40 protein-coding genes are annotated in these 53,222 nt (G+C 59.6%); 27 read left to right on the top strand and 13 right to left on the bottom strand.

All coding sequences use genetic code 11. The features are described 5' to 3' along the window. Positions 1-175: 175 nt before the first annotated feature. From dnaE to DWV32_RS07710, 10 genes are all read left to right on the top strand, one after another. Positions 176-3,979, top strand: a complete 3,804-nt coding sequence (dnaE, locus tag DWV32_RS07755) for a DNA polymerase III subunit alpha (RefSeq protein ID WP_117735950.1) — start codon at positions 176-178, stop codon at positions 3,977-3,979. 28 nt (positions 3,980-4,007) lie between these two features. Next, positions 4,008-6,104: an SNF2 helicase associated domain-containing protein gene (locus DWV32_RS10425; protein ID WP_117757792.1), complete on the top strand. Its 2,097-nt coding sequence runs from the start codon at positions 4,008-4,010 to the stop codon at positions 6,102-6,104. Continuing rightward, on the top strand, positions 5,996-7,390 hold the full coding sequence (locus DWV32_RS07745; protein WP_222847441.1) for a DEAD/DEAH box helicase: 1,395 nt from the start codon (positions 5,996-5,998) through the stop codon (positions 7,388-7,390). The genes DWV32_RS10425 and DWV32_RS07745 overlap by 109 nt, the downstream gene beginning before the upstream one ends. 165 nt (positions 7,391-7,555) lie before the next feature. After that, entirely contained in the window at positions 7,556-7,918 is a 363-nt protein-coding gene (locus tag DWV32_RS07740) for a desulfoferrodoxin family protein (RefSeq protein ID WP_089572163.1), read from the top strand. A 117-nt stretch (positions 7,919-8,035) separates the two neighbouring features. Then, positions 8,036-10,021: a hypothetical protein gene (locus DWV32_RS07735; RefSeq protein WP_117757790.1), complete on the top strand. Its 1,986-nt coding sequence runs from the start codon at positions 8,036-8,038 to the stop codon at positions 10,019-10,021. Positions 10,022-10,158: 137 nt separating this feature from the next. Continuing rightward, positions 10,159-10,680 carry a crossover junction endodeoxyribonuclease RuvC gene (gene ruvC, locus DWV32_RS07730; RefSeq protein ID WP_035137351.1) on the top strand — a complete coding sequence of 174 codons (522 nt, stop codon included), beginning with the start codon at positions 10,159-10,161 and terminating at the stop codon, positions 10,678-10,680. Beyond that, a complete protein-coding gene (gene ruvA, locus DWV32_RS07725; RefSeq protein ID WP_117757789.1) occupies positions 10,680-11,300 on the top strand; it encodes a Holliday junction branch migration protein RuvA in 621 nt (206 codons plus the stop codon). Before ruvC ends, ruvA begins: the two co-directional genes overlap by 1 nt. Then, positions 11,300-12,367, top strand: a complete 1,068-nt coding sequence (ruvB, locus tag DWV32_RS07720; RefSeq protein WP_117757788.1) for a Holliday junction branch migration DNA helicase RuvB — start codon at positions 11,300-11,302, stop codon at positions 12,365-12,367. Before ruvA ends, ruvB begins: the two co-directional genes overlap by 1 nt. A gap of 144 nt (positions 12,368-12,511) precedes the next feature. Beyond that, the gene (locus tag DWV32_RS07715; protein WP_089572156.1) at positions 12,512-14,179 is read left to right on the top strand and encodes a formate--tetrahydrofolate ligase; all 1,668 of its coding nucleotides are present in this window, start codon (positions 12,512-12,514) and stop codon (positions 14,177-14,179) included. A 180-nt stretch (positions 14,180-14,359) separates the two neighbouring features. After that, positions 14,360-15,349 (top strand): hypothetical protein, encoded by a 990-nt coding sequence (locus tag DWV32_RS07710; RefSeq protein WP_117757787.1) that lies wholly within the window; start codon positions 14,360-14,362, stop codon positions 15,347-15,349. A gap of 12 nt (positions 15,350-15,361) precedes the next feature. Here the strand turns inward: DWV32_RS07710 and DWV32_RS07705 are convergent, their stop codons facing one another. Then, on the bottom strand, positions 15,362-16,543 hold the full coding sequence (locus DWV32_RS07705) for a cation diffusion facilitator family transporter (RefSeq protein WP_117757786.1): 1,182 nt from the start codon (positions 16,541-16,543) through the stop codon (positions 15,362-15,364). 218 nt (positions 16,544-16,761) lie between these two features. On the opposite strand from DWV32_RS07705, the gene DWV32_RS07700 reads away from it, so the two are divergent. Further along, positions 16,762-18,099 (top strand): hypothetical protein, encoded by a 1,338-nt coding sequence (locus DWV32_RS07700; RefSeq protein ID WP_117757785.1) that lies wholly within the window; start codon positions 16,762-16,764, stop codon positions 18,097-18,099. Positions 18,100-18,156: 57 nt separating this feature from the next. Here DWV32_RS07700 and DWV32_RS07695 read toward each other — a convergent pair whose 3' ends face one another. Beyond that, a complete protein-coding gene (locus tag DWV32_RS07695; RefSeq protein WP_117757784.1) occupies positions 18,157-19,206 on the bottom strand; it encodes a YhcG family protein in 1,050 nt (349 codons plus the stop codon). Between the two features lie 168 nt (positions 19,207-19,374). On the opposite strand from DWV32_RS07695, the gene DWV32_RS07690 reads away from it, so the two are divergent. Then, complete coding sequence (locus DWV32_RS07690; RefSeq protein WP_117757783.1) at positions 19,375-19,644, top strand: hypothetical protein; 270 nt, start codon at positions 19,375-19,377, stop codon at positions 19,642-19,644. A gap of 92 nt (positions 19,645-19,736) precedes the next feature. On the opposite strand, the gene DWV32_RS07685 is transcribed toward DWV32_RS07690, so the two are convergent. The 3 genes from DWV32_RS07685 to DWV32_RS07675 all read right to left on the bottom strand — a co-directional run bounded on the left by DWV32_RS07685 (position 19,737) and on the right by DWV32_RS07675 (position 23,961). Next, entirely contained in the window at positions 19,737-22,217 is a 2,481-nt protein-coding gene (locus tag DWV32_RS07685) for a phosphatidylinositol-specific phospholipase C (protein WP_117757782.1), read from the bottom strand. Positions 22,218-22,523: 306 nt separating this feature from the next. Then, positions 22,524-23,117: a hypothetical protein gene (locus DWV32_RS07680; RefSeq protein WP_117757781.1), complete on the bottom strand. Its 594-nt coding sequence runs from the start codon at positions 23,115-23,117 to the stop codon at positions 22,524-22,526. Positions 23,118-23,358: 241 nt separating this feature from the next. After that, positions 23,359-23,961 carry a hypothetical protein gene (locus tag DWV32_RS07675; RefSeq protein WP_117757780.1) on the bottom strand — a complete coding sequence of 201 codons (603 nt, stop codon included), beginning with the start codon at positions 23,959-23,961 and terminating at the stop codon, positions 23,359-23,361. 377 nt (positions 23,962-24,338) lie between these two features. Between DWV32_RS07675 and DWV32_RS07670 the strand changes: the two genes are divergently transcribed. The 7 genes from DWV32_RS07670 (at position 24,339) to DWV32_RS07640 (ending at position 35,151) form a co-directional block, all read left to right on the top strand. Continuing rightward, positions 24,339-24,971, top strand: coding sequence for a cyclodeaminase/cyclohydrolase family protein (locus DWV32_RS07670; RefSeq protein ID WP_158566114.1), 633 nt, complete (start codon positions 24,339-24,341; stop codon positions 24,969-24,971). Positions 24,972-24,973: 2 nt separating this feature from the next. Further along, on the top strand, positions 24,974-25,828 hold the full coding sequence (locus DWV32_RS07665; RefSeq protein ID WP_117757778.1) for a bifunctional 5,10-methylenetetrahydrofolate dehydrogenase/5,10-methenyltetrahydrofolate cyclohydrolase: 855 nt from the start codon (positions 24,974-24,976) through the stop codon (positions 25,826-25,828). Positions 25,829-26,182: 354 nt separating this feature from the next. After that, a complete protein-coding gene (locus tag DWV32_RS07660) occupies positions 26,183-27,706 on the top strand; it encodes a C69 family dipeptidase (protein ID WP_117757777.1) in 1,524 nt (507 codons plus the stop codon). Positions 27,707-27,854: 148 nt separating this feature from the next. After that, on the top strand, positions 27,855-28,271 hold the full coding sequence (locus tag DWV32_RS07655) for a hypothetical protein (protein ID WP_117639744.1): 417 nt from the start codon (positions 27,855-27,857) through the stop codon (positions 28,269-28,271). Positions 28,272-28,279: 8 nt separating this feature from the next. Beyond that, positions 28,280-30,043, top strand: a complete 1,764-nt coding sequence (locus DWV32_RS07650) for an AarF/ABC1/UbiB kinase family protein (RefSeq protein ID WP_117655841.1) — start codon at positions 28,280-28,282, stop codon at positions 30,041-30,043. 431 nt (positions 30,044-30,474) lie between these two features. Then, entirely contained in the window at positions 30,475-34,263 is a 3,789-nt protein-coding gene (locus DWV32_RS07645) for a DUF4430 domain-containing protein (RefSeq protein WP_117757776.1), read from the top strand. 9 nt (positions 34,264-34,272) lie between these two features. Continuing rightward, a complete protein-coding gene (locus tag DWV32_RS07640; RefSeq protein WP_233540434.1) occupies positions 34,273-35,151 on the top strand; it encodes a DUF4430 domain-containing protein in 879 nt (292 codons plus the stop codon). Positions 35,152-35,311: 160 nt separating this feature from the next. Here the strand turns inward: DWV32_RS07640 and DWV32_RS07635 are convergent, their stop codons facing one another. The 3 genes from DWV32_RS07635 to DWV32_RS07625 all read right to left on the bottom strand — a co-directional run bounded on the left by DWV32_RS07635 (position 35,312) and on the right by DWV32_RS07625 (position 38,330). Further along, complete coding sequence (locus DWV32_RS07635; protein ID WP_089572124.1) at positions 35,312-35,719, bottom strand: GtrA family protein; 408 nt, start codon at positions 35,717-35,719, stop codon at positions 35,312-35,314. Positions 35,720-35,939: 220 nt separating this feature from the next. Next, a complete protein-coding gene (locus tag DWV32_RS07630) occupies positions 35,940-36,335 on the bottom strand; it encodes a GtrA family protein (RefSeq protein ID WP_117757775.1) in 396 nt (131 codons plus the stop codon). A 78-nt stretch (positions 36,336-36,413) separates the two neighbouring features. Then, positions 36,414-38,330, bottom strand: coding sequence for a fructose-1,6-bisphosphatase (locus tag DWV32_RS07625; RefSeq protein ID WP_117757774.1), 1,917 nt, complete (start codon positions 38,328-38,330; stop codon positions 36,414-36,416). 320 nt (positions 38,331-38,650) lie between these two features. Here DWV32_RS07625 and DWV32_RS07620 point away from each other — a divergent pair, with 320 nt between their 5' ends. Beyond that, a complete protein-coding gene (locus DWV32_RS07620) occupies positions 38,651-39,541 on the top strand; it encodes a DegV family protein (protein ID WP_117757773.1) in 891 nt (296 codons plus the stop codon). Positions 39,542-39,647: 106 nt separating this feature from the next. On the opposite strand, the gene DWV32_RS07615 is transcribed toward DWV32_RS07620, so the two are convergent. Beyond that, entirely contained in the window at positions 39,648-40,739 is a 1,092-nt protein-coding gene (locus DWV32_RS07615; protein ID WP_117757772.1) for a hypothetical protein, read from the bottom strand. Positions 40,740-40,930: 191 nt separating this feature from the next. Between DWV32_RS07615 and DWV32_RS10235 the strand changes: the two genes are divergently transcribed. Beyond that, positions 40,931-41,101, top strand: a complete 171-nt coding sequence (locus DWV32_RS10235; protein ID WP_158563752.1) for a hypothetical protein — start codon at positions 40,931-40,933, stop codon at positions 41,099-41,101. 24 nt (positions 41,102-41,125) lie between these two features. Here the strand turns inward: DWV32_RS10235 and DWV32_RS07610 are convergent, their stop codons facing one another. Both DWV32_RS07610 and DWV32_RS07605 read right to left on the bottom strand, forming a co-directional pair. Then, positions 41,126-42,229 (bottom strand): RsmB/NOP family class I SAM-dependent RNA methyltransferase, encoded by a 1,104-nt coding sequence (locus DWV32_RS07610; RefSeq protein WP_117757771.1) that lies wholly within the window; start codon positions 42,227-42,229, stop codon positions 41,126-41,128. Between the two features lie 36 nt (positions 42,230-42,265). Then, positions 42,266-44,416 carry a methionine--tRNA ligase gene (locus DWV32_RS07605; RefSeq protein WP_117757770.1) on the bottom strand — a complete coding sequence of 717 codons (2,151 nt, stop codon included), beginning with the start codon at positions 44,414-44,416 and terminating at the stop codon, positions 42,266-42,268. Positions 44,417-44,548: 132 nt separating this feature from the next. Here DWV32_RS07605 and DWV32_RS07600 point away from each other — a divergent pair, with 132 nt between their 5' ends. Continuing rightward, complete coding sequence (locus tag DWV32_RS07600) at positions 44,549-45,115, top strand: DUF3267 domain-containing protein (RefSeq protein ID WP_117757769.1); 567 nt, start codon at positions 44,549-44,551, stop codon at positions 45,113-45,115. 10 nt (positions 45,116-45,125) lie between these two features. Continuing rightward, complete coding sequence (locus DWV32_RS07595; RefSeq protein WP_117757768.1) at positions 45,126-45,701, top strand: epoxyqueuosine reductase QueH; 576 nt, start codon at positions 45,126-45,128, stop codon at positions 45,699-45,701. A gap of 60 nt (positions 45,702-45,761) precedes the next feature. Here DWV32_RS07595 and DWV32_RS07590 read toward each other — a convergent pair whose 3' ends face one another. Next, the gene (locus DWV32_RS07590; protein ID WP_158566112.1) at positions 45,762-46,418 is read right to left on the bottom strand and encodes an XRE family transcriptional regulator; all 657 of its coding nucleotides are present in this window, start codon (positions 46,416-46,418) and stop codon (positions 45,762-45,764) included. 2 nt (positions 46,419-46,420) lie between these two features. Next, positions 46,421-47,671 (bottom strand): arginine deiminase family protein, encoded by a 1,251-nt coding sequence (locus tag DWV32_RS07585; RefSeq protein ID WP_117757766.1) that lies wholly within the window; start codon positions 47,669-47,671, stop codon positions 46,421-46,423. A gap of 253 nt (positions 47,672-47,924) precedes the next feature. Between DWV32_RS07585 and DWV32_RS07580 the strand changes: the two genes are divergently transcribed. From DWV32_RS07580 to queA, 4 genes are all read left to right on the top strand, one after another. Beyond that, the gene (locus tag DWV32_RS07580; protein ID WP_035137320.1) at positions 47,925-49,367 is read left to right on the top strand and encodes a YfcC family protein; all 1,443 of its coding nucleotides are present in this window, start codon (positions 47,925-47,927) and stop codon (positions 49,365-49,367) included. 28 nt (positions 49,368-49,395) lie between these two features. Next, positions 49,396-50,640: an arginine deiminase gene (locus DWV32_RS07575; RefSeq protein WP_117757765.1), complete on the top strand. Its 1,245-nt coding sequence runs from the start codon at positions 49,396-49,398 to the stop codon at positions 50,638-50,640. 32 nt (positions 50,641-50,672) lie between these two features. Then, complete coding sequence (gene argF, locus DWV32_RS07570; protein ID WP_117757764.1) at positions 50,673-51,683, top strand: ornithine carbamoyltransferase; 1,011 nt, start codon at positions 50,673-50,675, stop codon at positions 51,681-51,683. 134 nt (positions 51,684-51,817) lie between these two features. Then, the gene (gene queA, locus DWV32_RS07565; protein WP_117757763.1) at positions 51,818-53,029 is read left to right on the top strand and encodes a tRNA preQ1(34) S-adenosylmethionine ribosyltransferase-isomerase QueA; all 1,212 of its coding nucleotides are present in this window, start codon (positions 51,818-51,820) and stop codon (positions 53,027-53,029) included. The last annotated feature ends 193 nt before the right edge of the window (positions 53,030-53,222 follow it).

The following is a 53,222-nucleotide window of genomic DNA, read 5'->3' as shown; positions in this document are numbered from 1 at the left end:
GACATGGGGTCGCGGTCCGGCCCCTTTGCGACGAATGAAGCAATCAGGTCAAAGCAGCTAAAAAAGACACGTCCCAAAAAGACTGCCCGTGTGGGTTTGGCTAGGTTCGGGCGCTGTCCGTGCCGTGGGGTAAAATCGTTCAGTCAGAACACGAACCCGCATCGGAGCTCATCACATGGCATTCGTCCATCTGCACAATCACACTGTTTTCTCCATGCTCGACGGCGCAACCCGTATCCAGGATATGGTCAATCGTGCCGTTGAGCTGGGCATGCCCGCCGTGGCCATTACCGACCACGGCTACATGTATGGCGTACCCGACCTGGCGCTGGCCTGCGACGCCGTCAACCACAACACGCCCGAGTACAAAACCTGGAGCCACGACAAGGCCTTCTTGGAAAAGGACCGCCGCGACGAGCTGGTGGAGCCCGATCCCGAGTCCAGCCCGCGCGAGCATGCCCAGTATGTGAAGGACATGGCCATGTGGGACGAGAAGGGCAACATCGACGAGCTCAAGCCGCCTCTGGTCATCAAGCCCATCTTTGGCTGCGAGGTCTACTTTACGCCGGACGAGACGCTTGCCCGCGACCATAAGCCCGAGCTCTACCACATGATCCTTCTGGCCAAGGACCAGGAGGGATACGTCAACCTGATGCAGACGGTCTCCGAGGCCGCCGTGCAGGGCTTTTACTATAAGCCGCGCGTGACGCTCGACAACCTGCGCCGCCACGCCAAGGGCATGATCTGCACGAGCGCCTGCATCGCGGGCATCATCCCCAAATACATCGACCGCGGTGACATGGAGGGCGCCATCAAGTGGGCCGAGACCTTCCGCGATACCTTCGAACCCGGCGACTTTTACATCGAGATCCAGGAACACGGCATCACTACCGACAATGGTCTGACCGACGAGCAGATGGACCGTACGCTCATCGATATCGCCAAGCAGGTGGGCGTCAAGGTCATCGCCACCAACGACTTCCACTACCTGCGCCGCGAGGACGCGCCCGTGCAGGACGTCATCATGTGCATTGGCATGAACGCCAAGGTCGACGACCCTAACCGCATGCGCATGACTGGCTCGGAGTTTTACATGAAGACCGAGGAGGAGATGCGGGCGATGTTCCCGTATTGCCCCGAGGCCTGCGACAACACGCTCGAGATCGCCGACAAGTGCTACGTTGAGCTGGACTGGGACTCCATCATCCTGCCGCGCTTCCCGCTGCTCGATCCCGGCGAGACGCACGAGAGCCAGTTCCGCCGCGAGTGCGAGAAGGGCCTGCGCCAGCACTACGGCGACGACTGGGCCACGCGCGAGATTGGTGGCGTCAACATCAAAGAGCGCTTTGAGTACGAATACAAAGTCATCTGCGACAAGGGCTTTGCCGCCTACTTCTTGATTGTTGCCGAGTACGTGCAATGGGCCAAGGACAACGGCATCGGCGTCGGCCCCGGCCGTGGCTCGGCCGCCGGCGCTATCGTCGCCTACGCCATGAACATCACCGCGTTCGACCCGCTCGAGAACGGTCTGATGTTCGAGAGGTTCCTGTCCCCGCAGCGTACCGAGATGCCCGATATCGATATGGACTTCGACGATGAGCGGCGCCTCGAGGTCGTGGAGCACGTTCGCCAGCTCTACGGCCCCGAGAAGGTCACCCACGTCATCACCTACTCGACCATTAAGGCCAAGCAGGCCATCAACGACGCTGCGCGCGTCCTGGACTACCCGGTCTACATGGGCCAGCGTCTGTCCAAGATGGTCTCGAGCGACCCCAAGGTCAAGCTCAAGCAGGTGCTCGAAAAGCAACCCGGCAAAGAGGATCTGTTTAACCCCGATTTTGCCGAGGCCTATAAAAAGGACGACGACGCCCGCCGCATCATCGACACGGCGCTCTCGATTGAGGGCCTTACCCGTGGCGAGGGTGTGCACGCGTGCGCCGTTCTGATCTGCCGCGACCCCGTCAACGAGCACGTGCCCACCAAGCTCGACACCAAGGGCGGCGTCGAGATTACCCAGTACGAAGGTCATACCGTTGCCGACATGGGCCTGCTCAAGATGGACTTCTTGGGCCTGCGCACGCTGACGGTTATCTCCAAGGCCAAGGCAAACATCAAAAAGAACTTCGGCATCGACATCAAAGAGGAAGAGATCCCCTTTGACGACCCCGAGATCTTTAAGCTCATGGGCTCCGGCCATACCGCCGGCGTCTTCCAGGTCGAGTCCGCCGGCATGACGGCCACGATCAAGAACATGAAGCCCACCGAGTACAAGCACGTCGTGGCATTGATCGCCCTGTACCGCCCGGGCCCGCTGGGCGCCGGCATGGTTTCGTCCTACATCAACCGTATGAACGGCAAGGAGCCGGCCGTCTCCTACGACGACCGCCTGGACGACATCCTGGGCGAAACCTACGGCACCATGGTCTACCAGGAACAGGTTATGCTCATCTCCGTCGAGATGTGCGGCTTCTCCAAGGGCGAATCGGACTCGCGTATCCGTAAGCCCGTGGCTAAGAAAAAGATCAAGCTGCTCACGTCGACGGTGCTGCACTGGGAGGATGGCTCGGACGAGACCACCTACGACCACTGGATGAACGGCGCTATCAAGAACAACTACACGCGCGAGGTCGCCCAGAAGATTTGGGACGATGTTCTCGAGTTCGCATCCTACGCCTTCAACAAGTCGCACTCCGCCGGCTACGCCATCCTGGTTATGCAGACGGCGTGGCTCAAGGCGCACTATCCGCACGAGTACATGGCGGCCGTTCTGACGTCCTATACGGGCAAGACCGACAAGATCGTGCACTACGTCTCGGCGTGCCGTCACGACGGCATCCCCGTGCTGTCGCCAGATGTCAACGAGTCCGGCACCGAGTTCACGGCTACCAAGGAGGGCGTGCGCTTTGGTCTGGCCGGCATCCGCGGCGTGGGCACCGGCGTGGCGCAGGCGATTATCGCCGAGCGCGAGGCGGGCGGTCCGTTTAAGACACTGCACGACTTTGTCGAGCGCGTGGACTCGAGCCAGGCCAACCGTCGCGTAATCGAATCGCTGATCAAGGCAGGCGCCTTCGACTCCACTGGGTATCCGCGTCGTCAGATGATGCACTTTGTGGACAAGAACAACCCCGAGAACATCATCGACGCCGCGATAAAGCGCCAGAAGGACCGCGCGAGCGGCCAGACCTCGTTCTTCGACATGTTTGGCGACGTTGAGGGCTCGGGCTTTGAGGTGAGCGTGCCCGATCCGGACGGCCAGGAGTGGGACCGCCACCTTAAGCTGAGCCAGGAGAAGGAGGTTCTGGGCATCTATGTCTCGGACCACCCGCTGCGCCCGTTTGAGTATGCACTAGCCAAGGCGCGCGACTTCTCGTTCTCGCAGATCGATACCGGCTACGAAGTTCAGAATCCTACGGGCGGCACCATCAACCAGGAGATTCCCGAGGGCAAGGCGCTGTGGTGGGCCGGCATGGTCTCGAGCGTGTCCAAGCGCGTGACCAAAAACGGTGACCCCATGGGCATCGTGCAGCTCGAGGACATGGAAGGCGAGGCCACGGTCGTGGTGTTCCCCAAGACCTACAAGGAGGCCGAGGGGTATCTGTACGGCGAGGTCGATCCCGAGACCGGCGCGCAGCTGTCCGACGCCTTTGTGCGCATCAAGGGCAAGCTCGAGCGCTCGGACCGCGGCGACCAGATCATCGCGCAGGAGATTGTGCCGCTGGAGCTCAACGAGGAGAACAACAAGCCCAAGGTGTTTGAGGTCATGGTGCCCAACAGCCGCTTTAGCCAGGGCAATATGGCGCGTCTTGCCACGGTGCTCACCGCTAACCCGGGCGGCGACCGCGTGGAGATCTTTATCGAGCAGGTGGACGGGCGCGTGCTGCGCGCCGAGGTGCCTGCCAAGGTCAACGCGCGCTCGATTCCGCTGCTGGCCGAGGCCAAGGCCATTGTGGGTAACCAGGGTCGCGTGACGGTGATCTAAGCTACCCCGGGTGAGATTGGAGGAAGTGATGGCGCAGGGGACGTTTGTGCAGGCGCTTCGCAAAGAGGCGGCGTTGAGCGGCACCTTTATGAAGGGGCGTTCGCTCATGCTCAACGGCGCCGTGCTGTCGATCGAGGACAGCGGCTCGCGCTTCTCCAAAAACGTGACGGTCGAGGGCTCGGTGCGCGGTTCGCGTGGCGACCTGTACAAGACGCACGTGGCGCTCGACATGGACGAGCACGAGGTGATCGACTACGACTGCGATTGCCCCGCCGCCTATCGTTACCCCGGTATGTGCAAGCACGCTATTGCCACGGCTCTGGCGTATTTGGATGCCAGCGGCGCCGAGCCCGTCGAAGGTTTGCGCACGCCGGTTCGCACGTTTACGGCGCAGTCGAAACAGCCCGCGCGCACCGCACCCAAAGCGCCGGCCGTCAACCCCAACTTTCCCTTTCCGGCGCCCGTCCCCACGAGCCCGAGCCTTGTGGCGGCGCTCTCCGATCTTTCGGACGCGCGCATGGATGAGCTGGCGAGCATGCGCCGCAAGCTTGCCGGTGCCGTTGATCCCGACGCCCCCAAAGCGGCATTGGAGCCCTCGTTGGTGCCGTACTACAATCCGCTGTTCGCTGACCGCTTTAGCTGGGCGCTCGAGTTCCGCATTCGCTGTGGATCGGTCTCCTACGTGGTCAAGGACATCGACGGCATGGCCGATGCCTACGTGCGCGGCGGCACGTTCTCCTATGGCAAGAAGCTCACGTTTGTCCATTCACCTGAGGCCTTTGACGAAACATCGGCAAAGCTGCTCAACCTTGTTGTGACGACAGTTGCCTATCTCGATGACATCACAAGCTCGCGTTCGGCGTCGTACGACTTTGCCCGCAGCGGTTTTGTTGCCGAGCGTCAGTTGCCGCTGTCCGAGCATAGCATCGTATATGTGCTGGACCTGCTGCGCGGCCAGACCATCTCCTTTGAGCCCGCCTGGTCGCGGGGGATGACGACGCATCGCACCTACGACGTGGCGGTTGAGCTGTCTCCGCAAGGGGAGGACGAGGCATCCGCTAAGCGCCCACCGCTGCTTGCCGCCAAAATCGCGCCGGCGGCTGGTGGTAGCTATGACCTGCGCCTGCCCGCCGATATGTACTGCTTTGCGTCGGGCGATGCCGCCTACTTGGTTGACACGCGCCGCGCGCGCCGTACCGACGCTGCATTTGCTCAGCATGCCGCACCTTTTTTGTCGCGCTTGCTGCCGTGCCGCACGCCCGCCCATATTGCCGCCGAGCAGGTGGGTGAGTTCTGCCGTATGGCGCTGCCCATTTTGCGCGACTACACCGACCTCACCGCGCCCGCCGCGCTCGATACCGTGGCACCCGAGCCGAGCTTTGCTATGGCGATCGGTGTCGACGATGGGCTCGTGACCTGCATAATTACGGTTACCTACGGCGATTGGTCGGCGGATCTCTTTAGCCTGGGCGCTCCGGGCAGCCCCTTCGAAGAGCAGCGCCCCGGTGTGCCACCCCGCGACGAGGTGGCGGAGTTTCGCGTTATGGATACAGCGGCCCTGTACTTCGATTTCTACAAGGGCGGTCTGGCGTTTGAGGAGCGCGATGATGAGAGCCTGTTCTGTCTGCTGACCGAGGGTCTGTCCGCCCTGTCCGAGCTGGGTGAGGTCATGCTCAGTGACCGTCTGCGCCAGGTCTCGGTCCGCCCTGCGCCCAAGCTTTCGGTGCGTGCGACCGTCAAGAGTAACCTGCTCGACGTCGAGCTGGGCGCGAGCGGGCTTTCGGCCGCGGACCTTGCCGTCTATCTCGATTCGTACAAGCGCCACCAGACGTTTGCGCGCCTGACGTCCGGCGACATCGTGCGCCTGGATGAGGGAGCGCGCGCCGCGTTTGGCCTTGCCGAAGATCTGGGTGTCGATGCCGTCGACCTGCTCGACGGCGTGTCGCTTCCCGCGTCGAGCACCTGGACACGCTCGGCAAGATGGACTTTACGGTACCCGCCTCGCTCAAGGCAACGATGCGCGGCTACCAGGTCGACGGATACCAGTGGCTCGGCTCGCTCGAACACCTGGGCCTTGGCGGCATCTTGGCCGACGACATGGGCCTGGGCAAAACGCTCCAGATGATTGCGCATATTCTGGCGCGCGTGGAGGCGGGGGACACCAAGCCCACGCTCGTGGTATGCCCGGCCTCACTCGTGTACAACTGGACCGCCGAGCTGGAGCGCTTTGCCCCGTCGCTCGATGTGTGCGCCATCGTGGGCGCCAAAGCTCAACGTCGTGTACAGATTGCCGGCGTGGCCGAGCATAGCGTGGTTGTGACGTCGTATGATCTTATGCGGCGCGATATCGACGAGTACGTCGAGCAGGATTTTGCCCGCGTGGTGCTCGATGAGGCCCAGTACATTAAAAACCCGCTCACGCAGGTGGCGCGCGCCGCAAAGCGCCTGCCTGCCGGCGTGCGCTTTGCCCTGACGGGCACGCCCATCGAAAACCGCTTGTCCGAGCTTTGGAGCATCTTCGACTTTTTGATGCCGGGCCTTTTGGGGACGCGCGAGTCGTTTGCCAAGCGCTTTGAGAGCCCCGTCGAGCATGCCGAGGGCGATAACGCCGCTCGCCTGCAGGCGCTCGTGTCGCCGTTTGTGCTGCGCCGTGTTAAGGAAGACGTGGTGGCCGACCTGCCCGAGAAGATCGAGGACACCGTCATGGCACAGCTTACCGGCGAGCAACGCAAGCTCTACCTGGCCAACCAGGACCGCATCGCCCAGCAGGTGCAGCACCGCGAGGCTGGGGAGTTTAAGAAGGACAAGCTCAAGGTGCTCGCCGAGCTCACCAAGCTGCGCCAGATCTGCTGCGACCCGCGTCTACACTACGAGGATTACAAGGCGGGGAGCGCCAAGCTCGATACGTGTATGGAGCTCGTGCACGGCGCACTCGACGGCGGGCATCGCATCCTGTTGTTCAGCCAGTTTACAGGTATGCTCGATATCATCGGTAAGCGCTTGGCCAAGGAGGACATCGCCTTCCTTAAGCTCACGGGCGCTTCGTCTAAGGAGAGCCGCGCCAAGATGGTCGCGCAGTTCCAAGCGGGCGAGGTTCCGGTCTTTTTGATTTCGCTCAAGGCGGGCGGCGTGGGCCTTAACCTGACGGCGGCCGACGTGGTCATTCACTACGACCCGTGGTGGAACGTGGCGGCGCAGGACCAAGCGACCGACCGCGCGCATCGTATTGGCCAGCAACATACCGTGACCGTGTACAAGCTCATCGCCAAGGACACGATCGAGGAGCGCATCATGCAGATGCAGGAGTCCAAGCGCGATCTGGTCAACAGCGTGCTCGGCGGCGACGGCATCTCGTCGGCGCTGTTTACCCGCGAGGATGTTCTGGCGCTGCTCGGCGGCGACGGGCGCTAGCTGCGCGCTGGATGGGGCTGCCGGGTCGGGCCAGGTCGCCGGTTCGTTCTGGCCCGACCGCTTGTCCCGCTCGTTATGTGTTCATTTGCAATGCCGTGGATGGTTTGTCTGCCTTTGGGCATAAGAAGCATCGAGAACACCGGCACATCAGCAAAGGAGAACATCATGGCAAAATTCTTTAAGGACCCCGACGGCAAGCTCATTGCCGCCCTTGGCAACGACGTTGCAACCCCTGCCGGTTGCACGGAACTGACCGCAAACACTGAGGACGCGGCGCACGAGAAGCACGTGCCTGTTGTCGAGACCGAGCGCGACGGTCACGTGATTCGCGCACGCGTTGGCTCGGTCGAGCACCCCAGCCTGCCCGAGCACTATATTGAGTGGATCGCCCTTGAGGCCGAGGGCCGCTTAGAGGTCCATTACCTTGAGCCCGGCATGAAGCCCGCGACGTTTTTTGCCGGCGGTTCCAAGACCGGTACCGTCTATGCCTACTGCAACCTGCACGGGCTGTGGTCCGCGACATTCTAGGAGCGCGCCCCCGCTCGGGGTATCATAGCTAGCATATGCACATGCGAGCGCCGACTGCATCATGCGGCCGGCGCTTTTACTACGATTTCGATGGTTTACGACGGAAAGGGCTGAGCCATGAAGCTCGCGCTTGCACAGATCGATATGCGCCTGGGTGATATTGAGGGCATTTGCGGCCGCATCGAGGACCAGGCTCGTCTGGCCCACGAGCGCGGGGCGCGCGTGCTGTGCGTTCCGGCTCCGCTCTTTATGGGCGCCATGCCCGGGGGCCTGGTGGGCACTGCCGACTTTGAGCACGACATGCTTGCCGGCTTGACTGGTGTCGCCGAGCGTATCCAGGAGCTTGACATGATTTGCATCGTGCCCGCGGCGGTTTCGTTTGAGGGCCAGCCCCTGCTCGACTACATGATGCTCAAGGACGGCCATGTGGTGCCGGCCCGTTCGAGCATTGCCCTGCAGCGCGGTGGGAACGGCGATGCCCGTTGGGCGCCGCCGGTCTTCGACGTGGACGGCGTGCGTATCGCCGTGATCTTCGACTTGGACCGCGAGCTCGAGATGCTGCCGACCGGCGTCGACCTCATCGCCTATTTTCAGTTCAACGCGTTTGATATGACCGACCGCGAGACGGCCGCCATCGCCGCCGTTCGCAGCGGTGCCTACCGTAAGATCGCGTCCAAGCGCAGCGTATGGTTTGCCTGCATGGCGCCGGTCGGTGCCTATGACGAGTCGGTGTATACCGGCGGGTCGTTTGTGCTCGACGACTGCGGGCGCGTAGTGGCCCAAGCGCCGTGCTTTGAGGAGAGCCTGCTGGTTCAGGAGATTCAGCGCGGCGTAATGCTCGATGCCCTGGAGGACCACGAGCTGCCCGAGTTTCGTTCCGAGGAGTGGTTGTGGCAGGCGCTGGTGCTCGCTGTGCGCGATAACGCCCGTGCCCATGGTACGTCGCGCGCCGTGGTGGCGCTCGAGGGCGATTTGCCGTCGTCTTTGCTTGCGGCGCTGGCTGTCGATGCATTGGGCTCGCGCAACGTGATCGGCCTGGTGCTGAACCGCAACCGCATCTTTACGCCGGCACAGGAGGAGGCCGAGGCCGCCCGTTGCGCCGCCGTTCGCGCGATTGCCGAGCGCCTGCATATTCGCACGGTTGAGCGCGATGCGCCGGATGCGGCGCGCGTACTCGACCGCGATGTGTCGGCGGGCGATGCCGAGCGCCTGCGCTCGCGTACGCTGGGCCTCATGTTGGAGGATACGGCGCTCGAGCTGGGCGCGATGGCTCTGAGCCCGCTTTCCAAGACCGAGTACGCGTTGGCGGCACCGGCGCTTTGCGGTGGCTACCAGGGCGATTACGCGCCCTTTGGCGATGTGTATCTGTCGACCCTCGAGTTTGTGGCGCGCGTGCGCAACCGCACGTCTGCCGTGGTGCCGCAGGAGCTCGTGACGCTCAACGCGGTGGAAGATTGCATGGAGCGCGTGCTGGCGCGGGCGCTCTCGACGCTCGACGGCCCGGTCGACATGCTTGATCGCGCGGCGCAGCTGCTCGGTGGGCTCGAGCCGGGCGAGGTCGATGGTGCGCTTGAGTCGCACGTGGACCGCAACCGACCCTTCGACGACATCCCAATGGCCGCCGGCAAGCCCGAGGCTTGCTCGCTGCTGCTGATGCTCGTGCGCCAGGGAGAGGCGGCTCGCCGCATGCTGCCGACGGCGCCGATCGTCTCGGCCCGTTCGTTTGTCGAGCGCGCCTGGCCGTACATGCTCGCGTGGTCCGACCTGGGGCTGAGCGGCAAGGAGCGCATGACGGTCGATTCACTGGCGCGCGCCGAGGTGCGTCGTTTTGCCGACGAGGATACAAGCGAGCGCATGCGCGGCGAGATGATGGGCATATTGGGTGACCTGTTGGGTATTTCGCCCGAGCAGATGGAGGAGCTGCGCTCCGAGGATGGCCAGCGTCGCCTGCATGAGGGCATGAAAAAGTTTGAGGGCGAGGTCCAGGACGCCATCGAAAAGATGATGGGCGGCCAGGGCGGACCGCAGGGTGGGCCCCAGGGCACGCCGATGCCGCAGCCGCCGGTTGATCCGAGGCAGTTTCCGTTCTTCTCGCAGAACTAAACTGGGGATGGGATTCACTCCCAACCCCGATACTTCAACTAAGCATCTTGGCCCCGTTGTGTTATTCTAGAACAGACGTTCGTGAGTAGTGCGCGGGGCCTTGCCTTGCGCTTGGTAAAAGACGAGGGGAGGTTGGCTTGGTTATTTTGGGCATCGACCCCGGTTTGGCTCATACGGGTTGGGGGATTATCGAGGAGCGGCGTGGCGAGGTTCGCTGCCGTGCCTATGGCTGCATCGAGACCAGCGCAGGCAGTCCGCTCGCGGTGCGCCTGTCGCATATCGCCCGCGACCTCAAGGGTGTCGTGGAGCGCTATCGACCCGATACCGCTGCTATCGAGAGCATTTACTTTGGTGCCAACGTTCGCTCGGCCATCCCTACGGCGCATGCCCGTGGCGCCGCGCTCGTGGCGCTTTCGGAATGCGCGCTCGAGATTGGCGAGTATACGCCTATGCAGATTAAGCAGGCTGTTGTGGGCACCGGCGCTGCGGACAAACGGCAGGTCGCGTATATGGTTCGTACGCTCACGCAGCTCGATCACGACCCGCATCCCGACCATGCCGCCGATGCCCTGGCCTGCGCCATCTGCCACGTTAACCTCAGCCGCACCCGGGCGCTTACCGGCGGCGAGTTCTATCAACAGAGAGGAACCGGATACTGATGATCTCCCAGCTCCACGGAACGCTTGTCGAGGCCACGATGAGCTCTGCTGTCGTCGATGTGTCGGGCGTTGGCTTTGAGCTCGGCATCTCGGGCAGCACTGCGGCCACGTTGCCGACGCCCGGCGGCGAGGTCCGCCTCTACACGCGTATGCAGGTGCGCGAGGACGCCATGACACTTTTCGGTTTTTCCTCTAAGGATGAGCGCACGATGTTCGATCGGCTCGTGTCTGTCTCGGGCGTTGGCCCGCGCTTGGCGCTCGCCGTGCTTTCCACCTATACCGTGGAGCAATTGTATTCGCTGGTGATGGCCGAGGACGACAAGGGCATGGCCAAGGTGCCCGGTGTGGGCAAAAAGACAGCTCAGCGTCTGATCCTGGAGCTCAAGAGCACCTTTGCCAAGGACAAGGGCTTTGTGCCGGTCGACGTGATTCCCGGCCAGGTTGCGATGCCCGTGCCCGCTGCCGCTCCCTCGGCCATCGATGACGCCCGTGCGGCGCTCCTTTCCATGGGCTTTAGCCCGCAGGAGACCGATGTTGCCCTGAGCGGGTATGATGGGCAGAATATGCGTGTCGAGGATCTGCTCGGCGCGGCGCTTAAGCGACTCGGAATGGATGCGTGATGTGGGAAGCCGATGACTCTCAGGACCTGTGGGCGACGCCCGGCAACTCGCCGGCGGCATCCATGGCGCACGGCGAGCGCATGGTGGGCTCGGAGCTGACGGCCGAGGACCTCGATGTCGACCGCACTTTGCGCCCCCAGCGCCTGGACGACTACTGTGGCCAGGAGCACATCAAGCAGAGCCTGCGCGTGTTGATCGAAGCGGCGCAGAGCCGTGGCGAGACGCTCGACCACGTGATTTTCTCGGGTCCTCCGGGCCTGGGCAAGACCACGCTGGCCACCGTTATCGCCAACGAGCTGGGCGCTCAGATCAAGACGACGAGCGGCCCCGCTATTGCGCGCACCGGCGACCTGGCGGCCATCCTTACTAACTTGCAGCCGGGTGATGTGCTGTTTATCGACGAGATCCACCGCCTCAACCGTTCGGTCGAGGAAGTCCTGTACCCCGCGATGGAGGACTTTGCCCTCGATATCGTGATTGGCAAGGGTCCGGCGGCGCGCTCGATTCGCCTGGATATCCCCAAGTTTACGCTCGTAGCAGCAACGACCCGCTCGGGTATGCTGACTGGCCCGCTGCGCGACCGCTTTGGCATTTCATATCGCCTGGATTACTACACGGTCGAGGAGCTCGCGCAGATTGTGACGCGCTCGGCGTCCATCCTGGGCGTGGCGATCGACCATCCCAGTGCGCTCGAGATCGGCTCGCGTTCGCGCGGCACGCCACGTCTTGCCAACCGCCTGCTCAAGCGCGTGCGCGATTACGCGCAGGTGCGCGGCAACGGTCCCATTGAGCTTGATATTTGCCGTCAGGCGCTCGAGTTCTTCGAGATCGATGAGCTTGGTCTGGACTGGATGGATATTCGCATTTTGGAGACACTCGCTAAGACGTTCTCCGGACGTGCCGTGGGCCTGACAACGCTTGCCAGCGCGGTGGGCGAGGACCCGGGAACGCTCGAGGATGTCTATGAGCCCTATCTGCTGCAGTGCGGCTTGATGATTCGCACGCCCCAGGGCCGCCAGGCAACGCTTCGCACCTTTGAGCACTTGGGGATTGAACCTACCATTTAGGGCGCTTTGTTTTGGCGGGCTGTTAAGCTATCGCTGAGCATTGGATAAACATATCGCCATTCATCGGTTACGGGTGTTTTACTATTGCGCGCCCGTGCTATGCTGAATTGGTCTTTTTCTCATTCGGTAACGAAAGGACCGCCCATGCCTACTGACATCGAAATCGCACGTTCTGTCACGCCGCTGCCTATTACCGAGGTGGCCAAGAACGCCGGCGTCGACGTTAAGCACCTGATTCCGTACGGCTTCGACAAGGCTAAGGTCGATTATTCACTGCTCAACGAGCCGACTGATCACCAGGCCAAGCTCGTCCTCGTGACCGCCATCAACCCAACGCCTGCGGGCGAGGGCAAGACCACCACGACCATCGGTCTGGCCGACGGTCTGCGCCGTCGCGGCGTCAAGAGCGCCGTGGCCCTGCGCGAGCCTTCGCTCGGCCCCGTCTTTGGCGTTAAGGGCGGCGCTGCCGGCGGCGGCTGGGCTCAGGTCATCCCCATGGAGGATATCAACCTGCACTTTACCGGCGACTTCCATGCCATCGGTGCTGCCAACAACCTGCTGGCCGCCATGCTCGACAACCATATTCAGCAGGGCAACCAGCTTGGCATCGACGTTAAACGCATCACTTGGAAGCGCGTCGTCGATATGAACGACCGTCAGCTGCGCCACGTCATCGACGGTATTGGCGGTAAGGCCCAGGGCGTGCCGCGCGAGGACGGCTTCGATATCACCGTCGCCTCCGAGGTCATGGCAATCCTGTGCCTGTCTACGAGCATTAACGACCTCAAGGAGCGCCTGGGCGAGATCGTCGTCGGCTACAGCTTTGCCGGCGAGCCCGTCCGTGCCCGCGACCTTAAGGCCCAGGGTGCCATGGCCGCGTTGCTTAAGGACGCGCTCAAGCCCAACCTGGTGCAAACGCTCGAGGGCACGCCCGCGTTTGTCCACGGCGGTCCCTTCGCCAACATTGCCCACGGCTGCAACTCTATCATGGCCACGCGTATGGCGATGCGCTTTGGCGATGTCGCCATTACCGAGGCCGGCTTCGGTGCCGATCTGGGTGCCGAGAAGTTCCTCGACATCAAGTGCCGTATGACGGGCGTTCGTCCCAGCGCCGTCGTGGTCGTCGCGACCGCTCGTGCGCTGAAGTACAACGGTGGCGTCGCCAAGGCCGACCTCAACGAGGAGAACCTCGAGGCACTCAAGGCCGGCATGCCCAACCTGCTGCGTCACGTCGACAACATCCAGAACGTTTATGGTCTGCCCTGCGTAGTCGCCATCAACCGCTTCCCGACGGACACCGAGGCCGAGCTTGCGCTCATCGAGTCCGAGTGTCAGAAGCTCGGCGTCAACGTTAAGCTTTCCGAGGTCTGGGCCAAGGGCGGCGAGGGCGCGCTCGAGCTTGCCGATGAGGTCATGCGTCTGATTGAGCAGCCGAGCGAGCTCAAGTTTGCCTATGAGGACGGCGCCGATGTGGCCGACGCTCTTGAGGCCATTGCCACCAAGGTCTACCGCGCCGACGGCGTCGACTTTACGCCGGCCGCCAAGCGCCAGCTCGCCGAGCTGCGCGAGAACGGCTTTGGCAACCTGCCGGTGTGCGTGGCCAAGACGCAGTACAGCTTTAGCGACAACGCCAAGGCCCTGGGCGCTCCCGAGAACTTCCGCATCACGGTGCGCGAGCTCAAGGTTTCCGCCGGTGCCCACTTTGTGGTCGCACTGACTGGCAGTGTTCTGACCATGCCGGGCCTGCCCAAGGTCCCCGCGGCCGAGAACATCGACGTCGACAACGACGGCAACATCACCGGCCTGTTCTAAGCCTGCTGTCCATAGCTGCTAGCCCGCCCCGCCGTGCCTACCAAGGCCCGGCGGGGCTTTTTTATCCTTAGGCCCGCGCATGTCTTGTAGATACCGACGGGCTCTGCCCATCATAGGCTTTTGCGCGGGTAGAATGCATGGATAACTTGATGCTCACGCGCGACGGAAAGGAATCGTTGCATGGATCAGGACAAGACAACCGTGATGGGCGGCTACGGTTCCGCGCAGGCTGGCGATAGCGCCGATGCGACTCGCGTTGTTCCCAACCGCGGTTATACCGACCCCGCCGCGACGCAGCCTTCTGCCGAGCCCACCCGGGTTATGGGCTATGGCGACACGGCGCAGGATTCTTATGCTGCATCTTCGCAAGGCCCCTATGGCAACGCAGCTCCGGACCCGTTTGATTATGCGCCGCAGGATTCTTATGCCGCCTCGACACCGAATCCCTATGATGACCTGCCGCAGAATCCCATTCCGCAGCCTCAGCAGACGACGTATATGCCTCGCACGGCGCAGCCTCGCTACGAGTCGCGCGAGCCGTATCGCGAGTACCCCAAGTCGATTCCGCAATATGGCGAGGACGAGGAGAAGAAGCCGTCGCGTTCGTCGAGCGTGATCAAGAAGATCCTCATCGTGCTGGCGATCTTCTTTGCGCTGTCGGTTGTGTTTGCCATTGTGTCGGGCATGCTCAACAAGCGAGGGAGTTCAACGGCTGATACCGCTGCCGAGCAAACCGAGTCCGCCTCGTCTAGCACCGTCGATCTGAGCGATATCCCGGGGCAGTACTGGTCCAACGCCAAGAAACTTCTCAAGTCGCGCGGCGCCAATCTTTCGAATGCCGTGGTCCTGACTGATGATGGCTCAACGCCCGTCATCGATGCCAACTGGGTCGTTACTTCTGCTTACTATAACGACAGCGGCAACCTCGAAATTCAACTCACGCACAAGAATAGCTCGGGCAACTCGCCCGACGGCCAAAGCGGTACCGACAGCTCGAGTTCCAATACGCTGGAGGACTTGAGCAACAAGGCACAGGAGTTGGGAGACAAGGCGCAAGAGCTGGGCGATACGGCACAAAACCTGGGCGACACCGCGCAGAACTTGGGCGACATGGCGACGGGTGCCTGGAATGCACTGCAAAACGGCATCTCGGGCGCGCAGGGAAACTAGCTGTTAAGCGGGCTACAGCTGTTCAGCCGGACGGTCGGGCGAGCTAAAGCCCGAGTCAAACGTAACGACGCATGAGGCATTGGGTCGGCGCTCGTGCACGATGCGCGTGACGAGCTCCAGCAGCTCCTCGTCGGATATGTCAAAGCCGTCGGGGCGCACCAGGTCAAACGAAACGAACCCGTCGTGCTCGTGCAGGTCGTGGATGGAGAGCTCGGGGTCGATCTGCATAACGCCGCGCTTGACCCAGCCGCGCAAATCATCGCCGGTTGTCGCGATGGGGTCGCAGTGCAGCGTGATGCCAATGCCCATCTGGCGCTTGATGTCGTGCTCGATGGTGTCCAGGATCTCGTGGTGCTCAAATGCGTCGCCCTCGCCGGGCATCTCCACGTGAGCGCTGGCAAACTGACGACCGGGGCCGTAGTCGTGCACCATCAGGTCGTGTGTGCCCAAGACCTGCGGATAGGACATGATCTTGTCGCGGATTGCCTGGACGAGCTTGGGGTCGGGCGCTTGCCCCAGCAACGGGCTGATGGCGTCGCGCACTAGGCCCATGCCGCTGATGCAGATGAAGATGCCCACACCCAGGCCTGCCCAGCCATCGAGGTCAAAGCCGGTCGTCTGCGAAATAAGCGCCGCCACCAAGACCGAGCCCGAGGTGATGACGTCGTTTTTGGAGTCCTGTGCTGTGGCAATGAGTGTTTCGGAATCGATACGGTTGCCCAGCGCGCGGTTGAATGCGGCCATCCAGAGCTTAACGAGCATGGATGTAGCCAGTGCCGCAAGGGAAACGAGCGTGTAAGCGGTGGGGGAAGGCTTGATGATCTTGGTGACCGACTCGAGGATCAGGTTGATGCCGACGGCGCAAACCAGGACGGCGACAAACAAGCCGGCGAGGTACTCGTAGCGGCCGTGGCCATAGGGGTGGCCTTCGTCTGCCGGGCGGCTGGCGAGGCGGAACCCGAGCAGGCTCACGATGTTGCTCGAGGCATCGGAGAGGTTGTTGAAAGCGTCGGCGATGAGGGAGACGGAGCCAGCGAGCAGGCCCGCGATGCCCTTGGCCAGGCACAAGGTGATGTTGAGGCCAATGCAGATGAGGCTTGCGGCGAAGCCCGCGTTGGTGCGGCGGGAGGTATCGACCGGCTCGCCCTCGCTGCCGGGAACAAGCGTATGTACCAGCCGATTTACAAATAGCATAGCGGTCGTCCTCACAATCATGTTTAAGGGGATAGTGTAGCTCGCGCGGGGGCGCCGTGCACCGATGCTCAGAAAATGCAGCAATAGTCTGCCGGTGCTAACGAGCGAGCCTTCTCGTCTGCCTGGGTGCTCGATTTTGGGCCACATGGGTATGGGCACGTGCTTACCTGCCCGACATACTTAATGTCGACAGCCCCAGTGCAAAGGAGGACGTATTCATGGACGAGATGTTTGCCATTAAATGCCAAAACTGCGGCGGCCCTATGTACTCACACCAGGCTAAACGCAGCTTTGAGTGCGCCTATTGCGGCACGGTCGTTCCGTGGCAGGCCGATGCGGGGGAGCCCAAGAGCGCCCTGGGCATTCGCCATACGCCACTGACGGTTGTCGATGGGCTGCTTAAGCTCACGCATGTGTCGCAGCTCGAGCGCCCGGTGGACCCCGACTGGTATTTCTTTAATGAGCACTGGCGCAATCAGTCGGTTCTGGAGCATCTGCTGTGGGAAGACCGCGGCACGGCCCAGGAGTTCCAAGAGGCCACGCACGTGAGCATCCCCTGTCCCTTCTGCGGAGCGTCCTTTGAGGGCGAGTCGACCCAGCGCGTGTTTGAGTGCCCGTCCTGCGGCAATAAGATCGGTGTCGCCGACCTGCTCAAGCCGGGGACGTTTAGCAAGCGCCTGACCATGGGCGTTGGTGCGGAACATGTGCCCGAGCAGGGTATTCCCTGCGAAATCTCACCGCAGCAGGCACGTGCCAACGCGCTGCAGCTGGTGCGCCAGTACCCGGATGCCTTTGCCGGGCACGACGTGGAAGACGCGATCCAAAACGACATGATGCTCTTCTATTTCCCCATGGCGCTGGCGGACCTGCGTATGATGGCGAGCTTCCCGGGCAAGGGCCTGAGCAAGGAGACCTTGGTGTACTACGAGGTACTCGATTGGGCGTATCCGCGGGCAAACTACCTGGACGTTCGTCTTATGGGCATTTTGGAGCCGTGGGACTTTGGCAAGGTGGGGCCGTTCGATCCTGCCATGCAGGAGGGCGACTTTCGCGTTGTCTCCGTCGATGCATCTACCAAGGACCAGGTGGTCATTGATAAGCTGGCGCTCGACATTGCCGGCAACGATGCCGAGGCGGTACTGGGGCTCAATAAAAAGAGCATTCGCATGTGGGCGCGCAAGGCCCGCAAGCAAAAGGACGGTCTGGTGATGGTGCCGGTCTACTTTGTCGATCGTCCGGCGACGGATAGCCGCGACGGCGAGCAGGTGCGCATCGCCGTGAACGGCCAGACGGGCCGCGCGGCCGCGGTGGTGTTTAGCGACAAGCGCGAGACGCATATCGTGGCGCCGCTCAACCTGAGCCTTCATCTGTCCGGCGAGAGCACCGTGCACGCCACGCCCATCGAGGTCAAATACGTTAAGTCGCCGTTTCTGTACCAGATCGTGCGCCGTGGAGGCGGCGAGCAACCGCGCCAGGTTGCAGCCGCCGTCGAGGGTTCCTACCGAGAAGAAAAGCCCAAACGCAAGGGCTTGCTCGCTGCGATCTTTGGGAAGTAGGGAAGCGCAGCGCGGGACGGCTCACAGGCGTGCGGGCGTTTCGGTCGCAACGTGCTGCTACCCTTGCGTTTCGCCATTGGTCGCTTCGTTGATGGCGCGGTACTCGGCACTCAGCTCGCGCGCCAGCTCTTCCTTGCTTGGAAGATACGGCAGGTATTTGGCGGCAAACACTTGGTCGTTGTCTTCGGGCAGCGTGTACTCGACGATCGAATCGCTTTTGTCCGCGCAGAGCACGATGCCTATGGGCGGATTGTCGCCTTCGTTCATGAGCTCACGCGTGTAGTAGTTCACATACATTTGCATCTGGCCCAGGTCCTGATGCGTAAGGTCATCGGTCTTAAGGTCGATGAGCACGAAGCAGCGCATCAGATAGTTGTAAAAAACAAGGTCAATATAGAAATGGCGCCCATCAAAGGTGATGCGCTTTTGGCGCGCCTCGAAAGCGAAGCCACGGCCAAGCTCCAGCAGGAACTTCTGAAGATGTGTGATGAGCGCCTGCTCTAGATCGCTCTCGCGAAACGCAGTATCGTCCGAGAAACCTAAAAACTCCAGTACATATGGATCGCGGATGATATCCTCGGGGCGACGAGCTGGGGCGCTCTTTTGGATTTCTTGGGTGACAGCCTCCTTGTCTTTGCTGGCAAGTAGGTGCTCGCGGAACATGGTGTTGATCTGGCGTTCGAGCTGGCGCGTGCTCCAGCGAGAGTCGGCGCATTCGTTCATGTACCAGGTGCGAGCTTCGGGGTCAGGAATGCGTATTAACCTGCGGTAATGTGTCCAGCTCAATTCGGGACGCAGTGAGTCCCGAATTGGAAATGCAAGATAGAACTGACGCATTTTGCGCAGCTCTCTTGCTTCAAAACCTTTACCAAAATCCTTGGTAAGTCTGATTGCGAGGGCCTTGAGCAGCGCCTCTCCATACTTGGCGCGCTCCTCTCCGCCCTGCTCATCAACTATGCTCTTGCCGATCTCCCAATACGCCTCAACCATCGCAAAGTTAACGGCGGTATAGGCCTTGTCGCGAGCGGCGTTGAGAATCGAGGAAACCTGCTTGTAAAAACCTTCGGGCACGATTGCCGATTCTCCACGGTTTACCAGTTCGCCCATCACTGTCGCCCCACTTTCCTCTTGTGGAATGCATCTTTATCTCATCTAGTTTAAAGCCTCGCGCGGACACGAATTGCTGTGCTGTCTGGCACCTTCGCATGGGAGCCTTGCGGTGACTAAAATGTGGCAATAGAGACAGTTTTAGCGAACCCCATGGGAGTGACACACATGGACAACAACACCTTGCTGTTCCAGGACAAAGGTTCGGGCAGGTTTAAAGACGTCAAGATCTACCCTAACCGCATCGAGGTGCTCAAGAAGGGTGCTTTCGGCGGCAAGCATATCGAGATTGTCTACCTTAAGGACATCACGGGCGTTAACAGGATCAAGGGTCGCGACGTTTTCCTGCGCAATCGACTGTTAACCGCTTGCGTCTTTAGTCTGAGCAGTCGTGCGAAGGCCCAGGAGTTTGTTAACGCGCTGAACATGGTGATGTAGCCTATGGCGACGTTTGGGCCAAGGTGAAAATCGGGGCGCAGAACGGTATTCTGCGCCCCGATTGAGTTGATGCGCCCAAAAGACTGGCTTGCCTATTCGTTAACGTCCTCGGTATTGTCGCGGTCACTGGCAAGCATTGCAGCGCCAGCGACCGTTGTCGCCACGGCGGCAGCGGCGAGCCCGGCGGCAATGCCGGAGCCGTCGCCCGTGTCGGCGAGTTTTCCGGCCGAGTTCTTGCCCTGGTCGCTCTTGTTGCCCTTGCCGTTCTTGTCGGCGCCGCCTGCGTTGGAACCCGTGCCGCTGCCGGTGCCGCCTGCACTGCCCGAGGCCGCTACGGTAAAGCTTGCGGCTCCATCGCTGGCGAGCGTGTAGTTCTGTGCCGCGTCGCCCAAAAGGCCTTTCGCGCGCACCCAGTACGTCCCTGCGGCAAATGTTTCGCCCTCGGCCATTGCCGTGCCCGGAGCGCCGTTCGCGTCGTGCACAAACTCGAGCTGGGCCGTGCAGGCATCGGTTTCGAGCTTGCCCTCGAGTGATGCCGCAATCTTGGCGCGCACGTCCTCGCCGGCCTTAAGGCCTTCGAGCCCCTCAAAGTGGGGTGTCAGCGCGCGTGGATCGATATCGATGGGCACGGAGCCCCGCAGCTCCGTAACGGTCTCGTTGCCCAAGGCGTCGACATCCACATATTCGATGGCAAACGCATGGCCCGAAGCCGTCACGTTGAGTACGTTGCTGCTGTCGACAAGGCGGAAATGGCCCTCGCCAACGGTCTTGCCATCCTGGAGCGAGGCATCGCTCAGCGAGTCGCCGTACGTCATGCGTATGCGGCTCGGGAGGTAGTACGAAGCTGTCTGCTTGTGCTGTGTATCGTAATCGTAATTGCGCTGGTAGATGCTCCGGGCCAGCGCCGCATCAACAAAGTCGGATGCGATGATGCCAATGTGCTTGAGGTAATCTGACTTTGTTTCCTCGTTGTCGCTGGGGTTGATGTACGGGCTCTTGTACAGATGCTCGTTGACTACTCGCGCTGCGGTAAATGGGTTGCTTCCTTGCTTGTGATTCGTGCAGCTGGTGTAGTTGATAGACCAGCAGCGCTCCAGGACTTGCTCCTTGGCCCCGTTATCGTCCTCGACATCTACCTCGTTGCGGTTGAGCTTAGCCGTCTCCTGCAGGGCCATATCGACCCAGCTGATCTTGTCGGTTCCGGTGCATTCGTAATGGTCCTGGGCATATACCTTGGTGCAATAGGCTTTTTTGTCGCCTGTTTCCCCTGCGGCTTCAAAGCCTTGCGCGTTTTGGACGAGACACATAGAGGAGCTGCTGGGGTGTGCTGCGATTTTGTTGTCCCATTCGGTTAGGTCGAGGCCCCACGTGTGGCCGCTTACGCTGTCGCCGGCGAGTCCAAATCGGCGCAGCAGGACGATCTTTCCGCGCACCTCGTTCAGTGTGGGAACGCGGCTCGACGTATAGAACAGTTTGGGGTTGTCGTCCAAAACCTTGGCGAAAGCCGTCGTAAGGCTCTCGTCAGTAGCCTCGTTGTTGCCTCGGGATACAAGCATGATGAGCGCTTCTGACGGATTTTCGTTCAAAAACTTTTTGAAGTAGCCAACGACATCGGAGAGATGCATGAAGTGCCCGTCTTTTTTGAGCAGGTAGCAACTTCCATGGTCGATGCCGGGGTCGTTGCCTTTTCCGAGTCGGATATCAAAATAGCGAATGCCTTCGAGCAACTGCGTGGGGATGTAGTCCTGCTGGCACTTTGCTTGCGAGGATTGGGGTTCGGTGTCGTTGTCCACGCTGCAAGTTCCCGAATCGTGCGTGCCCGGGATGCTCAGCTCGTCGAGGTACTTGTTGCCTTCGACGTGGCTCATCCAACATGGTCCGTCGACGTAGCTGCTATACGTGGTCCAGTCGATGCTGCTAACTGTGGCATCGGTCTTGTCCATGCTGTAGCCGACAAGCTCGAGCTCCCACGGAATGGAATATTTCTTTTGGCAAATCTTGTTGTTGTCTTGGTCTTTGCCTTTCGATTCTATGGCCAGGTAGTTAATACCGTTTTTCGTGTATATGCGGTCTCGAATAATATAAGTTCCGTCGAACTGGCGGTCGAACGTATAGGCGCGGCTGTCCTTATGGTCGTACTCGCCACTCCATACGTGGATGACCTTTCCATCTTTGTCCGAGTCGCCATCGACCGACCAAATGCTGTAGCCCGTCTTCTTGTGCTCTTCGAAATTGAGCAGGGTGCGGATGGCATACCAGTTTGTGCCGTCCGCATCGGTCCCTACGTGCTCAAGGATGAGCTTGCTGGACGTGCCGTCATTAAACAGGTGGCAGACGTTGCCGATGACGTTGCCGTCTTCGTTGACGCTCGCGGTGCGAAAATAGCCCGCGGGGCGAAGGCGAATGACGAAATTGTCGAGGGTGGCCGCTGACTCGGCCGTGCCGTCCGCAAAGGCTGTCCGCGGGCTAATGCCCAGCGTGGCGGTTTCGGGCAGGCTTGCAAGTGGCGACAACGCCGCGAGTCCAAGGCCCAGCGTAAACGCTCGGCGACTGATGGCATGATGTTCGGTCATAACTCCTCCATTCGCAGGGTGCGGTTATGCACTTATTTTGGTCACTTTACTGCCCGGATGTTTAAAGGTGTCGGCTCAATTGTCTGCGCGGCGCTATAAATCGGCGAGCGGACGTGCTGGGGTGCTTGTTCATGTTGTGCCGTTACCGCGCTGGGGGGCGGTTTTGCCGCCCGGCATCTTCGCGTTCGTCGGCTGCCGGCATAAGAAAGGGAGGGTCGGTTTACCGGCCCTCCCTTAGTACGAAGCGCTGGGGTACCGTCGCTTGTTTGCGCTGCGCTCGTGTTTCCCGCTGCGCTCGCCAGTCGCTTAGCGCTTGATCTCGATATCCTCGAGCTTGACGTCCATGGCCTCGGTCTTGGCCTTGGCGATATCATCGGCAAATTCCAGGGACTTCATCATGGTCTCGACGGCGTCCTTGTGCTCCTCGACGTTGTCGATGCGCACGTAAACGCTGCCGCCTTCAACGTCGGTAAAGCACTCGGTCGTTACGCCGCCCGAGTGCGTAAAGTAAGCACTGCGCCAGGTCTTGCCGTTGTATTTAACGGGGTCGCTCTCGGTCCATCCGGAGTTGGCCTTCCACTTTGCCTCGTAGTCGAACAGTTCGTCGGCGTTCTTATCGGGGTCGAAGATGGGTATGAAGCGGTCGCTCGCATGCTCGCTCTCGGTGAACTTAAACTGGGCCCTGTCGGCGGTGTCGCCGGCAACGTCGGTGATCTCGACGCCCTCGGGAACCTCGACCTTAAACCAAATGAAGTCGGTCCTCATATCCACGGCTGGCTTTTCTGCTCCGCCGCCACCGCCACTGCCGGTAGCGCCACCGCTGCCACCGCAGCCCACCAGGGCAACTGCGGCAAAGAGACTGATGCAGAGGGTGAGAATCGCAAAGGCCTTCTTTTTCATGGTCGTGTCCTCCTCGATCTGTAATCGCCCATGGATTACCTGTCTTTACTGTACGCGCGAGCGGCTCGTTCGGGTGGGCCATGTGTCCCATTCTGGGGGCAGGATTTGCGCCGACAAGTGGCAATATACGCGGGCACAAAAGAGGGGAGGGCCGATGTCGTCGGCCCTCCCCGGGTTGGGCGCCCGTTGTTTTAATGGAGCGCATGTGCGCGGGTGCGCATAGGCACGTGCGGGTGCCCCGTTACTTGATCTCGATGCTCGAAATCTCGACTTCGCGTGCCTCGTCAACTGCTTTCTTCATGTCGTCGGGGAACTCGATGGAGTTGAGGAGTGTCTCGGCTTCTTTCTTGTGCTGGTCGAAGTTCGAGATGAGGACGTAGGCGCTTCCCGGCTCAACGTCGGTAAAAAGCATGGTTGAGATGCCGCTGTTGTCCTCGTATGTTCCGACGAGCCACGTCCTGCCGTTATACTCGACGGACCCGCCATCCTTCCACTGGAACGTATCCCCCTTCTTTTCTGCCTGGTCGGCGTGGGACTCCTCGGCCGTCAGCGCTTTTTTCCAAACGGGGATAAAGCGATCGGCCGAGGCGTTCTCGTCTTCGGGGAAGGTGAGCTGAACCCTGTCGGCATTCTTGCCGGCGGAGTCGCTTACGCCGACACCCTCGGGCATCTCGACCTTAAACCAGATAAAGTCGGTCTTCTTGGCGACGGGGGCCTTTTCCTTGCTCTCGCTCTTGGCGGTGCTGCCGCCTCCGCCCGATGCGCTCCCGCCGCAGCCGACAAGGGCAAATGCGGCAAAGAGGGCGATGCAAAGGGAAAGAATCGATAGGGTCTTTTTCTTCATGGTGGCGTCCTCCTTGTCTGCCGATGACATCACGGCGCCGCATGCTGTTGGGGTACTGATTGCGCTGGCGGCGGATGTCTCTGTGTGCTGTGCGGCTTATGCCTCCGTTCATTGCTTGTGGCCGTTGCCCGGCCGTGCCCCAACGGGTTCCTTACTTATAGATATGCCCCAGCTTGTGCTGCCCGGGAGTCTCGAAAGGTGGGCCATGTGTCCCATGTTTGTGTCGCTGCCGCCTATCGTGTGCCATAGAAATCCGCGATGGCCAGCTGCGCTGACGCTCATGTGCTTATGGGCTAGACTTAGCACCATTACGTGATCGATGCGGTCGGTCGGCGGTTGCCACCCGACCGATGTATATGACTTGAAGGTGCATGTGCATGAGCCAAGAGATGATGGACAAGACCTGCCGCGGGTTTGCCGAGGCGCTGGCCGCGCGCGAGCCGGTTCCCGGCGGTGGCAGCGCGAGCGCCTTTGTGGGCGCGCTGGGCGCCTCGCTGTGCGGAATGGTTGCCCGCTACGGTGCGACCAATCCCGCGCTTGCTGATCGTGCGGATGACCTGACGCGTGCGTTTGTCCATGCTGATGAGCTGGCCCAGGAGCTTGTCGAGTTGGTTGCCGAGGACGTTCGTGCCTATGGGCAGGTGTCCGCGGCGTACGGTATTCCGCGTGACGATCCGGCTCGAGCGACCGCGATTCAGGATGCGCTGCATGTGGCCGCTATGCCGCCGTATCGCATTATGGATGCCTGCGGGCGTGCGCTGGCGCTGCTCGAGGACATGGCCGACAAGGGTTCGCGTCAGCTGCTGTCCGATGTGGCGTGCGGCGCCGTGTTCTGCCGTTCCGCTATGCAGGGCGCGAGCTTGACGCTCTTTGCCAACACCACGTCTATGAAGGACCGGGCGCGCGCCGAGGAGCTCGAGACCGCGTGCGATGAGCTGCTGGACACGTGGTTGCCGCGCGCCGATGCGCTGGCGCGCCGCGCCGCCGACGCTGCAAGGAAGAGGGGATAGCCATGGCTGAACTGCTGAAGGGCGCTCCCGTCGCCCGCGCGCTGACTGAGGAACTTGCTGCTCGCTGCGCAGCCCTGCGCGAGCGAGGCGTTGTTCCGACGTTGGCTATCGTGCGTGTGGGTGAACGCGAGGAAGACCTATCCTACGAGCGCGGTGCGCTCAAGCGCTGCGAGAAGGTTGGCATTGAAGCTCGCCGCGTTTTGCTTCCCGCCGATGTTTCTCAGGTCGAGCTGTTGGCGGCCATCGAGGACATCAATGCCGACCCCGCTGTTCATGGCTGCCTTATGTTCCGCCCGCTGCCCGCCGGCCTTGATGAGGATGCGGTTGCCGCAGCGCTCGATCCTGCCAAGGACGTTGACTCCATGACGCCGGCTTCGCTGCTCACCACGCTTTCGGGGCGCGGCGAGGGTTTTGCCCCCTGCACAGCCGAAGCCGTGCTTGCTTTGCTGGATCATTACGGCGTTGAGCTGGATGGAGCTAAGGTTGCTGTGGTCGGGCGCTCGCTGGTGATCGGGCGTCCCGTAGCCGCCATGCTTACGGCGCGCAATGCGACCGTGACGACGTGCCATACGCATACGCGCGACCTTGCTGCCGAGTGCCGTGCTGCCGACATTGTGGTTGCCGCCGTTGGACGCGCGCGTACGATTGGCGTGGATGCCGTTCGCGAGGACCAGACGATCATCGATGTTGGCATTAATTGGGACGAGGCCGCTGGCAAGCTGGTGGGTGACGTCGATTCTGATGCTGCGGAGCCGGTCGTTAACGCCATCACGCCCGTGCCGGGCGGCGTGGGCGCTGTGACGACGGCGATCCTCGCCAAACACGTGATCGAAGCGGCCGAGCGTGCATCGAAATAGGCGTTTTGGGCTGTTTGAGGGGTTAGTTCTATACCCCGTGGACAAAAAATGCCAAATATGAGTACTGTTGCCAAGATAGTCACATATATTTTAGGTCAAATAGGCTCTCTAACGATATTTATTATCGATAGAGAGCCTATTTTATTGGACCTATGAGGAATTACATCATCTAATTTTTGAACAAATATAGGCTTTCGACACCCATGCGTAGCAAAATTGCTGTTACTAAATTGGTGACAGTACTCATATTTGGCATATTTTGACCACAGGGGTTGCCAGCGCCGCGGTTTCGCCCTTTCTGCGCCGAAGCGATACACTGTTATCGTTTGATTTCTTCGCTCAAGGAGGATGCGCATGCCGTGCACAACGATTTTGGTTGGTAAGAACGCGAGCTACGACGGGTCGACGCTGGTTGCCCGCAATGAGGACTCGTCCAACGGGGTGTTTGAGCCCAAGCGCATGCGCGTGGTGCATCCCGACGAGCAGCCGCGTGTCTACACGAGCGTTCTGAGCCACCTGACCGTTGAGCTGCCCGACAATCCCATGCGCTACACGAGCGTCCCCGACGTTGTCCCGGGTCACGGCATCTGGGCCGAGGCCGGTTTCAACGAGCTCAATGTGGGCATGTCCGCAACCGAGACGCTTACCACCAACGAGCGCGTCCGCGGCGCCGATCCCCTCGTGGACTACGTGCCCGCCAAGGGCAACGAGGGCGACGAAGGCTATGTTCCGGCGCAGCCCGGCGGTTTGGGCGAGGAAGATATGGTGACCCTGGTGCTGCCGTATGCCAAGTCTGCCCGCGACGGTGTGCGCATTCTGGGCGACCTGCTCGAGCGCTATGGCACCTACGAGAACAACGGCATCGCCTTTAGTGATGTGGACGAGATCTGGTGGCTCGAGACCATCGGCGGCCACCACTGGATTGCCAAGCGCGTGCCCGATGACGCCTATGTGACCATGCCCAACCAGCTGGGTATCGACAGCTTTGACCTGGACGATGCCGAGGGCGCTCAGGTCGGCCACATGTGCTCCGCCGACCTGCGCGCCTGGATGGCCGAGTGGCATCTGGACCTGACGCTGGGCGTCGAGGGCGACGGTCCGGCGACGGTCTTCAACCCGCGCGAGGCCTTTGGCTCGCACAGTGACAGCGACCACGTCTACAACACGCCGCGCGCCTGGTACATGCAGCGTTGCCTCAACCCCAGCGATGTGTGGGACGGCCCCGAGGCCGACTACACGCCCGAGAGCGACGACATCCCCTGGAGCCGCGTGCCCGAGCGCAAGGTGACCCTCGAGGACATCAAGTACGTGCTTTCGAGCCACTACCAGGGCACGGAGTACGACTGCTACGGCAGCAAGGGTACGCCCGCCACACGTGGCGCCTATCGTCCCATCGGCATCAACCGCAACAGCCAGCTTGCCGTGCTGCAGCTGCGCCCCTATGCGCAGCCGGCGTATCGCGCCGTACAGTGGATGGCGTTTGGCTCCAACTCGTTTAACGCGCTCGTGCCGCTGTATGCCAACGTCGAGACCATGCCCGAGTACTATGCCGACACGCAGGCTCGCGTGACGTCCGAGAATTTCTATTGGGCAAATCGTCTGATCGGTGCCTTGGCCGATGTCCGCTTCCATGAGTGCGGTCGCGCGGTCGAGGATTATCAGGAGAAAGTCGGTGGCATGGGCCACAAGCAGATTCACGACGTTGACGCTGCCGTTGCCGCCCTGTCCGAGGCCGAGGTACCTGCCGAGCTCGCCCGCGCCAACGAGGCATTTGCCGAGCTCGTGCGCGTGGAGACCGATGCCCTGTTGGGCAAGGTGCTCTACACCACGAGCTGCGCCATGAAGAACTCCTTCGCGATGAACGACAACGTAAGGTAAAGACAACCTTGCAACGAGCGAGCGGGACAAACGCCGTCAAAGGCTTTGCCCCGCTCGATTTCTATCTTGGCAGTAAAACGATTTTGTGTCGTTCGCCCAATCTTGGGTACAAGAAGGCCAATGCAGTTGTTCATGATTGGAGCCAACCATGGTTATGAAACTCGATCAGCTTGTTAACGGTGCCATCAACGTGGGCTTCGGCGCCGCCGCCGTTGCCGTCGAGGGCAGCAAGAAGGTTCTCGACGACCTTAACACCAAGGGCGAGCAGGTGCGCAAGGACGCAGGCGCCCCCGGTATCGCCCGCAGTGTGTCCGACATGTTCGAACAGGCCGGCGGTACCATCTCCGATCTGACCGAGCGCTTGGGCATGCAGGGCGAGACCGCGGCCCAGCGCGTGCTCGACGAGCTCATTCTGGCTCGCGTCCGCGTCATGACAGCCCCCGAGCGCACGGCCTTCCTGGCCCATGTGCGCGACATCGTCGATTCGGTCGAGGACAACGTGACCTCGGTGCCCGTCGAGTCCGTTGAGCCCGACGATGCGAAGGATACCGAAGAGGCCGAGTAGCAGCGCAGATGGCAGATTCCACCACCGATTACAACAATCTAGATCCCTTGGGTGACGAGGCAGCGGTTGTCGATGAGGTCGACGCCGCCGTCTCGGGCGCTCGCAAGAAGCCGCGCGCTGTCGATATGGTGCCAGAGGAGCCCGACGCGATGGCGCCGGACGAGGAATACCAGCTCACGCCGGCGGGTCGTCGCGAACGCATCGGGCAGATTGTTCGCCTGGTCAAAAAGTACCGTGTGTGGGATAACCTCACGCCGGTTCGTTTGCGCCGCCTGCTCGAGGAACTCGGCCCCATGTTCGTCAAGATGGGGCAGATTCTGGCCAACCGGTCCGAGATTCTGCCGCAACGCTTTTGCGACGAGCTGCGTCGTCTGCGCTCCGACGTGGAGCCGGTGCCGTACGAGGTCGTACTCAGTTGTCTGGAAGAAGAATACGGCCTGCGCCTGGGGGAGATGTTCGATGCGATCGACCCCAATCCGCTTGGTAGCGCATCGCTCGCGCAGGTGCACCGCGCTCGTCTGGTGACGGGCGAGGACGTGGCCGTCAAGGTGCAGCGCCCCGGTGCGCAGCAGGTTATGGCACAGGACATCGATATCATCCGCTCGGTGGTGCGTATCGTTTCCAAGTTCGTCAACACCGATCAATTTGTTGACCTGCACGGCGTAGTCGAGGAGTTGTGGACCTCGTTTCGCGAGGAGACCAACTTTTTGGCCGAGGCCAAAAACCTCAACGACTTCTACGAGTTCCATAAGAGCGTTCATGGCGTGACGTGTCCTAAATCCTATCTGGACCTGTGCACCGAGCACGTGGTGGTTATGGACTACGTCGACGGCATTTCGATCGCCGATCCTGAACGCTTGGTGGCCGAGGGCTATGACTTGGAAAAGATCGGTGCCGCAATCGTCGAGGACTACTCGACGCAGGTGCTCGACGACGGCTTTTTCCATGCCGACCCGCATGCGGGAAACATCATCCTCAAGGACGGCATTGTCTACTTTATCGACTTGGGCATGGTCGGACGCATGTCGAGCCACGATCGCGGTATCGTAAAGGACATGATTTTCGCCGTGGCCGAGGGTGACGTGCCCAAGCTCAAGGATTCGCTCATGCGCTTCGCCGTGACGCGTGGCGACTCGGCTGAGCTCGATCATTCGGCCTTTTTGTCCGATCTTGACTTTATCGTGGCTGACTTTGCGGGCCTTGACCTTAAGGACCTAGATATCGGCGAGTTTTTGACCTCGCTGCTCAATCTGGCGCGCAAAAATGACGTTGAGCTGCCGAGCGTGGTGACGATGTTCGCCCGCGGCATGGTGACGCTCGAGGGTTTGCTGACCGAGTACATGCCCAACGTCAACATGATCCAGATCATCCAAACCCACATTAAAAACGAGAAAAGCACCTATGCGCGCGTGCGCGACATGGGGCGCGATCTTGCCGCGAGCAGCTATCGCGCGGCAAAAGGCTCGCTCGAGGCGGCCGAATATTTGGGCTTGGCTTCGCGTATGCTCACGCGCGGCCAGCTTAAGGTGAACACGCAGATCATGAGCAGCGATAAGGCGCTGCGACAGCTGGGCGGAATTATCGACCGCATGTCGATGGCTATCGTGATCGCCGGTCTGTTTATCGGTTCGTCGGTGGTGTACTACGCGCGCATCGAGCCGGTTGTCCTCGGCATTCCGGTCATCGGCTTCTTTGGCTACGTGAGCGCGCTGGTGCTGGCGCTTATGCTGGGTCGCAATATCTGGCTCAACAGCCACGGCGGCAAGCACTAGAGGCTGCGGCCGTCACCGCATTCTCCTATCGCAAACAATAGCTTTTACCTTGGGCTTCGCCTGCGTGCGAGGCCCTTTTGCGTGATACCATACTGACGGTAATAATCGATGGCCTAGATGGTGGTGCGGAGACGCACGAATGCGCGGTTTTCCTGCGCGTTTGGGAGAATCGGGGTGCAAGTCCCCGGCTGTACCAGTAACCGTAATTCCTCTTGGCTCGGGATGTTCGCGTCGCAGATCGGACGGCGCGCCTGAGCCGTTAAGGTTAAGTCGGATCGCCTCCCATCTTGCATGCGGCTGCGGCGTATGCTGCCGGTGTGCATAGGGCTCTGGAGGGAAGAGAGATCCCGATGGGGGAACTCGAGCGCAACATGCGCGATGACGTGGGGCAGCCTCAAGGCAACGCTCCAAGTACAGACAATGGGGGACAAATGGATATGTTTGAGGACGAGCGCGAGCGCGCCTCGTTGCATCGCCGTGGCGCGATTGCACGCGGTGTAGCCAAGCGCGGCCTGGTGGCATTCCTGGCCTTCGCGATGGCCTTTGGCACCACGCCGGCTCAGTTGTGGGCCGAGGGCGCCGAGGGCATTGCCGAGGCCGTGGCTCAGGCTGCGACGCCGGGCGAGGGCACGGGTGCCGCGGACGGTGCTGCCGAGCAGAGCGGCGCCGAGGTTTCGGATTCCGGGAGCGCGCCTGCAGCTAGTGCAGCCATAACAGAGGCAGCAACTGGCGACGAAGGCTCGGCGACGGGGGAGAGCCCTGCTACGAGCGAGCAGTCTTCGACGGCATCCGCTGGCCAAGCAGGATCTGCCGCCGCGGCTGCCGTTCAGACGGAGAACCCGACAGAAACTGGCGATGTCGCCAAGAAGCAAGTCGAGGTCTCGTTCTCGATTATCGGCACCGATGCCGACGGCAAGGCTCAGACCTGGGTGGCGCCTACGCAGCTCAAGCTCGACGAGGGCGCGACGGCTGCGGATGCCTTCATTAAGCTGCAGGAGAAGACGGGCTTCAAGGCGAAGTACGAACCGAACACGGCATACGGTTTCTACCTCGAAAGCATCACGTCCCCGAGCGATGGCCGCACGCTTGCCTTCGATCCGGCGACTTATGCCTACTGGCAGCTGTTTGTCGACGGCGCGTCTTCCTCGGTTGGCGCGAGCGGCGTCAAGCTCACCCAGGGGCAGAAGATTGAGTTTGCCTATACGGCTGGTAGCTCGTCCCCTGTCGTTAAGGACCAGGTTGCCGCAAATGTGACCGTCATTGGTCGCGATGCCCAGGGCAAGACTCAGACTTGGGTCGATAACGCGCAGTATGTGGTGACGTCCGGCTCGAACGCACTTGACCTTACGAAGGTCGCGCTCGAGGCGAATGACATCGATGCCGTTGTTGCGGGCTCCTTCATTCTGAGCCTTAAGTACAACGGCGTTGAGCTGGGTAAGCCGCTCGATTATTCGACCTATTGGCAGCTGTTTATCAACGGCAAGTCGAGTGACTATACGGCGGACAATGTCACCATCCATGCCGGCGATACCGTCACGTGGTTCTACGGTGGCTGGGGCGACCAGTTGCCGTCCGATTCTGTCCATGCTTCCGTTCAGGTGCTTGGCAAGGACAAGGACGGCAAGCAGCAGGTTTGGGCTTCGACGGGTCAGACGAGTCTCAAGGCGGGCTCTACTGCCAAGGATCTCCTTGAGCAGACCGGTCTTACTCTCGATGCTAGAGAAGAGCCTTGGGGTTGGTACCTCAGCGGCATTACCTCGCCGCTTGACGGTAAGATCTATGAGTATGATCCTGCGACCAAAAGTTATTGGCAGTTCTATGTAAATGGCAAGTTCGCCCAGGTCGGGGCCGGCAACTACGAGCTCCAAGAGGGCGATGCCGTCACCTTTATGTATGGTGCTGACGCCGATGCCCTTCCTGGCCAGGTTCTTGGGTCTGTCGATGTTATCGGTCCCGATGCCAACGGCAACAATACTCGCTGGGGCTCGGCAAGCAACGTTTCTCTGCCCGAAGGCTCTACGGCTCAGGACCTTATTGAGGCGGCTCTGAAGGCCAAGGGCGTTACGTACAACGGCTCCCAGAGTGGTGAGTACTGGTTCCTCAATTCCATCAACTCGCCGTTCGATCACAAGCCGTATGCCTGGGATGCTGCGACCAATAAATCTTGGCATCTGTATATCAATGGAGAGCCCTCCTTACTCTGCGCCAACCAGATTACGCTCAAGAGCGGCGATAAGGTTACGCTTGCCTATACCACCGACGATTCGCCCATGCCCGATCCCGACAAGATTGTCGTGGACCCGAGTGCGACGACTCCTGATTGGGATGCCGAGTGGGCCGGCTACGGCAACAGTGGCAACGGTTCGACCGTAACGGATGCCAAGACGCCTGCGCAGGCCGCTGGTCTTAAGTGGGCCTTCGATTGGAAGGCCGAGTCTGGCCAGCAGTATGCCAACTGCAGCGAGCCTGTCATCGCTAACGGCTTTGTGTACATCGCGACCGAGAACGAGCTCATTAAGATCGATTCGTCCACGGGCAAAAAGGTTGCCTCTGCGCCGCTTGCCTCCAAGGTGAGCTATACCTCTCGTCCGATCTATACCAATGGTCTTATCATCGTTCCGCTCAACGGCGGTGCGGTCCAGGCGATTACTGCAGACAAGCTGATCTGCAAGTGGCTGACGCCTGGTTTGACGGACTTGACGCAGAGCTCCTGCACCGTCGTTTCGGACGGCGAGTACGTCTATGTAGGCTCGGTCGATATTTCGTATGACGAGAATTACAACGCGACCTACGGCAACGGCTCCTTTGCGCGCATTAAGATTGCCACGGGCGAAGTTTCTTGGCAGAACATCGACCCTGCCGAGGGCTATTACTGGACTGGTGCTGCGCTGACGGATAAGTACGCCATTGTTCCTACGAGCGCGGGCACGCTTAAGTGCATTGATAAGACGACGGGCGATGTCGTTTCGACTATGAAGCTCGGCGCTCTCGCGAACGCCGACTGTGTCGCCGATCCGTCCAATGGTTCGACCTTCTATCAGATGACGCACGATGGAAAGCTCCATGTGATTTCGCTTTCGGCGAAGGGCGTACTAAGCGAGCAGAAGACGGTCGACCTGGGTCTTACTAATAACATGAGCGCACCGGCGGTGGCTGGCGAAAACTTGATTGTCGGCGGACAGACGGCTACTGGCTCTGCTCTGGCTCTCTATAATCTGAAGACCGGTAAGACCACGATGGTCACCGCTGCTGACGGTAAAGAACTGCCGGCCGGATTTAACGGTATTGCTGCTACTCCGCTGGTGAGTGTTCAGGGCGGCAAGACCTATGTGTACTTCACCGTTAACAGCGCGGATAGCAAGGATTACGCCAACTACTCTGCTGGTGGTGGCGTGTATCGCTATACGCTCGGCGATGCAGAGGCGACGCAGATTTATGATGCGGCTGGCCATTACCAGCACTGCGACTCTCCGGTCATTGCCGATGCATCTGGCAACCTGTACTACATCAATGATTCGGGTACTCTGTTCAAGCTGGGGGCTGTCGAGTCTTGGACGGTTGCCTTTAATTCCAACGGCGGGTCTGCTTGCGACACTAAGTTCGTTGCTACGGCCGACGGCAAGCTGGTCAAGCCGGCCGATCCGACGCGCGATGGCTACACTTTCGGCGGTTGGTTCACCGATGAGGCTTGCACGCAGGCGTATGACTTCAGTACGCCGGTGACGGCCGATCTGACACTGTATGCCAAGTGGACCAAGAATGCCGTTAACCCTGGCGGCAATGGCGGTTCTGGCACTAATGGTGGCAACGGTGGCGCTGGCAACGGTTCCGGTGCTGGCACGGGCACGGGTTTCGGCTTCGACACGAAGGGCCAGCAGGCCGGCGGCGCTATCGCCCCGGGTCATAAGCCGACGACCAAGACGACGGTGTCGACCAAGACCGAGACCAAGGACAACAAGTCCGACAAGAAGGACACCGATAAGTCCGATAAGAAGGACGAGAAGAAGTCTGACAAGAAGTCTGACAAGAAGGACAACAGGTCCGACAAGAAGTCCGATTCCAAGTCTGATACGGGTGCTGCTTCCACGACCACTGCTAAGAAGTCCTCTAGTGCTTCCGAGCAGGAGACTGGCACCAACCCGCTCGCCATTGTTGGCGTTGCCGCCGGCGTCATCGGTCTCGCCATCGTCGGCGTGTTCGTGTTCACCAAACGTCGGTAGGTGAGGGCTGTGTCCAATAAATCCAAGGACGCTGACCCCAAGCAACCAGATTCCTCGTTTATCCAGCTTGATGATGCAAAGCAAAAGGGCGCCGCTTCGGCGGCGTCCGCCCCACGGCGTAAAGCGCTCCTTGGCGTTCTGACTGCCGCGTGCGCCATTCTGATCGTCGTCTCGCTGGGCTTCGTCCATCCTTCCGAGAGCGGCGCCTGGTCCATCGACTGGATCATTCAGACCGTGACGGGGGAGAGCGTCGTCACCAAGGACACCAAGGCGTCTGGCTCGACTACGACTTCGGGCGAGGCCAGTTCCGAGAGCTCCAAGTCATCGAATGATGCAAAAGACGAGTCCAAGGGTTCGAACGACGCCAAGGACGATTCCGAGTCTTCGGACAAGGAATCGAATAAAAGCTCGGATAGCAAGAAGTCTGGAGATAAATCCGCTGCCCAGAATACGGGAGCCGGCGATACTTCCAATGTGTCTGGTGGTGCTTCTTCGGGCGGCGGTCAGTCGTCTGATGGAGCCTCCAGCTCTAATGGCGGAAGCGCTCCCTCGGGCGGCCAGGGCGGCTCGCAGGAGTCCAACTACGTTACGGTGACGGTTTCGGTCACATCGAGCGCCGTGGGCAATCCTGTGTCTTCTGGCGGCACCTTTACCTTTAACGAAGGCGCCACCGTTTACGATGCCCTGTGTGCGCTGGGCCTTTCCGTCAACGCACATGGCTCGTCGTACGGCACGTATGTCTCCGCGATTGGTGGTTTGGCCGAGAAACAGTACGCCGGCACGAGCGGCTGGATGTACTCCGTCAACGGCACAACGCCCATGACGGCCTGCAGCAACTACGTTCTCTCCAACGGCGACAACGTGGTCTGGTATTACGTTACAGGCTAGAGGCTTCGACATAGTGCGCCAGACGGGCGGTTCGGACAGACATCCGGGCCGCCCGTTTTTCAAGTGAATGGGACTGGGTCGCCGGGTCTTTCGGCAAACAAAAAAACCGGTTGGAATGGGAATTCCAACCGGTTATACATTCAAGCAAATAGCGAATCGACTACGACCGTGCGCCCTCGAGAAAGAAGCGACGGCTGAAGTAGTTGTACCAGGTGACAAGGAACGTGGCGATGGCCTTCATGGCCTGGTAGCCGATGCTCAAAAACGTGACGCCCACAAACATGTACAGGTCGTTGAGACCCAGACCAATCACCGACAGGATGGTGAAGATCGTGAACTCGCGCTTACGGCTCATGCCCTCGCGGTGGTCGAACACGTACTTCATGCTGAGCCAGTAGTTGACCACGACGGACGTGATAAACGAGAGCGTGGTACTCATCAAAAAGTCGAGGTGGAACAGCTCGACGAGCGCAATGAGCATGCCCCAGTCGATGCCAAAGGAGATAAGACCCACGACAGCGAACTTGAGGAACTGCTTGGTATGAGGTTGTGCCAGTGCCTTGCGCACGCAATCACATCCAATGCGTTGATGAATCGAGCAAAGAGTTACTTTAGAGCTTTTGCATGGGAAACGTAAGGTCTTTGGCAAGAACTATACGAACTCGTCAAATTTGCAAGAGACAATCCGCAAACGTTGTAAATCCTTCCGTAAACGAGCAAGGCCCGCGAACGACGCAGCGCCCGACGCACGTCGTCCGTGGGCCCCGTAGTGCAACGAGGAGGCCGAGCTACTTGGTCTCGTCGCCCTCCAGGAAGATCTTTCGGGTCACAAAGTTGTAGACCATGACCAGCGCGGTGGCGCAAATCTTGGCGATATTGGCCTCGAGCCCCAGGCCGGCGTTGAGCGCCAGCACGATGCCGTCGTTGAGTGCCAAGCCAATAACGGACAGCACGACAAAGATGATGAACTCGCGGCGGCGACTCATGCCCTCCTTGTGCGAAAACACGTACTTCATGCTTGCGAGGTAGTTAAAGATGAGCGAGACGATAAAGCCGCTAGTGTTGGCGATCAGGATGTTAAGGCCCAGACCGTAGTGGAGCAGATTCATGATGCCAAAGTCGATGACGGTGGCAATGACGCCGACGACGCCAAACTTCATGATCTGCGCAAGGAGCTTTTGCATGGTACCTGCCTTAGGGTGGCGCCGCAGCGCCGCGGGGATGACAAACTCAGCAAGTTTAGCCAATCCCCGCGGGTGGAGCTAGGCGCGCTCCTCGATAGCACCGTTTCTATATGCATCGAGCAGTTGGCGTAGGTCCTGGATCTGGCTGCGGATTTTGGCGCCGGTATCGGTGTCGCTCACCATGCGGCGGCGGTCGGCCTCGTCAAAGCGGTTGGTCTCGCTTTCGATATCGATGTTGCGGGTGAGCGCCTCGGCAACGGTGGTAAAGGCCTGGTGCGACTTGAGGCGGCATCCTCGCGAGCTCGAGATGAGCGTGTAGCCGGCGATGCCCGTTTTGGGGTGGTAGGCGCGACAGAAACCGCCGTCGATGACCAGCAGCTTACCGTTGGCGCGGATGGGCTGCTCGCCCTTGGTGGTCTTGACCGGGGTGTGGCCGTTGATGATGTGCCCCGTCGGCGAGCACGCCATGGGGGTGACGCCAAACTCGCGCATGATGTCGTCGCAGACCGAGGGCGACTTGGTAAGCGTAAAGTACGGGTCCATCGGCTCGACCCACGTGCTCTTGTCGGCAATGTAGGCGCGCTCGAAGGTGCGCACCACGCGTCCGCTGGCGGGTGAGTTAAAGCCGATCCACAGGTACCACATCCAGTCGAGGGCATCGCGGTCGCCGACGCGCCAGGCGCGGCGGGCGATATGGTCGCAAAAATCAAAATAATCGCGACCGGCGTGCCAGGTACCCAGGCAGTTCATGCTGCTAAAGGTGCCGTCTTCGTTGAGCGGCACGCAGCCGTGGAAGAGCAGATTGCCGTTGGCGACCTTATACATGGAGCCGTGGGTATAGAGGAAATCGATGTGGCGATGTAGGTGATCGGCGGTGACAAACTCGGACACGAGCTTGTCGATGATGTGCTGCTCCTCGGGTGTGAGCGTGTAGGGGTCCGCCGGATCGACGGTGGGGAAGTCGTTGGTCGTGAGCGGCCATACGCTGCCGTCGGCGAGGGTGACCGTGCCGGCGTCGTGATCGACCTTGTCGAGCAGCAGGCGGTCGGCCATGTCGAACTCCGGATGACGCTGGATAATCTGGCCCTCGAGCTTAAAGAGCAGGACGTTGATGGCTTTGATCAGCGGGCTGATGGGCTCGCCGGCGATATAGGTGGCGTCGGCGAAGGCGACAAGCTCGCGCAGCGAGATGCCATAGTCGTTTTCGAGAATCTCGTAGTTGTCGTAGCGCAGGTTGTTGCGCAGCACCGTGGCGATGCAGGCGGGCTCGCCGGCAGCGGCGCCCATCCACAGCAGGTCGTGATTGCCCCACTGGATGTCGAGCGAATGGTAGGTGAGCAGGCGGTCCATAATCTTGGCCGCGCCGCCGCCGCGGTCGAAGATGTCGCCCACCAGGTGCAGGTGGTCGACGGCCAGGCGCTTGATGAGCGAGGCAAGCGACTCGATAAAGTCGTCGGCGCTGGCGGTCTCCAGAATGGACTCCACGATGCGCTCGTGATAGCGCACGCGATAGTTGTTCTCGTCCGGATGCGTGTGCAGCAGCTCGTCGATGATGTAGGCGTAATCGCGCGGGATGGCCTTACGCACCTTGGAGCGGGTATAGCGGCTCGAAAGCGAGCGGGCAACCACAATGAGTTGGTTGAGCATGGTCTTGTACCAGGTGGGCGAGTCCTCGTGCTGGCTGCGGACCAGCTCGATCTTCTCGCGCGGGTAGTAGATGAGCGTGCACAGCTCGCCCTTTTCGTCAAAGGTGAACATGTCGCCAAAGATCTCGTCGACATGTTCGCGTACGACGCCCGAGCAGTTGTTGAGGATGTGCATGAAGGCTTCGTATTCGCCATGCAGGTCGCTCATAAAGTGCTCGGTGCCCTTGGGCAGGTTGAGGATGGCCGAGAGATTGATGATCTCGGTAAACGCGGATTGCTCGGTGGGGAACTGTCTCGACAGCAGGCGCAGATACTTGAAGTCTTGCGGATTGCGATCGAATGCGACCATGAAACACCTTCCGATATGGTTGGTAAAACTGATAAAACAGCGTCAAGCGTTTATCAGTATGCGCCGGCTTTGTTTCGATTTTGCGCCGGCGGCTGAATTGTTGGCTGAACGGTTTGGTAAATCGATTTAGTTGAGGTAGATATGGCGGTTGAGTGGAGACGAAGCGGGTGATTTTGCCCACGTTGGCCCATGGCGGGGATGAGGATGTTCATGATAAAGATATTCAATACAAACGGTTCGCATTGGTAAATAGTGGACATTTGTACCGTATTCACGCTTGCTGTGCGATAATTTGCGCAGCAATGAGTAAGGAGCCTCATATGAGTGATTTTGTCCTGACCTGTGAATCTGCCGCCGACCGAACCCGTGAGTTCTTTGCGTCGCGCAATATCCCTGTCGTGGGTTTTCATTATGAGATCGACGATGTCGTCTATACGGACGATCTGTATCAGTCGATTACGCCGGACGAGTTTTTTGCCCAGATTGCCGCGGGTGCCATGCCCAAGACGTCTCAGGTGAGCGTGGGTGAGTATGAGGAGTTTTGGGAGCCGATTGTTGCCGAGGGTAAAGACGTGCTGCACCTGACGTTGTCGTCGGGTATTTCGGGCACGTATGGATCGGCCTGCGTTGCGGCGCAGATGCTCGCGGATCGCTATCCCCAAGGCGGCAAGGTGCGCGTCATCGATTCGCTGGCGGCGTCTTCGGGCTTTGGCCTGTTGCTGGAATATGCCGCCGACGTTCGCGATAGCGGCGCTTCGCTTGACGAGACGGCCGCTTGGATTGAGGAGCATAAACTCAACCTGCACCACTGGTTCTTCTCGACCGATCTGTCGAGTTACCTGCGCGGCGGTCGCATTTCGGCCGCGAGCGCGATCATCGGCACGGCGCTCAAGATTTGCCCGCTCATGACGGTCGATTGCGAAGGTGAGCTGGCGCCGCGTGAGAAGATTCGCACCAAGAAGCGCGCGATTTCCGAGATGGCTAAGACCATGTTGGCACACGTGCAGGACGGTGCGGATTATTCGGGTAAGTGCATCATGTCGCACTCGGCGTGCCGCGAGGATGCCGAGGCAGTTGCGGCGCTGATTGAGGAACAGGTTCCGCAGCTCAAAGGCAAGATTGAGATCAACAATATCGGTGCTCTGATCGGATCGCACACCGGACCTGGTACGGTGGCGCTCTTCTTTATGGGCGACAAGCGCGTGGATTAGCGTTCGTGCGCTGGCTGTCAGTTTTAACAGCTGCGCTTGTCACTCCTGACATTCGAAAACAGAAAAGGCCCGTCCCGTTGTTTGCGGGGCGGGCCAAGATGTTTTGCTAGCGTTTCTTTCCGCGGAAGAAGAAGCCGTGCAGCGAGGGCTTGAGTCCGCGGTTGGCGCGACGTTCCTCGATATGATCGTGGATCGAAGCGACGCGCTCGATGACCTCGTCGGGAATCGGCACGTCGGGATTCATATTCTCGACCTGGCTGACCTCGGCGGCGGCGACCTGGTCGATAATGGGCACATCGTCGCGCGAGATGACAGGCGTGGCGTCTTCCTTCATCTTGCGGTAGCGCTGCATCATGTCGGTCTGCAGCTGCTGGGCCGAAGGCGGCGTCCAAATGATGGCGTTGGCGCCGGCGGCGATGGTCTCACGGATGCTCTCGGGCGTCTTGCCGCCCGGTGCGATGAGCGGCAGGTTGGGATAGTGCTCGCGCAGCTCGCGCAGGACCTGGGGCGTGTTCTTGCCGGCCGCGATGTTGAGAATCTTGGCTCCGGCGCGCACCTTGGCGTGAGCATCGTCGTCGCAGCGAACGACCGTGGCGATGACGGGGATGTCGGCGATGTTGGTGATGTGCTCGACCATTTCGGCAGTGGCGGGGGAGTTGACCACGCAGCCCGCCGCGCCCTGCATCTCGGAGACGGCTGCCATCTGCACGGAGCGCTTACCGGTGGTGGTGCCACCGCCCACGCCTACGAAGACCGGGCACTCGGCGACGGTCAGCAGCGCCTGCGTAATGGCGGGCTGCGGCGTGAAGGGGTAGACGGCAAACACGGCGTCGGCATTGGAGTTGCGGATGACCGCCACGTCGGTGGTGTAGATAAGCGACTTGATGCGGCGGCCAAAGAGCGTAAAGCCGCTGGCCTCCTCGATCTCGTCGGGCATGCGGAGGGCCGCCTTGCGCAGACGTCCGTCGATGGGCAGCGGCTCCATGGGGAGCAGTCCGTTGGGGGTCACGGCTACCTGGGGCTCGGTGAACTCGTCTGCAAGCTCGACCTCGGAAAAATCGACCGAGGCGACGATGTCCTCGTGAACCTCGGCAGGAACATCGATGGGGGCTTGGTCGTTTGCCGTAGCCGGCGTGTCGAAGGAGCTGGTGCCGACAAAGGCGTCGACGCGCTCGTTTAGATCGTTGAGGGTATCCATGGAGGCTCGATTCTATGTGATGACGGCCGGCAGGGTGCCGGCAGCGTTGTACTTGCTAAATCGTTTGACGAGTTGATTTTTCCCCGCTGCGCCATCCGTTAGACCGAACGCTCGTCGAACGTGAAGGAGCTGTGGTGGCGGGTTTTGAGGTGCTATCTTAAATGTCCCGTTTAAAAGAGAGGTGACGCGGTATGGAATTAACAGCAATGTTGGGCTCGATTGGCCTATGCGTGGGCGCAATCGTTGCCGCCGCGGTCATCTATTTTGTGGTTACGGCCATTAAGGGCAAAAGAGCCGAGCGCAAGGAACGCGAGGCGCTTAAGCAGCACCGTGACCAGCAGGACAAGCGCGCACGGGAATAGCTTGTTGAGTTTTGAATCCGTGCGCTAGCCGCGTTTTCGGACCAGGGCGATGTAGAAGCCCTCAAAGTCGCGGCTGGGCGGGATGGTGAGCGTGCCGGGCATGCCATTGGTGATGGCCGATACCTGACCCGCGGCGATTGCCTCGGTGAGAGCGTTGGACTCGATGCGCGGCTCCTCGCCGGCATCCTGGGCGCGGCGTGCTTCGCTTTTGCTCGGCGTGCCGTCGAGGGGGATAAGCTCGCAGTCCATGTGCTTGTCGAGGGCCTCTTGCAGGGCATCCTCGTTTTCCTGCGGCAAGATCGAACAGGTCGAATAGACGAGCGTGCCGCCCGGTTTGAGGGCACCCATGGCGCGGTCCAGAAGCGCGCGCTGCGAGCGGGCGCACTTGCCGAGCAACTGCTCGGTGAGGCCGCGCAGGCTCTTTTCGTTGCCGCTGATGACGGTTCCCGTGCCGGTGCAGGGAGCGTCGAGCAGGATACGGTCAAAGCGGAAGAACTCGTCGAGCTCGCGTGCGTCGATACGCATGACGGGCACGTTTTTGGCGCCCTGGCGGTGGAGGTTGGACTCAAGCTTTTCGGCGCGGGGAATGCTCATCTCGCAGGCCGTGAGGTGTGCCTGGCCCTGGGTGAGGGCGGCGATCTGCGTCGTCTTGCCACCGGGGGCCGCGCACATGTCCAGGATGTCCTCGCCGGCCTGAGCGCCCAACACCAAAGGTGGCATCATGGACGACAGGCTCTGCAGGTAGATCTTGCCGTCACGGTAGATGTCGAGGTCCCACAGGTCGGATACCTGGGCCTCGGGCAGGATGAAAGCGTCCGGGTACCATGCGACGGGGCGGTGGGCGATGCCGGCTGCGTCGAGCGCGGCGGCGATGTCCTCGGCGGTCGCCTTGAGGGTGTTGGCGCGCAGCGTGACCGGGCGCGTGGCAGCGGCGCCAAAGCCTTCGATCATGAGCTGAGCATCGGCGGGTGCATAGGCGCCGGCGACCGTGTCGACCATAAAGCGCGGCAGGTCGGCGGCGGAGTGTTGGGCGGCAAGCTGGTCGGAAAGCTCGGTGGCGGCAAACTGCCTGAGCTTGAGCTCGGGCTTAACCTGCTTTTTCTGCTTACGACGACGCGGCTTGGACATCCGTCTTTCCTTCCCATTCCATTACATGTCGAGTGTTTAGTACTGGCTCTCGTGCTTGCTAAAGAAGTCGAAGCGCGGGGGCAGCGGCTTTACGCGGTGCTCGCCGGGCTTCTCGCCCAAGCTCTCCACAAACTCATCCGTGGAGGCGAAGATGTTATCCCAGCTAAAGAAGGCGACCGGGTCGATGTCGAAGTACTCGCAGATGAGCTCGCAGCCGGCAGGGACGATGCCGTGCATGAGCACGGTCGCCACGCGCAGCTCGGTAAAGGCGTCGACGAGCGCCTGCGTCATTGCGGCGTTTGCCTCGTTACCCTCGAGCTTGTTGGCGGCCTTGGAAGCGTCGCTCCAGCGCTTGTTGGCGGCACGCAGGTAGTCGTCGCACACGGCGAGCGCGCGGTGCGTCTCGAACTTGTACATGGCCTGCTCAAAGGCAAGGGCAGCCTGCTCGGCGGCTTCGACCACAGTGGCGGAGGCGGCGCCGGCGGGGATGCAGCCGTTGCGATAGGGGCTCTCGTCGCCCTCCTTGATGGCGACGCCGTAGAAGCAGCTGCGGGCCAGGCGGTTGAAGACGCCGGTCAAAAGGGCGCTCTCCTTAAGGGCCGGATCGATAACGCGCTTGTCGTCGCAGGCACGCACCTCGTTGCCGTCCTTGTCCTTGCCGGTCACACGCGTGTCGTATGCCTTGGGACTAAAGCTCACCGGCTTCTCGGATAGGCCGAGCGACAGCCAGTGCGCGCGCATCTGCTCGCAGGTGTAGTGGTTGAGCAGGTCGTCTGCCGGCGGGGGAGGGGTCTGCGAGGACGAGCTCGCCTTTTTGCCCATGTAGAGCAGGTGATAGCAGGCGCTGACGGTGCTCTGCGTAAGGTCCCAACCCAGGGCCTCCCACATGGCGGTTTGCGCGATGCAGTAGAAATAGATGTTGTCCTGACCGATGAACTGGTAGATCTGCGCGTCGTCAGAGCACCACCAGTCGCGCCAGTCGAGCGAGCTGTGCTGGTAGGTGGGCGCGGGGACCTGCGTGGAATCGGCGGCGGGCTCGCCCATGAGGGCGGCATCCTGGGCGGCGACGCCCTCGGTCACGCCGGCGGCCTTGGCATCGCGTGCGAGCACGGTGCGAGTGTAGCTGATGGGCGCCCACAGGCTCTCGGGCCAGCACCAGCAGGTGACGTCGGTTACGCCGTCAACCTCAGGCACCGGAACGCCCCAGTCGATGTTGCCGGTGATGCGGAAGGGCACGAGCGCCTTGCCGCTGCGGAAGCGCACGCCGCCGTTGGCGAGCACCGCGTGGGCGTCGTCGCGCTCCTTCCAGCTGGGGAAGGTGACGGTAAAGCTGCTCTTGTTGCCCTCGGGCTCCAGCACGGTGTGCTCGGGGAGCTGGTCCTCGACGGCATCGAAGGCCTCGCGGAACTTGTTCTGGATGTAGAGCTGTGCCGGTAGCAGCCACTCCTCCATGGTCTTGGAGACCACGGAGCGAACCTGCGGGTTCTGGGCGAGCTTGGCGGTATAGGTCTTCATAAAGTCGAGGTAGGCCGGCAGGTCGAAGTAGAGGTTGTCGACCGGGCGCAGCTCGGGCACCTCGCCGGTGAGCTGGCTCTTGGGCGCGATGAGCTCCTCGGGCTCAAACTGGTGACCCAGGTCGCACTCGTCGGCATAAGCCTTCTCGGACTTGCAGCCCTGGATGGGGCAGCGGCCGATGACCTGGCGGCCGTTGAGGAATGTGCCGGCCTTGGCGTCGTAGAACTGCAGCGTGGAGCGCTTGGAGATGGTGCCCTGCTCGTGCAGGCGCTCGATAATCTCGGCAGTCACCTCGTTGTGGATCTGGGCCGCCGGCTCAAGGCCCGAGCCGCCGTAGATATCGCAGCTGATGTTGTAGTTGTTGAGGGTCGCGGCCTGGCGGGAGTGATTGGACTCGACATATTCGCCGATGGACTTGTCGTAGCCTTCGTTCTCCTTGAGCTTGCGGTAGCTCTCCATGATGGGCGAGCCGTAGCAGTCGGTGCCCGAGGTGAAGATGACGTTCTCGCGGCCCAGACGGTCGCGCAGGAAGCGGGCGAAGAAGTCGGCCGGGACAAAGACGCCACCAACGTGGCCAAAGTGAAGGCCCTTGTTGCCGTAGGGCTCGCCGGCGGTAACGATGGCGCGGCGAGGCCAGCTGGGACGGTCGTTCATGGAGTATTTGGATGCCATGGGACTCCTTCGCATATGGTGAGAGCGCGGCCGGGCGCGGGGCTCGGCGGCGCGGTGGTCAATTCGTGCATATCGTTCGACATTATCGCACATGCGGACGGGTACGTGGCAGGGGCGCTATCCTAAGATGCTATGAATGAGATTTCCAACATACATGCGTTTGAAGACGAGGATTTTCTGCACGCTTGCTTCGTGTGGGGGATGGTCGTAGTCGGCGTGTTTGCCGTGTGCCTGGTGCCGGTGTTTATGCTGCTGGGCGGGCCTGCAGACTTGGATGCTGCTGATGCGGGCGGCTGGACGGCAGTCGTGGGCTGGATAGTCGGCTGGGCTGCGGTCTCAATGGCGTCGTTTGCCGTGCACGAGCTGGTGCACGGTGTGTTTTTTAAGCTGCTGGCGCTCGCGAGTGCGCACGTGACTTTTGGAGCGAACCGTGAGACGTGCATGATCTATGCCTGCGCCGAGGGGATTGTGTATTCGCGCCGGCGGTACATGGCGGTTTGCCTGGCGCCGACGGTTGTTGTGACGGCGGCGTTTGCCCTGGGATTTGCGTTTTCGGGGTATCCGCTGCTGTGCTACCTGGCGGCTGGTTTGCACCTTTCGGGATGCACGGGCGACTGGTATTACGTGCGGACGATCCTGCGCGACCGCCGCATTGCCGCCTGCGAGGACACGTCCTTTGGCGTGCGCTTTTTCGGGTGAGGAGATGTTGATGAGGCCGTTGTTGTTGCACGCTTGCTGTGCGCCGTGTTCGCTTGAGCCGGTTCGCCTGCTGCGCGAGGAGGGGTTTGAACCCACGATCTGCTGGACCAACCCCAATATTCAGCCGCGCGATGAATGGCAGCGTCGTTTGGACGAGCTGCGCCGGTGGTGTGCCGATGGCGACATCGAGCTCATCGAGGCCGGGGAGGACCGCGAACGCTGGGAAACCGGCGTGGCTCCGTTGGGTGCCGATCGTCCCCGTCGCTGTCGCGCGTGCTATGCCTTGCGCTTGGCCGAGGCATGCCGCGTTGCCCAGGAGCGCGGGTTTGAATATGTGGGTACGACGCTCGCCGTATCGCCGTATCAGCTGTTCGATACCTGCAATGATGTGCTTGAGCGTTTGGCGGCCGCCCATGGGCTCACCCCGGTGATTCGCGATTTTCGCCCGTATTATCCCGAGGCTACGCGCCGTTCGCGCGAACTGGGCATGTATCGACAGAACTACTGCGGCTGCCGCTTTTCTGCTGTCGAGGCGGCCATGGACCGCGCCCGCATCCGCGACGAGCGCAAAGCCGCCAAAAAGTAGTTCTTTTAGGCTGGGACTTTGAGCTGTCTGCGCGGTACGGTCGTTTTTGGGAAAGTCGATTTAATTAAGCGTGTGATCGTGGCTCGCTTGATACCAAACGACGACTCCTATGATTCTAATCCTCCGTTTGTTAAACATCAGATCCGGACTTGCTGTTGCATATGAATGGGACGACAGCACAATCATGTCGTTTCCTTCTGCAAATCGCCTAATTACCGGTGTTTTACCGTCTGCGAGCGCCAATACAGCACAGCCGTTCCAGGGCTTTGCGGTGGTATCGACAAGCAGTAAGCTGCCGGGAGGGTAAATGCGGGACATTTCGTCGCCTTTGATTTTAACGAAAACGCTATGTGGGTGACGTTTGGCTACGTCTACAGGCGCGCAAGCATTTTGTTGGCCGTGCGTGATGCGGCGCTTTTGCGATTCGATATCGATGACGGGAAATGCGCCCTCCATTTCGTGGATAGCAGGGTCTTCGTCGGTGACGATTCTTTTATTTGCGAGCTTTACGGCCAAACCGTTTTCCTCGCCAACAAGTTCATCGCGGGTGCAACCGAAGAGCGCTTGTAACTTTTCAATATAGCGCTCACGGGGGGCATACCGACTTTTTTCCCAACGACAAACGGTCTCTTTAGATACCCCCAACATCTCTGCAAGTTGCGCCTGACCAAGATGCTCCATGGTGCGGAGTTTACGAATATTTGCCCCGAAGCCCATGGCTATAGATCCTCTCGCCACAGAGGGAGGCATAGACAGTTTGTGCCACCATAGCCTTTGGTGAGCTCGTCAATGGATAGCGGGAATAATTCCATTCCTGCTTTCTCAAGCGCTTCGTTGGTCCAAACGTTTTCTTCATATACGCATAGTTTTCCTGGCGAGAGCGCAAGGATAGACGTTGCGTTGTTCCGGCGTTCTCTTTCGTAGGCGGTTTGATTCCCGCCTCCGCAGTCAATTACTTTTATTGGTTCGCAACAGGCTGCAGAGAGTATTTCCGGAATCGTGCGATCGATAGGAGTGATCGTAAGGCCCCTTCCGGATCGTTTTAGTTGAATGCTGTATGCATCAACGGCATTGCATATCTCACGATCGATGAGGAACGCGTCGTGATCAATTCTACTTATGAACGTATCGAGGTGGATACGCAGCCCGTCAGAGGGGACTCGAATCGCAATTAGCTCGGTGGTCTGGAATTTATTTGAGGTCAGGAGCTCTTTGGCAAGTGACTCGACGGCGGCGGGTTCAGTTCGGTCAGAGATTCCAACTAATATTGTCTTAGCACTGATAACAATAATGTCTCCGCCTTCGATATGGTAACTACTCCTGTTCAAATCACATACTGGAGTTTCTCCCATGATCTTGTGGTGGGTGAATATCTGCCGGTATAAGGCGACCTCACGATCACGCTCAGGCCAATACATATGATTTAGGATGATGCCGTCTCCGACTACCACAGCAGGATCACGAGTGAAAAAAAGCGTGTTGAGGGGATTGACCAAGAGCGAGGCGGGATCAAATTGCTCGTGCACGAGCGCCCGTAGTGTTTCCGACTGGTTTGAACATAGCTCAGTGTCTCCAAAGCGAATGCCGTTAAGTACTATATTCACCAATTCCTGGGTGTTATTAGCGTTCTCAAACAACTGGGTTATTGTCTCGAGGAACTCTCTACCTGTTGCCCCGCTGCAACGGAGGTAGTCATCAATAAAATATTTAAGTGATTGGGGCTCAGTTTCAAGTGAGTCTTCGAGAAGGTCCCTAATTTCAATGGTTTCTACGCCATGCTTCTCAAGCAATTGAACCATGGAATCGTGCTCATACATTGCTTTGTCGAGGTCAAAACGACCGCTCCATTTTCGCAGGGAGAAAACTTGGCTGAAGTCGGCATCAGGGTAGTTTTGTGTTTCAGCTCCTGGTCGATGGACAAGTACAGCTTTTAAATGACCGATTTCATTTGTTACGTGTATGCCTTGCATGTCTGTCTCCTGTCCTGCTGGTTTTTATATAAGGCTAAGGCAGGTTCCTTGTTGTGTTGCGGAAAAGTTAAAAGACGTATGTAATTGACAAATAACATCAATTTTAATAATCAGATTGATTAATAACGTCACTTTAGCTGCCGTTCATAGGTGAAAAGCGACACGATGGCGATGGTTGGCCGACCACCGCTGAGCAACCTCATACATTTATGGTGCCAGCTGGATAGATGGGAAAAGGAATGAAGGAGGAGATATGGCAGCGGAAAGTTCGAAAGGCATCAAGCAGTTCAAGGTCCCGCACGTATATGCGATCATCTTTGCACTTATGGTCATCTTCGCTGTTCTCACGTGGATTGTTCCCTCTGGGTCCTATCAGCGTCAGGAGGTGAACGGTCGTGAAGTCACTGTCGCAGGTACGTATGAGCAGAGTGAAAAGACATATATTGACGAGGAAACCGGGGATGAAGTAGATCTCAGACAAGGCGTCTTCGATGTTCTTCAGGCTCCAACGCGCGGTATACAAGAGGCAATTGAGGTCGTTGCATTCATCTTGATTGTGGGCGGTTCGTTTCAGGTTATTACTAAAACGGGCGCTATCACGAGCGGAATGGGTCGTGTCGTTCGCCGCTTTAAGAACAAAGACATTCTAATTATTCCTATTGCGATGGTTCTCTTTGCATTGGGCGGAACGAGCTTTGGCATGGCGGAAGAAACTCTCCCATTTTTTGCGATCTTCATGCCAATTATGATGGCTATGGGCTTCGACTCGATGACGGCGTTCATGGTCGTGTTCGTTGGAGCGCGCACGGGTTACATCGCCTCAACGATTAATCCGTTTAATGTTCTCATTGCGCAAGGTATTCTTGGTATTCAGGGCAACCCCCAGCTGTGGCTGCGTATGATTGCCTGGGTTGTTTTGACCGCCGTTGCAATTACTTGGGTTGTCCTCTATGCACGAAGGGTAAAGAAGAACCCTGAGTCATCGATCACATTTGAGGATGATATCGCCAAGAAAGTCGAGTTCGCTGCCGATGAATCTGCCCTTGATGCGGAATTTACGGGTCGTCAAAAAGGCGTGCTTGCGGTATTTATCGCTGGAATGTGCCTTATCATCTGGGGACTTGTGACCCAGGGCTGGTATATGAACGAGATTTCTGCGGTCTTTTTGGCCATGGGCCTGTTGGCTGGTGTTATTGCGGGCTTTAGTCAGGACGTCATCGCTCAGGAATTTGTTGCGGGTATCGCTGACTTTGCTTTCTCGGCAATTGTCGTTGGACTTGCGCGTGGCATCCTTGTCATTGCCTCTGACGGCATGATCATCGATACCATCCTCAATGCGCTCGCCACTGGTCTGGGCGGCATCCCGGCGGTTCTCTTTACTACGCTTCTTTATGCGGTTGAGAACCTCCTGGCGATTCTGGTTCCCAGCTCATCTGGCCTTGCAGCACTGACCGCTCCCATTTTTGGACCTTTGACCGAACTCATGGGCCTTAATCCCGAGGCTGCCGTGTGGGCTCTCTCCATGGGTAGCGCGACGATGTCTTTGATCTGTCCTACTAGCGCCATTCTTGTAGCGGGTTTGGGCGTGTGCAAGATCAAGCTTGGCCAGTGGTGGAAGACCGTTTGGAAATTCTTCTTGGTCGTGTCGCTCATCAATATCGTATTCGTAGCAATCTCGGGACTTATTGCCCTGTAGGTTTCATAGCTGAAATGGAGTAACAGGAATGTCTAAAGGACTGAATGTACACAGCGAGATTGGTAAGCTCAAGAAAGTTGTGCTTCACCGCCCCGGTCGTGACCTTGTGAACGTAAAGGCAGAAGAGTTCGAGGATGTCTGGATTCACGACTGTTTCTATCTTGATGTGGCTCAAAAGGAGCATGATGCCTTTGCGGATCTGCTGAGGAGCGAAGGTGTTGAGGTTCTCTATATGGAGAAACTCGTTGCTGAAGCGCTGGATGCATGCCCCTCGGCTCGCGCTGAGTTTACCGATACATTTATGGCTGAGAGCGGGATTGTCAATCCTATGCTTGAGCAGGCTGTTCGTGAAAAGCTCGACGCTATTTCAGATTCGTATCAGTTTGTACTTGAGGCTATGGGGGGGTATCGTTATCGTGACCTTGAGCTGCCTCGCGTTTCGACTACGCTTAGTATGATGGATAATGAGGATGCGAAGCCCGATGATTTGGTGTTGAAGCCTCTTCCGAGTTCATATTTCTCTCGCGATCCTCTTGCTTCCGTGGGCAAAGGCGTTCTGCTTCACCATATGTATTGGAAACAGCGAGATCGTGAAGTGCCCTTCTATGAAGCGATTTTCAAATACCATCCCGATTATGCAGGGACTCCGATTTGGTACGACCATAAGAATCCCTGGCATATCGAGGGCGGTGATGTGCTTAACATTAACGCTCATACCTTGGCTATTGGAATTAGCCAGCGAACTGAGGCGGCTGCGATTGAGGAGCTTGCAAAGAATTTGTTCTGGGGATCTGGGAGTTCTGAGATCGATACCGTTTACGCTATTAAAATCCCCAACGGCTATGCTTACATGCATCTTGACACCGTTTGCACCATGGTGGATTTCGATAAGTTCACAGTTTATCCCGGTATTTTTGAGACCCTTCGTGTTTATCGTCTGACTCGTGGTGACTTTGAGGGAATGGTCGCTGTTCAAGAGATTGATGACACGCTTGAACATATTCTTGAAATGGCTACTGGCGTGGAGAAGGTGCAGCTTATTGAGTGCGGTGCCGGCGATATGGTTGAGGCATCTCGCGAGCAGTGGAACGACGGGTCGAACACTCTTGCCGTTGCTCCTGGTAAAGTCTGTGTTTACGAGCGCAATGTTGTCACAAATGATGAGCTCTACAAGAACGGTTTGGAACTTTTGGTCGTTCCCTCCGAGGAACTGTCCCGCGGTCGTGGCGGCCCGCGCTGCATGAGCATGCCCTTCTGGCGCGAAGATATTTAGTTGCAAATCCACTGTGATAGGAGATGGCGAATATGGGTGTTAATATCGCTGGGCGCAGTTTTCTGAAGCTGCTTGATTACACGACGGAAGAGATTGAGTATCTGCTTGAGCTTTCTGCTAACTTCAAAAGCATGAAGCGTGCCGGTGTTCCGCATAAATACCTTGAAGGCAAGAATATTGTTTTGCTATTTGAGAAGACTTCCACGCGTACTCGCTGCGCCTTCGAAGTTGGTGCACTTGACCTTGGTATGGGCGTAACTTATTTGGATCCGGGCTCGTCCCAGATGGGCAAAAAGGAGTCGATTGAGGACACGGCTCGCGTCCTTGGCCGCATGTATGACGGAATTGAATACCGCGGCTTTGAACAGGCGAAGGTTGAGGAGCTTGCTGCAAAAGCTGGGGTTCCCGTTTGGAATGGGCTGACTACTGAATTTCACCCGACTCAAGTGCTTGCCGATATTCTGACCATGCGTGAAGAGTTTGGAGAGATTAAGGGCAGGAAACTTACATTTTTTGGTAAGGCGGCCGGAAACGTCGCCGATTCGCTCATGGTCATTTGCGCTAAGCTCGGCATTAACTACTGTTCTTGCGGCCCAATCGGGGGAAATTCGGAGGGGGCTACATCCTATGATCCTGAACTCCTTGCAGAATGTAGTCGTATTGCGGCCGAGCATGGATCGACGATTACCATTACAGAAGATATTGAGGAAGGCGCTCGTGATGCCGATGTAATTTACACGGATGTTTGGGTTGGCATGGGTCAGCCCGCAGAGCTGTGGGAAAGCCGCATTAAGCTCATGTCGCCGTATCGTGTGACCGCTGAGGTGATGTCTATGGCAAAGCCCGAGGCGATTTTCCTCCACTGCCTTCCGAGCTTCCACGATACTAATACTACTGTTGGTGCCGAAATTGCTGAGAAGTTTGGAGTTGCCGAAATGGAAGTCACGGACGAGGTTTTTGAGTCCGATAAGTCTCGTGTTTTCCAAGAAGCGGAGAATCGCATGCATACGATTAAGGCGGTGATGTACGCAACGCTTAAGTAGCGGGGCGTTGAGAAATCAGTCGCAAATCTGTTTGCCATACTATATTTCTCTCAACAAGCTGATAGGATACAGGGGAGAATGATGCGCGCGTCAGTCGATTTTTTCGACTGACGCGCTTTGTGAAAGAGGCAAAGATGCGTACCGATGATTTTGACTATAACCTGCCCGAAGAGCTCATCGCCCAGGCGCCTGCCGAGCCGCGTGACTCCTGCCGCCTGCTGGTGGTGGATCGCAAAGGCTCCCAGGCAGGAACGCCGCTGGAGCATGGCGGCACCGTCGAGCACCGCATCTTCCGCGACATCATCGACTATATCGAGCCGGGCGATGTGCTCGTCATCAACAAGACGCGCGTGATGCCGGCCCGCCTGATCGGTCGCAAGGCAGGCTCGGGCGGCGTGGTCGAGACGCTGCTACTCAAGCGCCGCGAGGACGTTGACCCGCTGGGCCACGTTTGGGAGTGCCTGGTCAAGCCGGGTAAGCGCCTGAAGCCCGGTGCTCAGATTGAGTATCGCGCCGGTGGCGCCCATGCGCCCGAGGGCGCGCCCGTGGTGCTGACGGCCGAGGTCGTCGACTTTGTCACCGATAGCCGCGGCGGCCGTCTGGTGCGCTTTGAGCCGGCCGGTTGCAATGCCGCCGGCGAGCCGCGCACGCTCGACGAGGCCATTCACGCCGCCGGTCACGTGCCGCTGCCGCCCTACATTACCGATTACGAAGGCGATCCCGAGAAGTACCAGACCGTCTATGCCATGAAGGAGGAGCACTCGGCTGCCGCTCCCACGGCGGGTCTGCACTTTACGCCCGAGCTCATGGCGGCTATCGAGGCCAAGGGTGCGAAGTTTGCCGCCGTCGAGCTCGAGGTCGGTATCGATACCTTCCGTCTGGTGGAGGAGGACGACCCCACGCAGCACGTCATGCACACCGAGCGCTACCACGTGTCGCAGGAGGTGGTCGACGCCGTGCATAAGGCTAAGGCCGAGGGGCACCGCGTGATCGCCGTTGGTACCACCGCAGTACGCTCGCTCGAGAGCGCGTTTGACGCTGAGGCGCCGGTGTCCGACCCGGCCGTGACAGCGCGCTATTTTGAAGGCCGCGAGGACGGCGCCGACACGCTCGGCCGCGGCGACATCGTGGTGCGCGAGAACGCGACGACGCAGCTCTACCTCATGCCTGGCTCGACCTATCACGTGGTCGACGCGCTGATCACAAACTTCCACGTGCCGCGCTCCACGCTCATGATGCTTGTGAGCGCGCTTGCCACCCGCGACCAGATCATGGATGCCTACGCCGCCGCCATCGAGGAGCGCTACCGCTTCTTCAGCTTTGGCGACGCGATGCTCATTTTGTAGGTTACGGCGTTTTACAAACGCCGTAACCGGTCGACGCTGTGCGGGCCGCATTTGGACAATCTGACGTTCAACTTCAAGGGCGCGACCTTTGTAGTTACGCGGTTTTACCAAACCGCGTAACCAGTTGACGCTGCAAACCAGCCAGAGCGGCAATCTGCCTTTCAACTTCGGCGGCATGACCAGAAGGTCAATG

This window comes from Collinsella sp. AF04-24 (assembly GCF_003465685.1).
In the GTDB taxonomy this organism is placed as follows: Bacteria; Actinomycetota; Coriobacteriia; order Coriobacteriales; family Coriobacteriaceae; genus Collinsella; species Collinsella aerofaciens_AP.
Note: the sequence above shows the minus strand (reverse complement) of the source record. Positions and strands in the feature narration are given on the sequence as shown.

Coding starts and splice junctions, on each gene's coding strand:
- dnaE (WP_117735950.1), top strand. CDS start 176: ATGGCATTCGTCCATCTGCACAATCACACTGTTTTCTCCATGCTCGAC.
- DWV32_RS10425 (WP_117757792.1), top strand. CDS start 4,008: ATGGCGCAGGGGACGTTTGTGCAGGCGCTTCGCAAAGAGGCGGCGTTG.
- DWV32_RS07745 (WP_222847441.1), top strand. CDS start 5,996: ATGCGCGGCTACCAGGTCGACGGATACCAGTGGCTCGGCTCGCTCGAA.
- DWV32_RS07740 (WP_089572163.1), top strand. CDS start 7,556: ATGGCAAAATTCTTTAAGGACCCCGACGGCAAGCTCATTGCCGCCCTT.
- DWV32_RS07735 (WP_117757790.1), top strand. CDS start 8,036: ATGAAGCTCGCGCTTGCACAGATCGATATGCGCCTGGGTGATATTGAG.
- ruvA (WP_117757789.1), top strand. CDS start 10,680: ATGATCTCCCAGCTCCACGGAACGCTTGTCGAGGCCACGATGAGCTCT.
- ruvB (WP_117757788.1), top strand. CDS start 11,300: ATGTGGGAAGCCGATGACTCTCAGGACCTGTGGGCGACGCCCGGCAAC.
- DWV32_RS07715 (WP_089572156.1), top strand. CDS start 12,512: ATGCCTACTGACATCGAAATCGCACGTTCTGTCACGCCGCTGCCTATT.
- DWV32_RS07710 (WP_117757787.1), top strand. CDS start 14,360: ATGGATCAGGACAAGACAACCGTGATGGGCGGCTACGGTTCCGCGCAG.
- DWV32_RS07705 (WP_117757786.1), bottom strand. CDS start 16,543: ATGCTATTTGTAAATCGGCTGGTACATACGCTTGTTCCCGGCAGCGAG.
- DWV32_RS07700 (WP_117757785.1), top strand. CDS start 16,762: ATGGACGAGATGTTTGCCATTAAATGCCAAAACTGCGGCGGCCCTATG.
- DWV32_RS07695 (WP_117757784.1), bottom strand. CDS start 19,206: ATGGGCGAACTGGTAAACCGTGGAGAATCGGCAATCGTGCCCGAAGGT.
- DWV32_RS07690 (WP_117757783.1), top strand. CDS start 19,375: ATGGACAACAACACCTTGCTGTTCCAGGACAAAGGTTCGGGCAGGTTT.
- DWV32_RS07685 (WP_117757782.1), bottom strand. CDS start 22,217: ATGACCGAACATCATGCCATCAGTCGCCGAGCGTTTACGCTGGGCCTT.
- DWV32_RS07680 (WP_117757781.1), bottom strand. CDS start 23,117: ATGAAAAAGAAGGCCTTTGCGATTCTCACCCTCTGCATCAGTCTCTTT.
- DWV32_RS07675 (WP_117757780.1), bottom strand. CDS start 23,961: ATGAAGAAAAAGACCCTATCGATTCTTTCCCTTTGCATCGCCCTCTTT.
- DWV32_RS07670 (WP_158566114.1), top strand. CDS start 24,339: ATGAGCCAAGAGATGATGGACAAGACCTGCCGCGGGTTTGCCGAGGCG.
- DWV32_RS07665 (WP_117757778.1), top strand. CDS start 24,974: ATGGCTGAACTGCTGAAGGGCGCTCCCGTCGCCCGCGCGCTGACTGAG.
- DWV32_RS07660 (WP_117757777.1), top strand. CDS start 26,183: ATGCCGTGCACAACGATTTTGGTTGGTAAGAACGCGAGCTACGACGGG.
- DWV32_RS07655 (WP_117639744.1), top strand. CDS start 27,855: ATGGTTATGAAACTCGATCAGCTTGTTAACGGTGCCATCAACGTGGGC.
- DWV32_RS07650 (WP_117655841.1), top strand. CDS start 28,280: ATGGCAGATTCCACCACCGATTACAACAATCTAGATCCCTTGGGTGAC.
- DWV32_RS07645 (WP_117757776.1), top strand. CDS start 30,475: ATGGATATGTTTGAGGACGAGCGCGAGCGCGCCTCGTTGCATCGCCGT.
- DWV32_RS07630 (WP_117757775.1), bottom strand. CDS start 36,335: ATGCAAAAGCTCCTTGCGCAGATCATGAAGTTTGGCGTCGTCGGCGTC.
- DWV32_RS07625 (WP_117757774.1), bottom strand. CDS start 38,330: ATGGTCGCATTCGATCGCAATCCGCAAGACTTCAAGTATCTGCGCCTG.
- DWV32_RS07620 (WP_117757773.1), top strand. CDS start 38,651: ATGAGTGATTTTGTCCTGACCTGTGAATCTGCCGCCGACCGAACCCGT.
- DWV32_RS07615 (WP_117757772.1), bottom strand. CDS start 40,739: ATGGATACCCTCAACGATCTAAACGAGCGCGTCGACGCCTTTGTCGGC.
- DWV32_RS10235 (WP_158563752.1), top strand. CDS start 40,931: ATGGAATTAACAGCAATGTTGGGCTCGATTGGCCTATGCGTGGGCGCA.
- DWV32_RS07610 (WP_117757771.1), bottom strand. CDS start 42,229: ATGTCCAAGCCGCGTCGTCGTAAGCAGAAAAAGCAGGTTAAGCCCGAG.
- DWV32_RS07605 (WP_117757770.1), bottom strand. CDS start 44,416: ATGGCATCCAAATACTCCATGAACGACCGTCCCAGCTGGCCTCGCCGC.
- DWV32_RS07600 (WP_117757769.1), top strand. CDS start 44,549: ATGAATGAGATTTCCAACATACATGCGTTTGAAGACGAGGATTTTCTG.
- DWV32_RS07595 (WP_117757768.1), top strand. CDS start 45,126: ATGAGGCCGTTGTTGTTGCACGCTTGCTGTGCGCCGTGTTCGCTTGAG.
- DWV32_RS07590 (WP_158566112.1), bottom strand. CDS start 46,418: ATGGGCTTCGGGGCAAATATTCGTAAACTCCGCACCATGGAGCATCTT.
- DWV32_RS07585 (WP_117757766.1), bottom strand. CDS start 47,671: ATGCAAGGCATACACGTAACAAATGAAATCGGTCATTTAAAAGCTGTA.
- DWV32_RS07580 (WP_035137320.1), top strand. CDS start 47,925: ATGGCAGCGGAAAGTTCGAAAGGCATCAAGCAGTTCAAGGTCCCGCAC.
- DWV32_RS07575 (WP_117757765.1), top strand. CDS start 49,396: ATGTCTAAAGGACTGAATGTACACAGCGAGATTGGTAAGCTCAAGAAA.
- argF (WP_117757764.1), top strand. CDS start 50,673: ATGGGTGTTAATATCGCTGGGCGCAGTTTTCTGAAGCTGCTTGATTAC.
- queA (WP_117757763.1), top strand. CDS start 51,818: ATGCGTACCGATGATTTTGACTATAACCTGCCCGAAGAGCTCATCGCC.